Annotated in this window: 47 protein-coding genes and 1 pseudogene (2 of these 48 running past the window's edge); 19 read left to right on the forward strand and 29 right to left on the reverse strand. The window is 63.8% G+C overall.

Annotated features, from left to right (window positions below; genetic code table 11):
• The 8 genes from B0E51_RS10405 to B0E51_RS10440 form a co-directional block, all read right to left on the reverse strand.
• Positions 1–1,980, reverse strand: the 5' portion of a protein-coding gene (locus B0E51_RS10405; RefSeq protein WP_077444839.1) for an efflux RND transporter permease subunit. 1,140 nt of this gene lie to the left of the window's left edge; only the first 1,980 of its 3,120 coding nucleotides appear in the window; the start codon lies at positions 1,978–1,980; its stop codon lies off the left edge, out of view.
• A gap of 19 nt (positions 1,981–1,999) precedes the next feature.
• On the reverse strand, positions 2,000–3,259 hold the full coding sequence (locus tag B0E51_RS10410) for an efflux RND transporter periplasmic adaptor subunit (protein ID WP_077444840.1): 1,260 nt from the start codon (positions 3,257–3,259) through the stop codon (positions 2,000–2,002).
• Positions 3,260–3,516: 257 nt separating this feature from the next.
• Positions 3,517–4,299 carry a glutaminyl-peptide cyclotransferase gene (locus B0E51_RS10415; protein WP_077444841.1) on the reverse strand — a complete coding sequence of 261 codons (783 nt, stop codon included), beginning with the start codon at positions 4,297–4,299 and terminating at the stop codon, positions 3,517–3,519.
• A gap of 44 nt (positions 4,300–4,343) precedes the next feature.
• Positions 4,344–5,723: an ATP-dependent RNA helicase DbpA gene (dbpA, locus tag B0E51_RS10420; protein WP_077444842.1), complete on the reverse strand. Its 1,380-nt coding sequence runs from the start codon at positions 5,721–5,723 to the stop codon at positions 4,344–4,346.
• A gap of 54 nt (positions 5,724–5,777) precedes the next feature.
• Positions 5,778–6,197, reverse strand: a complete 420-nt coding sequence (locus tag B0E51_RS10425; RefSeq protein WP_077445000.1) for an OsmC family protein — start codon at positions 6,195–6,197, stop codon at positions 5,778–5,780.
• A 40-nt stretch (positions 6,198–6,237) separates the two neighbouring features.
• Positions 6,238–6,810 carry an NADPH-dependent FMN reductase gene (locus B0E51_RS10430; RefSeq protein ID WP_077445001.1) on the reverse strand — a complete coding sequence of 191 codons (573 nt, stop codon included), beginning with the start codon at positions 6,808–6,810 and terminating at the stop codon, positions 6,238–6,240.
• An 85-nt stretch (positions 6,811–6,895) separates the two neighbouring features.
• Positions 6,896–8,272 carry a DUF2867 domain-containing protein gene (locus tag B0E51_RS10435; RefSeq protein WP_254424495.1) on the reverse strand — a complete coding sequence of 459 codons (1,377 nt, stop codon included), beginning with the start codon at positions 8,270–8,272 and terminating at the stop codon, positions 6,896–6,898.
• A gap of 121 nt (positions 8,273–8,393) precedes the next feature.
• Positions 8,394–8,714, reverse strand: a complete 321-nt coding sequence (locus B0E51_RS10440; protein ID WP_077444844.1) for a metalloregulator ArsR/SmtB family transcription factor — start codon at positions 8,712–8,714, stop codon at positions 8,394–8,396.
• 207 nt (positions 8,715–8,921) lie between these two features.
• On the opposite strand from B0E51_RS10440, the gene folB reads away from it, so the two are divergent.
• The 3 genes from folB to B0E51_RS10455 all read left to right on the forward strand — a co-directional run bounded on the left by folB (position 8,922) and on the right by B0E51_RS10455 (position 10,721).
• The gene (gene folB, locus B0E51_RS10445) at positions 8,922–9,281 is read left to right on the forward strand and encodes a dihydroneopterin aldolase (RefSeq protein ID WP_077444845.1); all 360 of its coding nucleotides are present in this window, start codon (positions 8,922–8,924) and stop codon (positions 9,279–9,281) included.
• Positions 9,281–9,769: a 2-amino-4-hydroxy-6-hydroxymethyldihydropteridine diphosphokinase gene (folK, locus tag B0E51_RS10450; RefSeq protein ID WP_077444846.1), complete on the forward strand. Its 489-nt coding sequence runs from the start codon at positions 9,281–9,283 to the stop codon at positions 9,767–9,769. The genes folB and folK overlap by 1 nt, the downstream gene beginning before the upstream one ends.
• Positions 9,770–9,860: 91 nt before the next feature.
• A complete protein-coding gene (locus B0E51_RS10455; protein WP_077444847.1) occupies positions 9,861–10,721 on the forward strand; it encodes a DUF6159 family protein in 861 nt (286 codons plus the stop codon).
• Between the two features lie 39 nt (positions 10,722–10,760).
• Here B0E51_RS10455 and B0E51_RS10460 read toward each other — a convergent pair whose 3' ends face one another.
• Together B0E51_RS10460 and B0E51_RS10465 are read right to left on the reverse strand one after the other, a co-directional pair.
• Positions 10,761–11,507, reverse strand: a complete 747-nt coding sequence (locus tag B0E51_RS10460; RefSeq protein WP_077444848.1) for a pteridine reductase — start codon at positions 11,505–11,507, stop codon at positions 10,761–10,763.
• A 72-nt stretch (positions 11,508–11,579) separates the two neighbouring features.
• The gene (locus B0E51_RS10465) at positions 11,580–12,362 is read right to left on the reverse strand and encodes a hypothetical protein (protein ID WP_077444849.1); all 783 of its coding nucleotides are present in this window, start codon (positions 12,360–12,362) and stop codon (positions 11,580–11,582) included.
• A 215-nt stretch (positions 12,363–12,577) separates the two neighbouring features.
• Between B0E51_RS10465 and B0E51_RS10470 the strand changes: the two genes are divergently transcribed.
• Both B0E51_RS10470 and B0E51_RS10475 read left to right on the forward strand, forming a co-directional pair.
• Positions 12,578–14,749: a TonB-dependent receptor gene (locus B0E51_RS10470; RefSeq protein ID WP_077444850.1), complete on the forward strand. Its 2,172-nt coding sequence runs from the start codon at positions 12,578–12,580 to the stop codon at positions 14,747–14,749.
• Positions 14,750–15,066: 317 nt separating this feature from the next.
• Entirely contained in the window at positions 15,067–16,260 is a 1,194-nt protein-coding gene (locus B0E51_RS10475; protein WP_077444851.1) for an SAM-dependent methyltransferase, read from the forward strand.
• A 186-nt stretch (positions 16,261–16,446) separates the two neighbouring features.
• Here B0E51_RS10475 and B0E51_RS10480 read toward each other — a convergent pair whose 3' ends face one another.
• Positions 16,447–18,681: an LTA synthase family protein gene (locus tag B0E51_RS10480; protein ID WP_168172623.1), complete on the reverse strand. Its 2,235-nt coding sequence runs from the start codon at positions 18,679–18,681 to the stop codon at positions 16,447–16,449.
• A gap of 75 nt (positions 18,682–18,756) precedes the next feature.
• Entirely contained in the window at positions 18,757–19,992 is a 1,236-nt protein-coding gene (locus B0E51_RS10485; RefSeq protein WP_077444852.1) for a multifunctional CCA addition/repair protein, read from the reverse strand.
• Positions 19,993–20,279: 287 nt separating this feature from the next.
• Here B0E51_RS10485 and B0E51_RS19250 point away from each other — a divergent pair, with 287 nt between their 5' ends.
• Both B0E51_RS19250 and B0E51_RS10490 read left to right on the forward strand, forming a co-directional pair.
• A complete protein-coding gene (locus tag B0E51_RS19250; RefSeq protein ID WP_143525876.1) occupies positions 20,280–20,849 on the forward strand; it encodes a hypothetical protein in 570 nt (189 codons plus the stop codon).
• 67 nt (positions 20,850–20,916) lie between these two features.
• Complete coding sequence (locus tag B0E51_RS10490; protein ID WP_143525877.1) at positions 20,917–21,843, forward strand: hypothetical protein; 927 nt, start codon at positions 20,917–20,919, stop codon at positions 21,841–21,843.
• Positions 21,844–21,909: 66 nt separating this feature from the next.
• Here the strand turns inward: B0E51_RS10490 and cca are convergent.
• Positions 21,910–22,137: pseudogene (gene cca / locus B0E51_RS10495) on the reverse strand (multifunctional CCA tRNA nucleotidyl transferase/2'3'-cyclic phosphodiesterase/2'nucleotidase/phosphatase); the annotation flags it as partial.
• Positions 22,138–22,277: 140 nt separating this feature from the next.
• Here cca and B0E51_RS10500 point away from each other — a divergent pair.
• Positions 22,278–22,865 carry a flagellar basal body-associated protein FliL gene (locus B0E51_RS10500; protein WP_077444854.1) on the forward strand — a complete coding sequence of 196 codons (588 nt, stop codon included), beginning with the start codon at positions 22,278–22,280 and terminating at the stop codon, positions 22,863–22,865.
• A 152-nt stretch (positions 22,866–23,017) separates the two neighbouring features.
• Here the strand turns inward: B0E51_RS10500 and B0E51_RS10505 are convergent, their stop codons facing one another.
• The gene (locus tag B0E51_RS10505) at positions 23,018–25,066 is read right to left on the reverse strand and encodes a transglycosylase SLT domain-containing protein (RefSeq protein ID WP_077444855.1); all 2,049 of its coding nucleotides are present in this window, start codon (positions 25,064–25,066) and stop codon (positions 23,018–23,020) included.
• A gap of 132 nt (positions 25,067–25,198) precedes the next feature.
• On the opposite strand from B0E51_RS10505, the gene B0E51_RS10510 reads away from it, so the two are divergent.
• A complete protein-coding gene (locus B0E51_RS10510) occupies positions 25,199–26,797 on the forward strand; it encodes a glycoside hydrolase family 17 (RefSeq protein ID WP_077444856.1) in 1,599 nt (532 codons plus the stop codon).
• Here B0E51_RS10510 and B0E51_RS10515 read toward each other — a convergent pair.
• The 5 genes from B0E51_RS10515 to B0E51_RS10535 form a co-directional block, all read right to left on the reverse strand.
• Entirely contained in the window at positions 26,708–27,130 is a 423-nt protein-coding gene (locus tag B0E51_RS10515; RefSeq protein WP_143525878.1) for a hypothetical protein, read from the reverse strand. The genes B0E51_RS10510 and B0E51_RS10515 overlap by 90 nt on opposite strands.
• An 8-nt stretch (positions 27,131–27,138) precedes the next feature.
• Complete coding sequence (locus tag B0E51_RS10520; protein WP_077444857.1) at positions 27,139–27,954, reverse strand: endonuclease/exonuclease/phosphatase family protein; 816 nt, start codon at positions 27,952–27,954, stop codon at positions 27,139–27,141.
• 123 nt (positions 27,955–28,077) lie between these two features.
• A complete protein-coding gene (locus tag B0E51_RS10525; RefSeq protein WP_077444858.1) occupies positions 28,078–28,728 on the reverse strand; it encodes a thiol:disulfide interchange protein DsbA/DsbL in 651 nt (216 codons plus the stop codon).
• 82 nt (positions 28,729–28,810) lie between these two features.
• Entirely contained in the window at positions 28,811–29,680 is an 870-nt protein-coding gene (locus B0E51_RS10530; protein WP_077444859.1) for a thiol:disulfide interchange protein DsbA/DsbL, read from the reverse strand.
• Between the two features lie 90 nt (positions 29,681–29,770).
• Positions 29,771–30,550, reverse strand: a complete 780-nt coding sequence (locus B0E51_RS10535; protein ID WP_077444860.1) for a c-type cytochrome — start codon at positions 30,548–30,550, stop codon at positions 29,771–29,773.
• 116 nt (positions 30,551–30,666) lie between these two features.
• Here B0E51_RS10535 and B0E51_RS10540 point away from each other — a divergent pair, with 116 nt between their 5' ends.
• Complete coding sequence (locus B0E51_RS10540; RefSeq protein ID WP_077444861.1) at positions 30,667–31,377, forward strand: GTP-binding protein; 711 nt, start codon at positions 30,667–30,669, stop codon at positions 31,375–31,377.
• A 44-nt stretch (positions 31,378–31,421) separates the two neighbouring features.
• On the opposite strand, the gene B0E51_RS10545 is transcribed toward B0E51_RS10540, so the two are convergent.
• Positions 31,422–31,913: a GAF domain-containing protein gene (locus B0E51_RS10545; RefSeq protein WP_077444862.1), complete on the reverse strand. Its 492-nt coding sequence runs from the start codon at positions 31,911–31,913 to the stop codon at positions 31,422–31,424.
• Between the two features lie 120 nt (positions 31,914–32,033).
• Here B0E51_RS10545 and bioD point away from each other — a divergent pair, with 120 nt between their 5' ends.
• The 3 genes from bioD to dcp all read left to right on the forward strand — a co-directional run bounded on the left by bioD (position 32,034) and on the right by dcp (position 35,437).
• The gene (gene bioD / locus B0E51_RS10550) at positions 32,034–32,711 is read left to right on the forward strand and encodes a dethiobiotin synthase (RefSeq protein WP_077445004.1); all 678 of its coding nucleotides are present in this window, start codon (positions 32,034–32,036) and stop codon (positions 32,709–32,711) included.
• Between the two features lie 52 nt (positions 32,712–32,763).
• Positions 32,764–33,111, forward strand: a complete 348-nt coding sequence (locus B0E51_RS10555; protein WP_077445005.1) for a hypothetical protein — start codon at positions 32,764–32,766, stop codon at positions 33,109–33,111.
• A 115-nt stretch (positions 33,112–33,226) separates the two neighbouring features.
• A complete protein-coding gene (dcp, locus tag B0E51_RS10560; protein ID WP_077444863.1) occupies positions 33,227–35,437 on the forward strand; it encodes a peptidyl-dipeptidase Dcp in 2,211 nt (736 codons plus the stop codon).
• 67 nt (positions 35,438–35,504) lie between these two features.
• Here the strand turns inward: dcp and B0E51_RS10565 are convergent, their stop codons facing one another.
• Positions 35,505–36,479, reverse strand: a complete 975-nt coding sequence (locus B0E51_RS10565; RefSeq protein ID WP_077444864.1) for an alpha/beta hydrolase — start codon at positions 36,477–36,479, stop codon at positions 35,505–35,507.
• Positions 36,480–36,581: 102 nt separating this feature from the next.
• Here B0E51_RS10565 and B0E51_RS10570 point away from each other — a divergent pair, with 102 nt between their 5' ends.
• The 3 genes from B0E51_RS10570 to B0E51_RS10580 all read left to right on the forward strand — a co-directional run bounded on the left by B0E51_RS10570 (position 36,582) and on the right by B0E51_RS10580 (position 40,659).
• Complete coding sequence (locus B0E51_RS10570) at positions 36,582–37,457, forward strand: LysR substrate-binding domain-containing protein (RefSeq protein ID WP_077444865.1); 876 nt, start codon at positions 36,582–36,584, stop codon at positions 37,455–37,457.
• A 151-nt stretch (positions 37,458–37,608) separates the two neighbouring features.
• On the forward strand, positions 37,609–39,444 hold the full coding sequence (locus B0E51_RS10575) for a monovalent cation:proton antiporter-2 (CPA2) family protein (RefSeq protein WP_077444866.1): 1,836 nt from the start codon (positions 37,609–37,611) through the stop codon (positions 39,442–39,444).
• Positions 39,445–39,534: 90 nt separating this feature from the next.
• Entirely contained in the window at positions 39,535–40,659 is a 1,125-nt protein-coding gene (locus B0E51_RS10580) for a glycosyltransferase family 9 protein (RefSeq protein WP_077444867.1), read from the forward strand.
• Here the strand turns inward: B0E51_RS10580 and B0E51_RS10585 are convergent.
• The 8 genes from B0E51_RS10585 to putA all read right to left on the reverse strand — a co-directional run bounded on the left by B0E51_RS10585 (position 40,635) and on the right by putA (position 55,494).
• Complete coding sequence (locus B0E51_RS10585) at positions 40,635–44,081, reverse strand: ankyrin repeat domain-containing protein (RefSeq protein ID WP_077445006.1); 3,447 nt, start codon at positions 44,079–44,081, stop codon at positions 40,635–40,637. The two genes, B0E51_RS10580 and B0E51_RS10585, sit on opposite strands and share 25 nt — an antisense overlap.
• A gap of 73 nt (positions 44,082–44,154) precedes the next feature.
• On the reverse strand, positions 44,155–44,448 hold the full coding sequence (locus tag B0E51_RS10590; RefSeq protein ID WP_077444868.1) for a YcgL domain-containing protein: 294 nt from the start codon (positions 44,446–44,448) through the stop codon (positions 44,155–44,157).
• A gap of 84 nt (positions 44,449–44,532) precedes the next feature.
• Positions 44,533–45,948 (reverse strand): coniferyl aldehyde dehydrogenase, encoded by a 1,416-nt coding sequence (locus B0E51_RS10595; RefSeq protein WP_077444869.1) that lies wholly within the window; start codon positions 45,946–45,948, stop codon positions 44,533–44,535.
• A gap of 86 nt (positions 45,949–46,034) precedes the next feature.
• Positions 46,035–48,542, reverse strand: a complete 2,508-nt coding sequence (locus B0E51_RS10600) for a TonB-dependent receptor (protein ID WP_077444870.1) — start codon at positions 48,540–48,542, stop codon at positions 46,035–46,037.
• Positions 48,543–48,606: 64 nt separating this feature from the next.
• Positions 48,607–49,764 carry an SO2930 family diheme c-type cytochrome gene (locus tag B0E51_RS10605; RefSeq protein WP_077444871.1) on the reverse strand — a complete coding sequence of 386 codons (1,158 nt, stop codon included), beginning with the start codon at positions 49,762–49,764 and terminating at the stop codon, positions 48,607–48,609.
• 17 nt (positions 49,765–49,781) lie between these two features.
• Positions 49,782–51,020 (reverse strand): parallel beta-helix domain-containing protein, encoded by a 1,239-nt coding sequence (locus tag B0E51_RS10610; RefSeq protein WP_077444872.1) that lies wholly within the window; start codon positions 51,018–51,020, stop codon positions 49,782–49,784.
• Positions 51,021–51,149: 129 nt separating this feature from the next.
• Positions 51,150–52,229, reverse strand: coding sequence for an AraC family transcriptional regulator (locus tag B0E51_RS10615; RefSeq protein ID WP_077444873.1), 1,080 nt, complete (start codon positions 52,227–52,229; stop codon positions 51,150–51,152).
• A 109-nt stretch (positions 52,230–52,338) separates the two neighbouring features.
• Entirely contained in the window at positions 52,339–55,494 is a 3,156-nt protein-coding gene (gene putA, locus B0E51_RS10620; RefSeq protein ID WP_077444874.1) for a bifunctional proline dehydrogenase/L-glutamate gamma-semialdehyde dehydrogenase PutA, read from the reverse strand.
• Positions 55,495–55,778: 284 nt separating this feature from the next.
• Between putA and B0E51_RS10625 the strand changes: the two genes are divergently transcribed.
• From B0E51_RS10625 to ctaD, 3 genes are all read left to right on the forward strand, one after another.
• Positions 55,779–56,219, forward strand: a complete 441-nt coding sequence (locus B0E51_RS10625) for a DUF2244 domain-containing protein (protein ID WP_077445007.1) — start codon at positions 55,779–55,781, stop codon at positions 56,217–56,219.
• 20 nt (positions 56,220–56,239) lie between these two features.
• A complete protein-coding gene (gene coxB / locus B0E51_RS10630) occupies positions 56,240–57,175 on the forward strand; it encodes a cytochrome c oxidase subunit II (protein ID WP_077444875.1) in 936 nt (311 codons plus the stop codon).
• Positions 57,176–57,245: 70 nt separating this feature from the next.
• Positions 57,246–57,671: the beginning of a cytochrome c oxidase subunit I gene (gene ctaD, locus B0E51_RS10635; RefSeq protein ID WP_077444876.1), read on the forward strand. The gene runs 1,191 nt beyond the window's last position; 426 of the gene's 1,617 nt are visible here — the first part of the coding sequence; it begins with the start codon at positions 57,246–57,248; its stop codon lies beyond the right edge, outside the window.

Here is a 57,671-nt window from a genome sequence, read left to right on the forward strand (position 1 = left end):
CGTGGTATCGAGGGTCAAATCCTGTTCGGGCTGCAGGAACAGCTTGATGCCCGAGACGTTCTCTACTTCGGTCTGCAGGCGCCGGGCGATCTCCGCGGCGGTCGACGAACGATCGTCGCGCGCCTTCAGGTTGATCAGGAAGCGGCCGTTGTTGAGCGTGGTATTGGTGCCGTCGATGCCGACATACGAGGTCAGCCCGGTGACGTCCCGATCCTTGAGGAGCGCTTCCGCCAGCGCCGCCTGCCGTTCCACCATCGCGGAGTACGACACCGAGTTGTCGGCGATGCTGATGCCCTGGATCACGCCCACGTCCTGCGTTGGGAACAGGCCCTTGGGAATGACGATGTACAAGATCACGGTCAGTGCCACGGTGAGCGTCGCGATGACCAGGGTCAGCACCTGATGGCGCAGCACGAAGCGCAGGCCACGCTCGTAGCCCGCCAGCGTCTTGTCGAACAGGCCTTCGCTGATCCGCTCGAAACGACTGGGATGCCGATCGGCCTGCGCGCGCAGCAGGCGTGCGCACAGCATCGGCACCAGGGTGAGCGAGACCACGCCGGAGAGCACGATGGTCACCGCCAGGGTGACCGCGAATTCGCTGAACAGGCGGCCGATCACGCCGCCCATGAAGAGCAGCGGGATCAGCACCGCGATCAGCGAGACGGTCAGCGACACGATGGTGAAGCCGATCTGCCCGGCGCCCTCGAGGGCGGCCTCCAGCGGCGTCTTGCCCTCTTCCAGGTAACGCACGATGTTCTCGATCATCACGATCGAGTCGTCGACGACGAAACCGGTGGCGATGATCAACGCCATCAGCGAGAGATTGTCGATCGAGTAGTTCAGCTGGTACATCACCGCCAGCGTGCCGATCAGCGAGACCGGTACGGAAATGCTCGGGATGATCGTGGCCGGGATGTTGCGCAGGAACACGAAGATCACCAGCACCACCAGCACGATCGCCAGCACCAGCTCGAACGCGGCATCGGACACCGACGAACGGATCACCCCGGTGCTGTCGGAAACCACCTCGACCTTCATCCCCGCCGGCAGGGTGGATTCCAGCTGCGGCAGTTCCTGCATGATCTGGTTGACCGTGGCGATCACGTTCGCCCCCGGCTGGCGTTGCACATTCAGCACGATCGCCTGGGTCTTGTTGAACCACGCGCCTTGCTCGGTGTTCTGTGCGGACTGAGTGACCCTGGCGACATCGCGCAGGAACACCGGCGCGCCGTTCTGGTAAGAGATCACCGTGGCCAGGTAATCCTCGGGATCCTGGATCTGGTCGTTGCCGTTGATCGTGTAGTCCAGTTTCGGGCCGTCGAAATTGCCCTTGGGCTGGCTCACGTTGACGTTCGCGATCAGCGAACGCAGATCGTCGATGTTGAGTCCGTAGGCAGCCAGTTTCTGCGGGTCCGCCTCGACCCTGACCGCCGGCACGTTGCCGCCGGCTGGCGTGACCAGACCGACGCCCGGCACTTCGGAGATTTTCGCGCCGAGCCGGTTGTTGGCAACATCCTGCAATTGCGGCAGCGACATCGAGCTGGAGGTGACCGCCAGGGTAAGGATCGGCTGGTCGGCGGGATTCACCTTGGCATAGGTCGGCGGTGCCGGCAGGCCGGTGGGCAGCAGGCTGTTGGATGCGTTGATCGCCTCCTGCACGTTCTGTTCGGCGATGTCGAGGTTGAGCGCCAGGTCGAACTGCAAGGTGATGACCGAAGCCCCGGCCGAACTGTTCGAGGTCATCTGCTGCAGGCCGGGGATCTCGCCCAGCTGCACTTCCAGCGGCGCGGTCACCGTGGTCGCCATCACCGTGGGGCTGGCGCCCGGATAGAACGTCTGGATCTGGATCGTCGGATAGTCGACGTCGGGCAGTGACGACACCGGCAGAAAGCGCACCGCGACCAGGCCCACCATCACCAGGGCGATCATCAGCAGCGATGTCGCCACCGGCCTGAGGACGAACAGGCGGGAAATGTTCATCGGATCATGTACCCGCCGCTTACGAGGCTTGAGAGGCGGATGCGGAGCCGTGCGTCCGCTTCCCGCTCTTGTGCGGCGGGCTGGCCGAGGACGAGGCGGCTGCAGGTGCGCTGCCAGCCTCGGCCGGTTTTGCCGAGGCGATCTTGACCTTGGCGCCGTCGCTCAAGCGGTCCATGCCATCCGTGACCACCTGCTGGCCTGCCGCGAGGCCAGCCAGGATGACGGTGTTCTTGCCGTCGCTCGGCCCCTGGGTCACCTTGTGCACCGAGACGGTCTGGTCGGCGTTGACCAGATAGACGTAATCCCCCGGCGCGCCACTCTGCACGGCTGGTGTCGGCACCAGTACCGCGTTCTGCAGCGTATCGACCAGCAACTTGACGTTGACGAACTCGTTCGGGAACAGCACCTCGTCGTCGTTGGGGAACGTCGCACGCAGAGTTACCGTACCGGTACTGGTAGCCATCTGGTTGCCGAGCGCGTACAGCGCGCCGGTACCCAGTTGCGTGGTGTTGTCGCTGTCATAGACCGTGACCGGCAGCTTCGTGCCGGCAGTATTGAAGCGCTTCAGCACCTGGCTCAGCGAGTTCTGCGGCACCGTGAATTGCACCGTGGTCGGCTTGATGGTGGTGATGGTCACGATGCCCGGCGAGGTCGACTGGGTGACGTAATTGCCGGGATCGACCAGGCGCAGGCCGACCCGCCCGGCCACCGGCGCGATGATGTGGCAATAGGCGATGTCGAGATCGTACTGCGCGATGTTCGCCAGGTCGGCCTTGACCGCGGCCTCGTCCTGCTGGACCGTGAACTGCTGGTCGGCATAGGTCTGTTCGGCAATCGACTTCTGCGCATGCAACTGCGCGTAGCGGGCTAGGTCGGCATGGGCCTGGGCCAGGCTCGCCTGATCCTTGCCGGCCTGGGCCTGGGCCTGTTGCTTGTTGATCTCGTACTGGCGTGGATCGATCTGGGCGAGGAACTGCCCCTTCGTCACGTCCTGGCCTTCCTGGTAACCGACCGCCGTCAGGTAACCGCTCAACTGCGGCAGCACGTTGACGGTGGCGATCGGCGTCACCGTACCTGGCTCGCTCAGGATTTCCGGCATGTTGCCCAAGGTGGCGGTGGCCGCGCTTACCACTTGCGCCGGCGTGCCGGGTTTTTCCTTCTTGCCAGTGAGGAGATGGAACACGACAAAGGCGACCAGCACAATGATGACGACCACCGTAATCAGCACGCCGCGTCTTTTGTGAGAGTGTCCGGCTGCTTTCGTGGTGTCGGCACTCATATGATCATCTCCTGGGTGTTCGTTACCCCACTGCGTAGTAGAGCACTTTCATTTGTCAAAACAGCGTCGTCTTGCAAGACACAATCGCCCGTCAGCACAACTGGCAAGGTCTTTCCTAACGTTTCGTTATGCGTGCGGTTGACGCAAGAATTTGCACCGCGCCGTTGGCGAATCTGCCGCTTGCAGCTCCGGCGTATCGTCGTTGCCGCAGTCATTGCGCTTCGAGATTGCCGGGGTCGTGCGCCGGCAGGCGCGTCTCAAGGCACGTGCTGTTTCACCAGCTTGATCTCGAACAACTTCGGCCAGCGCTTGCCGGTGACGAACAGGCGATCGTGCCTGGCGTCGTAGGCAATGCCGTTGAGCACGTCATTGCCGGGATCGGGAAGTTTGCTCACGTCGAGCAGGCCGCTGAGATCGATCCAGCCAAGCACATGGCCAGTAGCGGGATCGATTCGCGCGATGCGGTTGGTCAGCCAGACATTGGCGTAAAGCTCGCCCTTCACCCACTCAAGTTCGTTGAGGTTGGTCACCGGCTCGTCGTCAGCGGTGACCATGATGCTGCCGATAGTGGCCAGCGTCTCCGGATCGAGGATGCGTAGCACGGCGGAGCCGTCGCTCATGTAGATGCGCCGGTCGTCGCGGGTCAGCGCCCAGCCTTCGCCCGGGTAGGCGAACGTGCGCAGCTGCCTGAAGCTGTCGAGGTCGTAGACGAAGCCGAGCTGGCTCTGCCAGGTGAGCTGCACCAGCTGGTTCTTCCAGTCCACGATGCCTTCGCCGAAATACTGCGATGGCACGTCGTGGCGCTGTACTACCTTGCCGGTCTCGAGCACCACCTTGCGCACGGTGGATTCACCGGCTTCGCCGGTACTTTCGTAGAGATAACCGTCCTTGTAGAACAAGCCTTCAGTGTAGGCATCCGTATCGTGCGGGTAGACGTGTACGACCTTGTAACCATATACCGGCACAGCCGCCTGCGCACTGCGGCTGCCCAACAGCAGCGCGATGGCAAGGATCGGGGTCAGGCAGAACGATCGGGTCATCGGGGCGGCTTTGGGTTGGATGAAAGATTGTGGGCCGGATCTGCTCAGCCGAGCGGACGCACACGGAAGTTGCGGCCTTTGATCTTGCCGGCACGCAAACGTTCCAACGCCTTGTTCGCCAGCGCGCGGCTGATCGCCACGTAGGCGCGGGTGGCGAAGACGTCGATCTTGCCGATGTCGTTCGCGTCCAGCCCGGCGTCGCCGGTGAGTGCGCCGAGGATGTCGCCGGGGCGCAGCTTGTCCTGTCGGCCAGCGTCGATCACCAGCGTCCTCATTGGCGCGAGGTTTAGCGTCTTCCCGCGCGGTGCGGCAAGCTTCAGCGGTCGCCACGACAGCGGTGTGCCCAGCACCTGCTCGATGTTCGCCGCCTTCGGCCGCTCGCGTGAGGTGCACAGCGTGATCGCCAGCCCCGACTGCCCGGCGCGGCCGGTGCGGCCGATGCGATGCGTGTGCGTATCCGGGTCGTGTGCGATGTCGTAGCTCACCACCAGCGGCAGCGCGACGATGTCCAGGCCGCGCGCGGCGACGTCGGTGGCCACCAGCACCGCGCAGCTGCGGTTGGCGAAGCGCACCAGCACTTCGTCGCGGTCGCGTTGCTCCATGTCGCCGTGCAGGGCGAGCGCAGAGTAGCCGCGGCGATCCAGTTCCTGCGCCACCGCATCCACGTCCTTGCGCATGTTGCAGAACACCAGGGCGTGCTGGCCGCGTTCGCCGGTCAGCAGCTGTGCCAGCACGTCGATCTTCTGCACGGGATCGACTTCCACGAACTGCTGCTCGATCGCCGGCTTCGTCTCGACCGGTGCCTCCACCGTGATTTCCACGGGATTCTTCTGCACGCGCTGGCTCACCGTGCGGATCTCGTCCGGGTACGTCGCCGAGAACAGCAACGTCTGATGGTGCTTGGCGATGCGTCCGATGATGTCGTCGATCGCCTCGCTGAAACCCATGTCGAGCATGCGATCGGCCTCGTCCAGCACCAGCACCTTGATGCCGCCGCCATGCAGGCTTTCCCGCTTCAGATGTTCCTGCACGCGGCCGGGCGTGCCGACCACGATGTGCGGATCATGTGTCAGTGACGCCAGCTGCGGTCCCAGCGGCATCCCGCCGCACAGGGTCAGCAGCTTCACATTGGGGATGTTCGCCGCCAGCTTGCGGATCGCCTTGCTGACCTGGTCGGCCAGCTCGCGGGTCGGGCACAACACCAGCGCCTGCAGCCGGATCGTGTCCACATCCAGCGACTGCAGCAGGCTCAGGCCGAACGCGGCGGTCTTGCCGCTGCCGGTCTGCGCCTGCGCGATCACATCGCGCCCCTGCAGCATCGGTGGCAGGCTTTGCTCCTGCACCGGCGTCATCGTGGTGTAGCCAAGGGTTTCCACACTGGCGAGCAGGGCGGGTTTGAGCGGGAGTGTGCGGAAATCAGTCATGCACCATGATCTCATCTCTGCCGTCCGGGCGTGCACGGCATGCCATGCGATACGTCAGGCGTCGGGATCGAGCACGCTGGCGATCCGGATCTCACCGCTCAGCACCTTGTGGATCGGGCAGGCATTGGCGATCTGCAGCAGCCGCTCGCGCTGCTCCACGCTCAGCTCGCCATGCAGGGTGATCCGACGCTGGACATGGTTGAGTCCGGCAGCTGGTGTGCCTTCCGGGTTGAATTGCAGCGTGACTTCAGTGCCGGTCAGCGGCCAGCCCTTGCGGGCGGCATACATCTTCAGCGTAATCGCGGTGCATGCGCCCAGACTGGAAAGCAGCAGGTGATGCGGATCGGGGCCAGCATCGGCACCCTGCAGCTCGGCCGGTTCATCACTCAGCCATTGATGTCCGCGGCCGTCGCTCAGCGTGACGGTATAGGGCGTGTCGGCAATGACGGCATTCACGGTGGGGGTCGTGCTCATCGGGAAATCCTCGGATGACAGGCAGGTCGGGCTGCTTCGTTCATTGGCCTGGCGCAGCGCCGTAGCCATCGGCATAGGCGCAGAAACCCTGCATGAAGTCGCGCAGGCGGTTCTCGATGCCGGCATCGACCAGTTGCCCAGCCGCATCGAACACATGGGTGGCATGCGGAACCAACAGCCGGCCACCAAACCAGGGCGAGGCACCGACGGCGCGGAACACCGACAACCAGGCGTTCTGGCTGAGCAGGGTGCCGAAATTTCCCGGTGAAGTGCCGATCACGGCGATCGGCTTGTTGCCGAACACCCGGGAAATGTCGGATGCCGGGCGCGTCATCCAGTCGATCGCGTTCTTGAACACCCCGGGGATCGCATTGTTGTACTCGGGCGTGACCAGCAGCAGACCATCGGCAGCCGCAACAGCATCCTTCAGGATCGCCACGGCAGATGGAATGCCGCTGCTTTCTTCAAGGTCGCCGTCATACAGCGGAATGTCGCGGATGCTGCGCACCTCGACCGCGCTGCCTTCCGGCGTCAGCCGCGCCGCGCTGCGCAAGAGTGCGGTATTGAAGGAAGCCGTGCGCAGGCTGCCGGACAGCCCGATCAGTTTCGCCATGATGTTCCCCTCGCTGATGCGGTGCGCTTGAAGGAATGCCCGAAAGCGGGCACGGGTGCCGAGATTCGCACTGTCCACGATTGCATCAATACACGTTGGCTGTCGGAAGCACTGAGAACAACGCGGTTGCAGGCCTGCCTTCGGCTAGTTGCTGACGCGGAAATGCATGCTCGACGGCCAGGCGCAACATGGTTGGTGTGATGTAACGGCGATGGACGAGATCGATCACTCCCATATAGACGTCGCCGAACAGATTCTTGCAATGCACGCGGGTGCCGAGCGTGATGTCCACTTGCTGGCTGCTCACCACGTGCACGCTTACACAGGAGCGAAAGATCAGATGCTTGTCATCGGCACCAAGGACGACTTGCGCACGAGCATTGTCATGGTCAATGGCTTGATCAAGCACGGGAAAGCGTTGATCGAAGAGGTTGCTCGTTGCGTGTGACAACAGCGAAGACACCGGGCAAGCCAGTGGCGAGGTGCGTAAGCCGATTGGTCGCACCAGCAGATTGCGCAGCGCCATCATGCGCGAGACTCCACTCGGAGGACTGTTCAGGAAGCCGTCCAGCAGGCGGCTGAGCAGAGCGGATGCTTCTCTGGTGCCGAGATCCTGGTTTGTAAGGGTAAGGCAGAACGTATCCTCGTGATGGCAGGGTACCTTCATCAATTGGTGCAATAGCAGCGAACCTGCGGGGACGTGATCGAGTTCGGTCACCGCATGGCTGCCACCACTCTCGAACAGGAAGCCGGTCGAGCGTCGCCACCCGGCCCATGCACCACGGATCAAGCCGGCAACACAACGCGCGGACTTGCACAGGGCACCTTGCAGGGTGCCGGGTGGCGCATCAAGCGACAGATGGGTTGTTGGTATGTGGAGATGGTCGACAGGGGTGTCGCACAGCAATGCGTCGATGCAAGGCGGGAGCAGCATGGTGAGTGAGGGGATGCTCGCCTCGTTAGCCAGTACTTGTGCACGCACCAGCTCCGGGAGGTCGCCACCCAACTCGTTGGTATGGCATGACAGGGCGAAGAACGCAGGATGCAAGGCGTTTTTCGTGAGTGGTGCGAACTGATGCCAGGTGTCGCCGCCGAAGCGCACAGTGAACAGGCAGTCTGGCGGAATGTTGATGTAATGAAGTGCGCGGATAAAGCTCAGTGGATCAGCTTCGATCTGTTCGGGTGTTGCACTGGAGAAGCGAAGTTGTGCGCCACCACTGCCGGAGATAGCGGTGAATACGCGATGGCCGGCATGCCGATGAAACGGATGGCCATGCGCGCCGACCGCAAATGAATACAACGAGGTAGCGTCGCCCCTTGGCAGATTCGTTCCACCGAGTCGGGCCGATGGCTCATCAAGTTCGTCAACAAAGTCTTCATGCGCTTGCTGGCGTTTCAGCGCACTGGCAAACAGGTGATCGCCGGAACCGTGGCCGAGCTGTGCAATCAAGGAGACTTCCACGGGCAGACCACCCGATCGGGAGGGAATACATGCCGATGGAAATGTCTGAACTACCTTTGCATGGTTCGCCATTGAATAGCTCCTGGCACCAGTGGTGGTGTCGCCTGCAGAATTCGCTCGGTCAGGCGCCCTGTTTCTTCGTGGCGAGCTTGCGCGATTCACGCTTGAGGGGACCAGCCGTCGGGCAGATCTCGAAAGCAAAGCCGGTGAGCGTGTTGACCAGACTGTCCTTGTTGAGCCGGTAGACGATGAACTGTCCGCGGCGCTCGCTGCTGACCAGGCCGGCTGCATCCAGGACAGACAGATGTCGCGAGATGGCGGGTGCGCTCATTGCGAAGCGGCTCGCGATCTCGCCGGCGGTCAGTTCCTGCGCCGACAGATAGGCCAGGATTTCGCGGCGTGGGCGCGAGGCAAGAGCTTCGAAGATACGGTCAGCGGCCATGAATAATTATATAATTAAAGTATTAGTTAAATATATACTTCGATTTCTTCTTGTCAAGCAGATTGCGTGCAGAAGAAATCAAGTGCAGCGTATGTCGGCAGAACATCGGCATGCCGAATGCCGTCGCCACTGTTGCTCAATTTGACGGCTTGCATCTGTGCCTGTACTCGCCGACCCTGTGCGGCTACTACCCCAGTGATCGCCCCCATGGACATCGTTTTCATTGAAGACCTGCGCATCGATACCGTCATAGGCATCTACGACTGGGAGCGTCGCGTGCGCCAGACGTTGTCGTTCGACATCGAGATGGCGTTCGACAACACCATCCCGGCGGCCAGTGACGACATCGCGCTCACGTTGAATTACAAGGACGTATCCAAGCGCCTGATCGACTATGTGGGCGCGTCGAGCTTCGGCCTCGTCGAGACGCTGGCCGAGCGCTGTGCGGCGATCATCCGCGAGGAGTTTGGTGTGCGCTGGGTTCGCCTGAAGCTGTCCAAGCCCGGCGCGGTGCGCGGCGCGAAGGCGGTCGGAGTACGGATCGAACGCGGCATGCGGCCGGACTGATGGCGCGGGTCTACCTGAGTCTGGGCTCCAATCTCGAACCGCGGCGCTATCTGCCTGCGGCGATTGCCGCGTTGCGCGAGCGCTTCGGCACGATCACGGTATCGCCGGCGTATCGCAGCCGGTCGGTGGGTTTCGACGGCGCGGATTTCGTCAATCTGGCGGTGGGGCTGGATACCGAGCTTTCGCCCGAGGCGCTTAACGACTGGTTGCACGCGCTGGAGGATAGCCATGGTCGTCGCCGTGACGTACCGCGCTATTCCGATCGCACGCTGGATATCGACATCGTGTTCTACGACGCGCTGGTGCTCGATGGGCCGGGGCATCTGCAGATTCCGCGCAAGGAACTGCAGCATGCGTTCGTGTTGCGGCCGATCGCGGATATCGCGCCGGCGTTCCGGCACCCGCTGAGCGGCTTCAGCATGGCTGAGCTGTGGGCGGTGTTTCCGGCGGAACATGAGCCGTTGATCGTCGAGCCGTTGCCTGACTGATTGGCTGCACTGCCAATCCGCACTGTTGCGCGTGGATGGCTGGTGCTAGAAAGACACCTTCACACAATCTACGGACGCGGGGGCGACGCACATGGCTGGAAAATTTGCACGCAGTTGGGCCTTGATGAAGGCGAGCGCGACGGTGTTGCGCTCGGACAAGTCATTGCTGGTTTTTCCGTTGTTGTCGGGGCTGTGCACGCTGCTGGTGGCGGCGAGTTTCCTGATACCGGTCGCGGTGATGGTGATCGGTGGAGAGCATGCCGGGCAGGATTTCCATCAGCGCATGTCGGTGGGCGCGTATCTGCTGATGTTCGCGTTCTATCTGGTGCAGTACTTCGTGATCATCTTCTTCCAGACCGCACTGACCGGTGTGGCGTTGATGCATCTGCGCGGCGAGCCGACCAGCGTGGCGGCGGGTTTTGCGCTGGCCCGTTCGCGGCTGCCACACATTTTCGGTTACGCGTTGATTGCGGCCACCGTCGGTTTGCTGCTGCGGATGATCCAGGAGCGCCTCGGCCTGATCGGTCGGCTGGTGGTGGGTTTCCTCGGGTTGGCCTGGACCGTAGCCACGTTTCTGGTGGTGCCGATCCTGGCCAGCCAGGATGTGGGGCCGGTGGATGCGGTCAGGCGCAGTGTGGAGCTGCTCAAGCGCAGCTGGGGCGAGAACCTGATCGGCAACGGCGGCATCGGCGTGGTGTTCGGCCTGCTGATGTTGCTGGCAGTGCTGATGGCCGCCGTGCTGATTGGCGGCGCGTTCGCCTCGCAATCCATCGTGGCGATCGTGTTTGCCGTGGTCGTGGTGGTGCTCGGGTTTATCTTGCTCGGGCTGATCCAGTCTTCGCTGCACGGCATCTATGCCGCGGCGCTGTATCGGTATGCGGAATCCGGCGAAGCCAGCGTGGGTTTCGATCCGGCGCTGCTGGAGCAGGCATTCCGCAGCAAGCAGAAGTAAGCACGATCGGTGGCGGTTCCTGCATGCAGGGATCGCCACTCACACCGAGAGTGTGCGGCCACCGTCCACTCGGATGACCTGCCCGGTGACAAACGGCGCGTCGCGCAGTAGCCACAACACGGCGCCGGCGACATCGTCCGGTGAGCCGGCCCGTTGCAACGGAGTACGTGCCAGCATCGCCTGCTGGTCGGCATAGGGCTTGCCGTCGCTGGGCCACAGCACAGCGCCGGGAGCCACGCCGTTGACGCGTATCTCGGGGCCCAGTTCCAGCGCCAGTGAGCGCGTCATCGCAGCCTGTGCGGCTTTCGCCATGCAGTACAGCGTGTGCTGCGCCAATGGGCGTTCGGCATAGATGTCCAGCAGGTTGACGATGCTGCCGCGTGCTTCGCGCAGCGCCGGTATCGCCGCCTGGCTGAGGAAGAACGGCGCCTGCGCATTGGAAGCGAACAACTCGTTCCACTGCGGCGTCGTCGCGGTGCCCAGTGGCGTGGGATAGAACGCCGAGGCGTTGTTGACCAGCGCATCGAGCCGGCCGTAATGCGCCAATAGCTGCTCGATCAGCGTAGGCAGTGCAGGGATGTCGGCCAGTTCGACCTGCAGCAGCAAGGTGCTGCCGCTGCGCTGCTGCTCCAGTTCTTCGGCCAGCATGCGCGCGTCGTCGATGGAACGACGGTAGTGCAATGCCAGATCGTAGCCGGCAGTGTGCAGTGTGCGTGCGATCACCGCACCCACGCGGCGACCGGCACCGGTGATCAGCGCGACGGGTCGGTCATGGCGTGGCTTCATGCGTCGGTTCCTGCAGCGATCCAGCGGACAGCTTGCCGCAAAGCATGCAGTGCGTCATCCGCTGGCGGGCAGTCAGTCCGTCTTCGGCTTGCGTGGTTTCCTGCTCGCGGCCTTGCGCGCGGCACTGGCGACCTTGCGTGCGGCACCGGTCGTCGCCTTGTCGACCAGCTTGTCCATCGCGCGGCGCACCGGCGACGCTTTCTTGCGTGGTGCCGGTTTGACGGTTTCCTTGGCAACCGCGTCGCTCTCGTCGGTCATCACGATGTCGCTGCTGAACAAGGCGATCGCGGTGCTGGCGACCTGTCCGGTGTCGTAATACGCATAGGCGCCGACACCGAGTGCGCCGATCACCGGCAGCCAGCGCGAGAGGCCTTCGCTCACCGTGCGCTGGGTCAGCTTCACCCCGACCTGCTTCGCCACGCGTTGGGCGACGGTGTAGGACATCCGGCGGAACACCAGTCGATCGCCCATCTGCACGACCAGATCGCGGAATGCCTGTGCGGCGGTGTGCCGGAACAGGCACCACAGCATCTGTTCACGGCCCAGGGTGTGATTGCGGCCATAGGCGGCGGCGATGTCGCTGACCATCTGGCCCTGGATCTTCCAGATCGCGATCAGCTCCGGCAGCAGGGTCAGCCAGCCGAGTGGTCCCGGCGGCAGCGCCAGCGAACCGGCGGTGAGCGCGGCACGCTGGGCAGCGCGCTGGGCGAGGCGGCGTGCCTCGGTGGCGGGGTCTTTGCTGCTGCCGACCTTGCTGTCCGGCACCCTGCTGACGAAATCGAGGATCGCCTGGGTCACCCGGTTGTGTTCGACCGGTGCGATGACGGCGGGAACTTGCTCGCTGTGCTTGGCCATGCGGGGCTCCGTGTTTGAACGCCGCCGTGAGCTGACGTGCGTCCACGCAGTCTAGAGGAGCCGCGTGAAGCCGGACTCAATGGCTGGCACGAGCCAGTCAGCAGCAGGTTTGCCCCCGGCATGACTTCTGGCGGTGGCGAACGGGATAAGTGCTTAGTAATGTTATAACATTACATAATCAATCTCCCCCATTGCTTCCTGCTGGAGCCGTTCTGATGAAGCCATCCCTGCTTGCCCTGAGTCTTGTCGCCGCACTGGCCACGACCGCCGTCCATGCCACGGATACGCCGGTGGCAACAACCGCTGCCATCGGCACGGATGATCCAGCGGAAAGGGGTACCGGCAACGATCAGCCTGCAGCCAAGGATCTGAGCCCAATCGACGTATCGGCCAAGCTGGATCAGTCGCGCAACGCGTTGTCGCCGGATACCGGCAGCAGCCAGTACGTGATCGACCAGAAAGCGATCGCCCAGCTGCCGCTGGGTGCGGCCACGCCGATGAACCAGGTGCTGCTGCAGGCGCCGGGCGTGGTGCAGGACTCCTACGGCGGCCTGCATGTGCGCGGCGACCACGCAAACCTGCAATACCGCATCAATGGCGTGATCATTCCCGAGTCGATCTCGGGCTTTGGCCAGACCCTGGACGCACGCACAATCCAGAGCGTGAAACTGCTCGATGGCGCCTTGCCGGCGCAGTACGGTCTGCGCACCGCGGCGGTGGTCGACATCACCACCAAGAGCGGGAGCGAGCTGGGCAATGGCGGCAGTGTAGGGGTGACCACCGGCTCGTTCGGTACGTTCAATCCTAACGTTTCGTTGTGGGGAAGCAGCGGCCAGTGGAGCGCGTTCTTCACCGCGAACTATCTGGAAAACAACGCCGGCATCGAGAACCCGACGGCCAGCCGTACGCCGATCCACGATCACACCAACCAGGCGAAGGCGTTCGGCGATGTCAGCTACCTGATCGACAATGACACCCGGTTGAGTTTTCTGTTCGGTGCTGCCAACAACCGTTTCCAGATTCCCAACAATCCGGATCAGACGCCGCAGTTCGGCTACCTCGATACAGTCGACTTCAATTCCGCCAACCTGGACGAACGGCAGAACGAGCAGACCCGTTTTGGCGTGCTGGCGCTGCAGGGCAAGCTGGGCACGACCGACTACCAGGTCTCGCTGGGCCAGCGCTACAGCGGCCTGCAGTACCTGCCCGATGACATCGGTGACTTGATGTTCAATGGTGTCGCTGGCGCGATCAACCAGAGTGATCGCGCCAGCACGCTGCAAGTGGATTTCTCCACGCCGATGGGGGGAAACCACACGTTGCGGTACGGTTTGTATGGCAGCTTCGACCACGCCAGTACCAGCACCAATTCGCTGGTGTTCCCGGCCAATCCGGACGGGAGTCAGGCCAGCACCGTGCCGTTCAACATCTTCACCGGCGATCAGATAACGGCCAAGACCTGGTCGGCCTATGTGCAGGATGAGTGGAACATCGGCCAGAACTGGACGGTGAACTACGGCCTGCGCGGCGACCAGTACCAGGCGTTCAATACCACCGCAAGCCAGCTGAGCCCGCGCCTGGGCGTAGTGTGGCAGGCCACCGGCAGCACCACGGTCCACGCCGGTTACTCGCGCTACTTCACGCCGCCTGCGACCGAGCTGATTTCCTCCACGGATCTCGCTGCGTTCGCCGGCACCACCAACGCGGTGAAGAACTATGGGGACAACACGCCGCTGGCCGAGCGCTCCAACTACTTCGATGTCGGCGTCTCGCAGAATCTTGGCAGCGACTGGACGCTGGGCCTGGACACCTACTACCGCAAGGTGAGCCGTTTGCAGGACGAGGGCCAGTTCGGCGCGGCACTCGTGTACTCCACCTTCAACTACAAGTACGGCCGCGTCGGTGGCGCGGAGTTCACGGCGAACTACAACAGCGGTCCGCTGTCGGCCTATTTCAACTTCTCCTACACCAAGGCGATGGGCAAGGACGTCATGACCAGCCAGTACAATTTCAGCCCGGAGGATCTGGCCTACATCGCCAACAACTACATCTACCTCGACCACGACCAGAAATACACCTCGTCTGGCGGCGTCAGTTACGCACTGAGCGATGCCACCAAGGCCGGCGCCGATTACCTGTTCGGCACTGGCTTGCGCAAGGACGGCAGTGTGCCGAACGGAGGCACACTGCCGGACTACTTCCAGCTCAACTTCAATGTATCGCACGACTTCACGTTCGATCATTTCGGCCAGCTGCACACCCAGTTGGCGCTGATCAATGCGCTGGACCGCACCTACGAGCTGCGTGACGGCACCGGCATCGGTGTCGGCGCGCCGCAGTTCGGTCCGCGCCGCGGGCTGTATTTGAGCCTGCAGAAGGATTTCTGATCGGAATGACACTTACTTGAGCTCGTCATCCCCGCTGAAACGGGGATCCAGCGCCTCTGGCAGCCTGAAGTCACTGGATTCCTGCTTGACAAGCCTTTGGCTGTTGAAAAGCACCTCGCAGGAATGACGAAAATTGGAGCTTTGCGCTTGAGCATGGAGCATTCATTTCTGATCGCAGCTCCCGTTCTTCCCATTGGAAAGAAGGGCGGGATGAGCGGCGGGCGCTCGCCAGATAGCTGGTCGAAGTACTCTGGTGAAGCGGATGTCCTTGTCTCATCCGCTATGCTTGCGGCGATTTTTTGCTGCCGGCAAGACCCATGCGATCGCAACTCCCCGAACCCAGCGCCGATGAACGCGCGCATTCCGATCATCTGCTGCAACTGCTGCGCGAGCAGATCGCTTCGCATGGGCCGCTGCCGTTTTCGCAGTACATGGAACGTTGCCTGTATGCGCCGGGGCTGGGTTACTACAGCGCCGGCCGAACCAAGTTCGGTGAAGCCGGTGACTTTGTCACCGCGCCGGAACTTGGTGAGCTGTTTGCCCGCTGCGTGATCAATGCGGTGCAGCCGGTGCTGGCGATGCTCGGCGACGAGGCGGATTTTCTCGAGCTGGGCGGTGGCAGCGGCGCATTCGCCGAGGCGGCACTCAAGGCACTCGCCACTGGTGGCGTGTTGCCGCGGCAGTATCTGATCCTCGAACCCAGTGCCGACCTGCGCGAGCGCCAGCACGAGCGGCTGCGCGCGAATCTTCCGGCCGAGCTCAATGCCCGCGTGCAATGGCTGGATCGTCCCCCCGAGCAGGACTGGCGTGGCGTGCTGTTTGCCAACGAGGTGATCGATGCGTTGCCGGCCACGCGCTTCGCGGTGCGCGCCGGCGAAGTCTACGAGGAATATGTGGCGCTGGATGGCGAAGGCCGTCTGCTGCGCGTCGATCGCCCGGCCGATGCGTTGGTGGCCGGCGCGGTGCGTCATGTCGAGCGCGACCTCGGCAGCGACTTTACCGATGGCTACCGCTCGGAAATCCTGCCGCAGCTACCGTACTGGATCCAGGCGGTGGCCGGATCGCTGACGGCTGGCTTGATGCTGTTCGTCGACTACGGCTACGTGCGCCGCGAGTTCTACCTGCCCGAGCGCGATGACGGCACCTTGATGGCGCATTACCGCCATCACGCGCACAACGATCCGCTGTACCTGCCGGGCCTGAACGACCTCACTGCCTCGGTCGATTTCACCGCACTGGCCGAAGCGGGCAACAGTGCCGGCTTCGGTGTCGCCGCCTATCTGCCCCAGGCACAATTCCTGATTGGCGCGGGCCTGCAGGACATCTTCGAAAGCGAGCAGGCGAAGATTGCCGACGAGCACAGCCGTTACCGGCTGGCGCAGCAGGTGAAGCGGCTGATGCTGCCCGACCAGATGGGCGAACGCTTCCAGGCGATGCTGCTGGCGCGTGGACTCGACGTGCTGCCGCTTCCAGCCGAACTGCTGGCCGCCGATCAGGGCGGCCGGCTGTAAGGAACCTCGAATAACTGCTTTTTGCTCGTCATTCCCGCGAAAGCGGGAATCCATCTTGATTTTGCAAAACAGCAACTTGGATTCCCGCTTTCGCGGGAATGACGTCATCGAGGGTTTTTCGAGGTTCCCTGTAGTCATCAGTGATGAACCGGTGCCGCCGGCTGACGACGCCAGGTGATGACTGGCTCAGTGCGTGACCGCCGCTGAGCTCGTCGCAGCCGGCACTGACGCTGAGTTGGCAGGGGCTGCTGCCGAAGTGGCTGGCGCAGATGCCGACGCAGCAGGTGCCGGCAAAGGCAACGGCTGCACCGGCGTCGAGTCGCTGGGGCGTCGTACCAGCTGACCACGTTTGAACTGATCGCTGGAGACCTGGTAGTAGGCGATCGCCTGGTCGACCAACGCCTGGTCCACCGGCTGGATCGGCGTGGCATCGCCGGTGGTGTAATCCGGCTTGAACTGTTCCAGCTTGCGGCGCGGCTCCAGCACGGTGAGTACATCGTCGCGCAGGTAGCCGAGCTTCTCATAGGTGCCGGGCAGCGCGTGTCCGCCGCCAGCCGGCAGCTGGAACACGTCCTGGCCGAAGAAGCGCGTGCGGTAGCTGAAGTTGAGCATGCCGAGCAGGGTCGGCGGGATGTCCAGCTGGCCCATCAAGGTATGCACACGCTGCGGTGGGAAATTCTTCGGAGAGTAGATCCACAGCGGGATGTGATAGTGGTTGATCGGCAGCGCGGTCTTGCCGGCGCTGGAGGCGCAGTGGTCGGCGGTGATCACGAACACCGTATTGTCGAAGTACGGTTTGCTGCGCGCACGCTGGATGAAATCCTTGATCGACCAGTCGGTATACGCCACCGCGCCGGGACGCGATGGCGCGACCTGCGACACGCGCCCGGCCGGATAGGTGTACGGCCGGTGGTTGGAGGTGGTCATGATGTGCAGGAAGAACGGCTTGCCGGCAGCCTGCGCGTCATCCATCTGCTTCAACGCCAGCGTGTACAGATCCTCGTCGGAGACGCCCCACACGTTCTGGCTGTGGATCACCGCATCCTTCGGGATGTCGCCACGGTCCACCGTCTTGTAGCCGTTGTGGCTGAAGAAGTAGTTCATGTTGTCGAAGTAGCCGTAGCCACCGTAGACGAAGTCAGACTGATAACCGCGATCGTTGAAAATGTCGGCGATCGAGAACAGATTCTCGTTGTTGTGCTCGCGGATCAGCGAATCACCTGGCGTCGGCGGTACCGACAGCGACAGCGCTTCCAGCCCGCGCACGGTGCGCGTGCCGTTCGCGTAAAGGTTGTCGAAGAACACACTCTGGTTGGCCAGCGAGTCGAGATACGGCGTGAGGTTTTCGGTGTTGCCAAACGTGCCCAGGTAATCGCCGGACAGGCTCTCCACGCTGATCAGCACCACGTTGAGATGCTTCTCCGGTCCCGTGTGGGTGATCGCGCGGGTGAGATCCTTCGGATCGTCGCTGACGAAGCTCGCGTTAGGCGCCTTCAGGTTGTCACGCAGGATGCCGAACGCCTGATCTTCCGGCAGCGTCTTGTAGAACTTCGCGTAATCGAGGTGGCTGCTGCGGAACGCGGCGAAGAACTGGTAGATGCCGTTGCCGGAGAGTTCGTCGAGGTAACTGTTGCCGGTGCGATCCTTCATGCCGCTGTTCACCGCGAACAGCGAAAGCACGGTCAGCACCAGCCACCACAGCGCCAGCTTGCTGCGTTGCCAGAAACGACTGCCTTCATCACGCGTGCGCAGGCCGCGCTTGGTCAGCACGAACACCACCAGCGCGGCCACCATTAGCAGCGCCATCCAGCGCCCGATCGGATAGGACTCCTGGATGTTGCCGATCACCTCAGTGGTGTAGACCAGATAGTCCACCGCGATGAAATTGAAGCGCACGCTGAACTCGTTCCAGAACACCAACTCGGATGCCGCCACGAAGAACAGCCCGTACAGCAATACCAAGCCCATCACGTACATCGCCCACTGGCCACTGCGCGCCGAATACGCCAGCGCCGGCATCGGCAGGAAGAACAGGAACAGCACGATCAGCGGCCACGACTCGTGCACATGCACATGCCACAGCAGGAACACCAGGCCGAGGCAGGCCGCGTACAGCAGTGTCATGCCGATCAGATAAAGCAGCCACAGGCCGAGGCCGGAAATCGGCGCGCGTCGCGCCGGCACCAGCCACAGCATCAGCACCATCGGCCACGCCACGTAGATGAAGGTGATCAGGTCATAGCCCAGGCCCACGCCGAAGGCGTACAGCAGGTTCAGCGGCGTATGCGGCACTTCCTGGCCGGACATGACCAGCAGCGCCACGCGGGTAATAAAGGAGATCAGCACGAAGGTGATCGCCAGCCACCAGAGCGGACGGAAACGCTGACGCAAGGGTGAGACCCGGGTGAATGCACGCGACACGAGCAGCTCCAGCAGGAGGTGAGATCGACGAATGCCCGCAGCGGGCAATCTTTAATCCGGGCTTTATACCGCGGATCAGCTTGGCGGATGGTTAGTTTTTACGGCGGCGATCGCGTCGGTGCGGGCCGCTGCCATGGCCGCGCCGATCGCCGGACCGGCCAGCCCCTGTTCGACAAACGCACTCGCCTCCACAGACGCCGCCGCGGCACGTGCTGCGCGCAGGTACGCCGCCTGCGGGTAAGCATCCTGCTCATGGCCCAGCCGTCCGCGCTTGTCGGCCTCGCAGGCGGCCAGGAAGGCGTCCAGCCGCGCGGGACGACGCAGTGCATCGAGTGCGCCGAGCAGCTTCAGCACGGTAGCCGGCTTCAGCTCGAACGCACGATGCGCATTCAGATGCTCACGGCAGACCAGTTCAGCCAGTGCAGCGTGTTCGGTCGGCACCTTCAGTCGCGCGGCCAGCACGCGGAGGGGTGCCACGCCGCGATGTTCGTGACCGACATGGCGCGGCAGTTCAGCGGCCGGCGTCAGCGCCTTGCCGAGGTCGTGCGTGAGCGCGCAGAAGCCAACCAGATCGTCGCCAGGCACCAGTCGCGCCGCCGCGTCCAGCACCATCTCCAGATGCACGCCGGTGTCGATCTCGGGATGGAACTCAGCGCGCTGCGGCACACCGTACAGCGCGTCGATTTCGGGAAACAGCACCGCCAGTGCGCCGCATGTGCGCAGCACCTGCAGGAACGCCGACGGCTGCGGTTCGCCGAGCGCCTTGCGCGTCTCCGCCCACACGCGCTCGGGCACCAGATGATCCACTTCGCCGTCGTCGACCATCTGTTGCATCAATGCCATCGTCTCGTCGGCCACCGTGAAACCCAGCGGCGCGAAGCGCGCGGCAAAGCGTGCCACCCGCAGCACGCGTACCGGATCTTCCACGAACGCAGGCGACACATGTCGCAGCACGCGCGCCTCGATATCGCGCACACCGTGGTACGGATCGGTCAGCGTGCCTTGCACATCTTCGGCAATGGCATTGATGGTGAGGTCGCGCCGCGCCAGATCCTGCTCCAGCGTCACCGAAGCGTCGGCCTGGAACACGAAGCCGTGGTAGCCACGTCCGGTCTTGCGCTCGGTGCGCGCCAGCGCATGTTCCTCGCCCGTCTTCGGATGCAGGAACACCGGGAAATCCTTGCCGACTGGCTTGTAGCCGAGTGCGAGCAAGTCTTCGGGCAGCGCGCCGACGACCACATGATCATGGTCGACCACCGGCCGTCCCAGCAATTTGTCACGGACCGCGCCGCCGACCAGATAGGTGTGCATACCGGGATTCTGCCATGTGTTCGGTGGTGGCAGCCCCAAGAGGCGGAGCTTGGTTGCAAAGGCCTAAAGCTCTCGAGTAGCCAGCGGGCACATAAGCCTGGCGTCACAGGATATAGCAATATATTGCGAATTACGCAAGAAATTATTGACGCGACGCGCCTGGAGTGCTACTTCATGCGATAGGGCCGCGATGCTCGGTTGCAAGGCGAAGATATCTGACAGTAGTCGCGGACGTTGCACGATGTATGTCGTAAACATGTCGACAGAACATACAAGGAGGAGCTGTCATGAAAATGAACACGATTGTTTTGTTTGCGGGATTTGGCTTGATGGCAGGTATGAGCGCAAATGTGGAGAGTCATCAAGCAGCCGAAGCAAGCACGTCTGCTCAGTCAACTGCGAGCATCTCAGTTGCCACCCTGCAGAGTGCAGAACAGGTTCGGCGAACCGGAGATTTTCTTCTGGCCCCCGTGAAGTCGAGATTTGATCTAATAAATTATGTTCACGCCATCCCTCACTCACCTCTCGACAGGCTGAGTCCTTCAGCGAAGCAAAGGTTTCTGGCCAGCCTTACCTTCAATGAGAGCGGTTTAACTGGTTTTGACTATTCTGACCTTCGGGCGGAATTGACGGTAACCGAAGTTTACCAAGTACTTAGCATCTTTGGGGCGCAACGTCTCACATCCATGGTTCGCGGCGCGCGGGTACTAACGGCTACCGATAAAGCGCTTCAGGTTTCCCCATCACCTATGGGGGGCGGGAGTATTGGTATGCCGGATGATCACGAAGGTTATGTATGCCAAGGTGCGCATACATGCGCGAAGAGAGATGAGCATATCTGTATGACTGGCTGTTAAAACAATGCAAGTAGCATCTATGGGGGTGCTCATACCCCCCATATTTTTGCTTGTCTGGACGAATTATATGAAAATCAATGGATATTTTATTTCTGTAATTATAGCCATTTCCGCTTTCATGGTAATGAGTGCGGGTTATGCACGCTCAGACACGCTGGATATATCAATTGCGGCAAAATATCAGGCATTCTATAAAGTCGAGAATTCACCTCTTAACGGACGCGAAAACGACAGGCCAAAGCTGACGTCCGCTGCGTACGAGCGAATTATGTCGCCATTACAGAAGAACGAATATTTGAATGCATACACGCCTGAAGAGTTGGATCTGCTTTTTCGAGCAGCTTATGGTGCTGTATTTTACACGCTCGATAGCAAATACGTTGCGGACATGCGGATTGACCTTGCGGAGCTCCATAAGCGTGGGGTGGCACTGGACCGCCATTACGAATACTTATACAGGTCACTTATTATGGTTCGTAATTTTGATGCGGCTAATTCAGTGGCAGATGAATACCATTTTTCACGCGAAGATTTGCCGCATTTTGATCTGGCGGGATATTACGGAGATGGTCCTTCCGAATTGACATTGAGTCCTGACGGAAAAGAAATGATGCGAAGAAAAATAGTCCTTCCCCCTGGACCGCAAATCATCGTTATCGGTCACCCTTTGTGTCATTTCTCGCAGAATGCATCAAAATTCATCGAAGATGATATCCAACTACGCGACGCATTTCTGAAGCACTCCAAATGGTTGATGCCGCAAGACGGACTGCTCAACCCTGATGTTGTCGGTAAATGGAATACGGAACATCCGGTATCGACGATGACCTACATTTTCCGCCAGAGTGAATGGCCTATCATTGATGCATGGTCGACACCAAATTTCTACTTTTTCTACGATGGCCAACTCGTAGGCCGGTTGACAGGGTGGCCGCCCTCGGGAGGGGTGGGCGAACTTACCGTTGAGCTACGTAAAATCGGTCTCATCCACTGATCTTGCTCCCGTATTGGGGAAAGGAACGAGGTTGAGTTTCAAGTAACCGAGCTGATCCAGTTACACTGCAATCGCATTGATGGTGAGGTCACGTCGCGCCAGATCCTGCTCCAGCGTCACCGAAGCGTCGGCCTGGAACACGAAGCCGTGGTAGCCACGTCCGGTCTTGCGCTCGGTGCGCGCCAGCGCATGTTCCTCGCCCGTCTTCGGATGCAGGAACACCGGGAAATCCTTGCCGACTGGCTTGTAGCCGAGTGCGAGCAAGTCTTCGGGCAGCGCGCCGACGACCAGATAGGTGTGCATACCGGATTCTGCCATGCGGTCGCTCACCGGCGTGCATCACATCGTCGCTTTGGTATCCGTTCAGCCCCGTGGCCATGATCGCGTGATCGCGCTGATATTCTGGCGCGCACTCTCCACGTGGAATCCGGATCATGCAGCTGCGTAAACTTTTCTGGGTGTTGTTGCTATGGCCCATGCTGGTATCCGCGCACCATGCTGACAAGGACACGCGCGGTTTGCGCGATGTCACCGTGCTGATCATCCGGCACGCGGAGAAACCCGACCAGGGCAATGGCCTCAGCCCGCGCGGCGAGCAGCGTGCGCAGGCTTATGCCAGCTATTTCGATCCGTTCCAGCTCGATGGCAGCGCACTGATGCCGCAACGCCTGATTGCCACCAGCGACAGCAAGGCGAGCATGCGCCCGCGGCTCACCTTGACGCCGCTGGCCGCCCGCCTGCAGCTGCCGATCGAGCAGCCATGGGCCGATGATCAAGTCGACGACCTGGCCAAGGAGTTACGCAAGAGGAACGAGGCGCCGGTGGTGCTGATCGCCTGGCATCACGGCCATATCGTGAAATTGATCGAGGCCCTGGGTGGTGATGCCAAGCAGCTACTGGGACGCAAGACATGGCCGGGCGATGTCTACAACTGGGTGGTGGTGCTGCATTTCGATGATCGGGGCCGGTTGAACGAATCCGCCAGCCGGCTGGTGCAGGAGCATCTGCTGTTGGGTGATTGAGCGGGATGGTAGCGATTTCAATTGCCACGGTCTCGATGCATGGTGGATGTGGCAAAGCAAGATTTGACCTTGGAGTTCTTGCGAGATGCGTGTGAACGCTGGACCAGGAATAGTCCTGCCGTTTAATCACCCCGCCCCTTAAATTAAAAGCTCTACGGTGAAGTGCGCGATGTGGAGGTGGCGTTGGCCGGTGTGCTGACCGGCACGGACGCCGGGCAGTCGATCGCTCTGCGTGCCATGCCGGCGTCCGGCAGTTGATACGGCTGACCGATCGCCGTAAGCCGCGAACTCATCGGCACCGCGTTGCCATGCAGGCGCCAGTCGTACATCACGCTGAAGTCCATCACGCGCGCCACGTATTCGCGGGTTTCCTTGAACGGGATGGTGGCGATGAACAGGTCAGGCGGCAGCTGGCTGCGTGCGGCCACCCATTGATCCGCGCGATTGGGGCCGGCGTTGTAGGCGGCGCTGGCGAGCCAGGGGGCGCCGTTGTAGCGCGCCGCCACCTGTGCCAGGTAGCGCGTGCCGAGTTCGATGTTGATGGCCGGGTCGTACAGCGTCTCGCCGCCGCCCCAGTCGAGGCCGTTGCGCTTGGCGACCAGTTCGGCGGTGGCCGGCACCAGCTGCATCAGCCCGCGCGCGTCGGCGCCGGAGCGGGCGTCGCTCACCCAGGCGCTTTCCGCGCGCAGGATGCCGTAGGCCCATGCGGGGTCGATGCCGGCCTGTTCGGCCTGCTTTACCAGGCCGTCCTGGCTGGCGAGCGGGAAGCGCAGCGTGTAGTAGTGCATCGCCTCGTCGTGGTTGAGGGTGAATGCCGCGCGGTCGTACCAGCCGCGGGCGTCCGCCAGCTTGACCGCCAGCACTTGCGTGCGTTCGTCGGCGCCATCCAGCGCGCGCGCCCATTCGCGCCGCGCCAGCTTCGGCAGATCCACCGCGAACAGCTCGAACGCGCGCTGCATGCTGGGTTGCGCAAGCAGCGCCTGCTCCTGCTGCGAGTCGTCGATCGGCGCACGCGGGCAGATCGCGTAGGGCTGGCCGAGCTGGTCGGCGGCGAGGAAGCCGAAGAACGTGGTCTCCCTGGCGAGGCTGGCGTACAGCGCCTGCGCTTGGCCGGTCTGGTTGGTGGCGGCCAGCGCGCGCGCGCGGAAGTAGCGCCACTCGCCATCCTGCTGCTGGCTGGTCGGCATCGCGTCGATCGCGGCCAGCACCGCTGGCCACTCCTGCTGCGCCAGCGCTACCCGTACCCGCCATTCGCGGCTTGCATCGGTTTGTGCGGCGGCGGACAGGGCGATCAGTCGGGCCAGTGCACCGTCGTCGTAATCGGTGGCATGGAACAGTGCCAGCGCGTGCAGGATCTGGTTGCGTTGCGGCTCGCTGAAGCTGAAGCGGGCCTGCAGCTGCTGCCATGCGCTATCGGCGCTGGCAGACTGACGCCGCGCCAGCCGGCTCAACGCCAGCGTCACGGCTTGCGTGTAGCGCGGGGTGTCGGGCCAGTTGGCGGCGGCCACCGCGGCGCTTGCCGGGTCGCGCAAGGCCAGCGCCAGTTGCTGCGCGCTGGTGCGATCGTCTGCCGGCAGCCAGTCGGCCAGACTGGCGATCGTGCCGGCCTGACCGGCATCGGCGGCGCGGTCGATCCGCGTCCATAGCCGGGCGCTGGTCAGCAGGCCCTGATCGTGTGCGATGTTCAGCACCGGGTCGCAGGCACTCGGCAGATTCGGTTTCGCCCACAGCGCTGCCAGGTCCTGCTCGAAATCCAGCGTGCCGGCGCTGGCCAGCCGCGCCTGCAGCGCATCGCAGCTCAACGCGTCGTTGCTGCCGGGCTGGTACAGCGCGAGGAATCCGTCCCAGTCCTGGCGACGAGCCAGCTCCAGCAGGAAGTCGCGGCGCAGGTCGGCGGCGGGAATCCAGTCCGGGTATTGCTTCAGATACGACTCGACGGTGGTGCGGTCGGTCTGCTGGATGTCGTGCTCAAGCGCGGCAGCCTGCAGGTAGGGATACAGCGGATAGTCATGCAGGCCGGCAGCCAGGTTGCGCCAGCCATCGCCACCCTGCTGTGCGGCGGCGTAGGCCTGCTTGAACGCGGCACGCTGGGCAGTGGCATTGGACCCGACAGCTTGCGCCGAGGTGACGGCCAGCAGGCAGCCGGCTGCCAACAGCAAACAGGTCAGCGAGGTACGCCGCGAGGGCAAACAAGAAAACATGGGAACTCCTGCGGTCGATCCAGTGGCAGTGTAGTTCATGCCCCCTGGACGGCCAGATGAACATGGATCGTCGGCGCATTCTGGCGTGCCTGTTAAGCTGGCGCGCTTCGTCACCAGCATCGCGGAATCGGCATGCCGTCAGCAGCTTCGCCCGTCCATTACCGGCAGGTATCCGCCTGGCTGGCGCTGATCGTGCTGGCGTTGGCCGGTGCATCCTGGTGGTGGGCGATCGGTCGCCCGGTGGCACTGCCGGATGCGCCATCCGCACGCATTGCCTGCGTGTCGTACGCACCGTTCCGCAACGAAGGAGAGACCCCGCTCGATCCGAACGCCTTCATCAGTCCCGAGCGCATTGATGCCGACCTGCGCGCACTCTCGCAACGCTTTGACTGTGTGCGCACGTATTCGCAGGGCCAGGGTTTGAGCGCAGTGCCGGAGATTGCCAACCGCTACGGCATGAAAGTGCTGCTCGGCATCTGGCTGGGCTTCGACCGCAAGACGAACGAGCAGCAGATTGCCCTGGGCATCGCCACTGCGCGCAGGTATCCGCAGGTGTTGCGTGGCGTGATCGTCGGCAACGAGGTACTGCTGCGTGGCGAGCAGTCATCGGCACAGCTGGCCGGTTACCTGCATGAGGTGCGTGCTGCAGTCAGCGTGCCAGTGACGTATGCGGATGTATGGGAGTTCTGGCTGCGCCATCCGGAGCTGGCCGGCTCGGTCGATTACCTCACGATCCACATCCTGCCGTATTGGGAAGATCAGCCGGTGTCGCCGGAGCGCGCCGTGCAGCATGTGGAGACGGTGTACGCGAAAGTGCAGGCGGCGTTTCCCGGACGTCGCGTGATGATCGGTGAAACCGGCTGGCCGAGCGCTGGACGGCCGCGTCAGGCAGCCAGTGCCAGCGTGGTCAACGAGGCGCGTTACCTGCGCGAATTCCTGCGTTACGCCGCCACGGTACAGATGTCGTACAACGTGATCGAGGCATTCGACCAGCCGTGGAAGCGCGCGCAGGAAGGCACTGCCGGTGGTTACTGGGGCATCTTCGATGCGCAGGCGCGGCCGAAGTTCGCCATGGAAGGGCCGGTGACCGAGGAGCCGCACTGGTGGATCGGCTGGCTGGCCGGAGTGGCGGGCGCGTGGTTGTTCGCGCTGGTCGGCGCCTGGCGTCGTCGCTGGCGTGGTTGGCGCGGCTGGCTGGTTCTGAAACTGGCCGGCTTCGCCAGCGGCTGTGCGCTGGCCTGGCAGATCCGGCAGATGCTGTTCGCCTGCCGTGATCCATGGGAGTGGACGGTGTCGTTGCTTGCCTGTGCGCTGGCCCTGCTCGGCGCGCTGTGGCTGGTGCGCTGGATCACGGCGCAGATGGCCGGTGGTGCGTCGTCCCCGTTGCCACGCTGGTTGCGCTTCGGCTGGTTGTTCGTGCTGGCGTTCTATGGGTTGCTGCTGGTGTTCGATGGCCGCTATCGCGATTTTCCACTGGGCCTGTTCATGCTGCCGTGCATGGGTCACGCACTGGTGGGCTGGCTGTCCGATCGATGTGCGGCGGCGATGCCGTTGCTGGAAGAGCGTTTCCTCGCCATGGCGGTGTCCCTGCTGGCGCTGATCGTGCTGGAGCAGGAGGCCTGGCTGACGCCAGTGGCATGGCTATGGCTGGGGCTGAATCTCTTGATCGCGTTGCCGGTGCTGGCTGAGTGGTGGCGTGGACGGCTGAACCTGCAGGCGAAGCAGGCGTAGGCAACCGATCAGCAGGGCCAGTGCACCGGGTTCAAAGCAGTACAGCTCCAACGCAAATAGCCCCAGTGCGGCGGCCAGCCACGCAGTCCATGGATTTTTCCACAGCAGTGCGATCATCGCTGCGACCAGAGCGGCGGCACCGTAGACACTGACTCCGTAGGCGTGGTGCTGGAAGCCCAGCACCAGCCATTGCCGCCATTCGCACCACGATGGGCTGTGCTCGCCACTGCACAACTGGCCGATGGCGCTGGACTCGATCAGGTCGTAGCGCAGCCAGGAGGCACCCAGTGCCACGCCCAGCAGCAACAGCCATGCGGCTGCAGATAGCCACACGCGTGCTTTCACTGATGACGCCTCCGCGCAGATGCCTTGCCACCGACATGCGCGGGCAGGCGGATATCCGCCGCCAGTGGCAGATGATCGGAAAATGCCTGTGGCAGCGCCCATCGCCTTTCCAGCCGTATCGCTGCCGAGGTGAGGATATGGTCCAGTGCGCGCCGCGGCTTCCAGCTGGGAAAGGTGAGCGTCGATTCGGCTGGCGGCTGTAGGCTGCATTTGTTGAACAAGTGGCGCATCTCCGCACTGTCGGGTTCGGTGTTCAGGTCACCCATCAGCACCGCGTGGGGGAAATCCTGCAGCAGCTCGGCGATGAAACCGAGCTGGCGCAAGCGTGCCGGTGCGCTCAGCGACAGGTGCGCGATCATCACCGCCAGCGCGCCTTCGCCTTCGCCGAACTGGGCCAGCAGCGCGCCGCGGCCGGGAATGCGGCTGGGCAACGGGTAATCCAGCACCGAATGCGGCTCCAGTCGGCTGATCAGCCCGTTCGCCGTATGCGACAGCCGCGCCATCGCGCGATTCGGTTGATGGCACCAGTACGGCATCCCGGCGGTTTCGGCGAGATAGCGGGTCTGGTTGAGGAAACCCGAACGCAGGCTGCCGGCATCGGCTTCCTGCAGGCCGATCACGTCGAACTGCGGCAGCATCTCGGCGAGCCGGTCGAGGTTGTCCATCTTGCTGCGCCCCGGCAGCACCGCATTGATACTGCGGGTGACGTACTCGCTGTAACGCTGCACGCTGGCGCCGGCCAGGATGTTGCAGCTCAGCAGGCGCAGACGGCGCTCGGCAGGGGCAGCTTGGAGGGAAGCGGCGCGGGTCATTGCACACACTGCACGGGGAAGGGATGCCGACGGTCGCGCAGACGAGCCGCCGACCGGACAGCATGATCCACCTGAAGTGAACCACGCACCAGCCGCGTTTCGGCGCGCCTGCAGCCGACCGGACTACTTGCCGCTCAGTTCGCGCTTGGCCAGCCACAGCGCCACAGCGGCCAGCTGTTCCTGGGACTGGACATTGGTCACCTTGTATTTGCCATCGATCACGATGCTCGGGGTGCCGTCCACCTGCCATTTCTGGATCAGGGTCAGGTCGTTATTGAGTTTGGCGGTCGCTTCCGGTGAGGTGGCGATGCGCAGGAACTTGGCGCGATTGACGCCTTGCCCGGCATAGAAATCGGCCAGCTCATCCATCGAATTGATCGGGTAATGCTCGTCGAACTTGGCCGTGAACAGCTGCCGGTGCGTACGGTCGACCACGCCGAGCTGGTTGGCCGCGTAATAGGCGCGCGCAAACGGCAGCCACTGCTCGCTGAAGGGCGCCGGCACCAGCTTGAATTCCACGCCGGCCGGCAGCTCCTTGCGAAGTTTCTCGGCGATCGGCGCGAAGTGCGCGCAGTGGATGCAGCCATAGGAAAACACCTCGACTACTTCCACCTTGCCCGTATCGCTGTAGCGCTGGTGCGGACCAGGCAGCGTCACGTATTCATTGCCTTCTGTATACGGCACCGGTGTGCCGGACTGGGCGGCGCAGGCGCTGGCCAGCAACAGGCCGCCAAACAGGGCAAGCATATAGGGACGGGCAAATCGCTTGAACATGTGACGATCTCTTCGCAAGGTGGCGGTTCGGGTGCCGGCTGACCAGATTAACCGAACCGTTTGTGACCTACTTGCTCGTGGCCTACTTGCCAGCCGCTTCCTTGGCCACCAGCCACTGGGTCAGTTCGACCGACTGCGCGTAGCCGCCAGCGGTAGCTGCCGTGAAACGATACTTGCCGTTGACCACCATGGTCGGCGTGCTGTCCACGCCATAAGCCTTCATCAGGTCGTCGGCACGCTTCATCTTGGTGTTGACCGTGAACGAGTTGGCAATCCCGGTGAATTCCTGCGGATTGACGCCGTACTTGGCATAGAACTTCGCCACATCATCGATGGTCGGCCACGCTTCCTTCGGCTTCAGCTTGCCGGTCTTGAGCTCGTAGCTGGCCAGTTCACCGCTCTTCCACACCGCGTCGTACATCGCATCGTGGGTCTTGTCGACCACGCCCAGCGCCAGGGCGGCATAGAACGCGCGCTGGAACAGCGGCCAGTTCTCGTCCGGGCGGAACGAAGCCGGCAGGTAATTCATCACGGCATCCGCCGGCAGGCCCTTGGCGATCTGATCCACCGTGTCATGGAACGCATTGCATGCCGGGCAGGCATAGGAGAACACCTCGGTGACCTCGATCTTGCCGGGGTGGCTGGTCGGTTGCGCCGGATCGATCACGAAGTAGTTCTTGCCTGCGACCCACTTGCCATTGTCGACAAACGGCATCGCCGGTGCGGCGGCGGGTGCCGCGGCCGTCGAGTTGCTGCTGGCCGGTGCGCTGCTGGTCGCTGCTGCCGGCGCGGCGGTGGCGGCTGGTGCCGGACTGCTGGTGGCTGTTGCGGCGGTGGTTGCGCTGCTGGCCGCGGTCGGCGCGGTCGGCTGGGCGGTGTTGCTACCGTTGTCATGGCTGCAGGCGGCTAGCGCGAGCAGGGCGGCACACAGAATCAGCAGACGCTTCAACATGGTTTACCTCGAGGGTGAAACTTGAATCGGGGATGGGCTGAAACCGACCGCGCCGACCTTTCGGTCGGCGCGGGGATCAATCGGAGTGGATCAGGGTGTAGAGGCCGCAGGCTGGTTGTCGGCGCTGTGCAGGCCCTCGATATAGCTGGCCAGCGCGGCGATGTCGTCGGCGTCGAGTTTCTGCGCGATCGACGGCATGATCTGCGAGTGCGGATCGTCACCCCAGCTGGTGCCGTCATGCCAGGCCTTCAACGTAGCCTGGATGTATTGCGCGTGCTGGCTGGTCAGTTCCGGATACATCGCGCCCGGGTTGCCGTGACCGTCGATGCTGTGGCAGGCCATGCAGGCGGGGATGTCGCGCTTGGTATCGCCCTGACGGAACAGCGTCTCGCCTTTTTCCACCAGAGCCTGGTCGGCCACGCCGGGCAGCGGGGTCTTGCTGGCGAAATAGGCGCCGATGTCATGCATGTCCTGCTCGGACAGTGGTGTGGCCATGCCCAGCATGATCGGGTTCTGTCGCTTGCCGGCCTTGAAGTCGGTCAGCTGGCGGACGATGTACTGCTCGCTCTGGCCGGCCAGCTTCGGGTACTGCGCATCGCTGGAGTTGCCATCGAGACCGTGACAGGCGCCGCAGACGGCAGCCTTGGCCTGGCCGGCGGTGGCGTCACCCGGCTTGACGGCGGCTTCGGCGGTCGGCGCGGCCGCTGCGCTGCCCGCGCTCGCCGGTGCTGCGGCGGTGCCGGCAGCAGCTGGCGTGGCGGTTTTCGGCTGCGCACCCTGTGCCATCAGCGCACTGGCGGACAGCGCGAACACGAGGGCTACGGCAGACCCGAGAACAGCGGGTCGAAAACCAGCGGAGCGAAAACTCATACACTTGACTCCCGAAAGACTTGCAAACACTGCCGTCGATTGCAGCCATCAGGCCTGCAGCAGGCAGAAACCGCAGAATTATCCCTGTGCCACCGTACCTTGGTCAAACCATTCCCATGTCGAATCCCCTGCAAGGCGCGCAGTTTGTGCTCGCCGCCCATCGCATCAACCAGTTGCCCGCCGATCAAGGCGCCGAAGTGGCGTTCGCCGGCCGCTCCAATGCCGGCAAGTCCAGCGCACTGAACGCGCTGACTGGCCACAAGGGTCTGGCGCGCACCTCCAAGACGCCCGGTCGCACCCAGCAGATGGTCGCTTTCAGCCTGCCGTCGTACAAGGATGTACCAATGTCGCGGGCGCAGGATGCGCAGGAGCGACCGTCACCGGCCCAGATCGATGGCCAGCCGCCGCTGGATGTGCGCCTGATCGATTTACCGGGTTACGGCTACGCCAAGGTGCCGCTGGAGATGCGCGAGCACTGGAAGCTGGAGATCGATGCCTATCTGCATCAGCGCCGGAGCCTGCGCGGGCTGGTATTGATCGTTGATATCCGCCATCCGCTGAAGGAGTTCGACCGGCTGATGCTGGAGTTCTGCTTCGCCACCCAGCTGCCGTGCCACCTGTTGCTGACCAAGGCCGACAAGCTGTCGCGCGGCCAAGCCACGCAAGCGCTGGCGACACTGCGCAAGCAGTTTGCGGCCGAAGGGTTGCATGCCACTGCGCAGATCTTTTCCTCGTCCGCCGGCACCGGCGTGGAAGAGGCGCGCCAGGCGGTGATGACTTTGCTGCGGCAGCCGCGCGAAGGTTCACACCAAGGGCGCGAGCGCTGATGTTGCTGGTGGGATCGACTTGACGTTGCTCCCACTCAGGCCGATCAACCGTGCACGGCTTCCATGAACACGGCACACAGCGCCTGCATGCCCGCGCGGTCGTCTTCGTCGAAGCGGTCGATCACCGGGCTGTCCACATCCCATACGCCGAGCAGGGTGCCGTCGGCCTTGACCAGGGGCACCACGATTTCCGATTGAGAGGCGGCGTCGCAGGCGATGTGGCCGGCGAAGGCGTTGACGTCGCGCACCAGCTGGGTCTCGCGTTTCTGCGCGGCGGTGCCGCAGACGCCACGACCAAGCGCGATGCGGATGCAGGCAGGCTTGCCCTGGAACGGACCAACTACCAGCTCGTTGCCGTCATAGAGGTAGAAGCCGGCCCAGTTCAGCTCAGGCAGGCTGTGGTAGACCAGTGCGCTGAAATTTGCCGCGTTGGCGATCAGATCGCGTTCGCCGGCCAGCAGACCGCGGGCCTGTTGCACCAGGTCCGCGTAATGTTCGCGCTTGCTGGCGTGAACAGGTGATTTCAGTTCGAACATGCATGTTGTCCAGAGCCAAAGTATCTATTATGCGCCGGGCGATCCGGGCAGGCTTGCAAGTGGCGATGGTCGAACGGATCGCCATGAACTTCATCGAACATGGGATTGGACTTGTCCGAGATCAACCGCAGCGTCTTCATCGCCGGCACCGATACCGGTATCGGCAAGACCCATGCGGCGTGCACGCTCTTGCATGCGTTGCGTGCAGCCGGATATACCGCCTGCGGCATGAAGCCGGTGGCCAGCGGCTGCATGGAGACGCCGGAAGGCCTGCGCAACGACGATGCGCTGGCGCTGCAGGTCGCCAGCAGTGCTGTGCAGCCGTATTCGTTGATCAACCCGGTCGCATTGCGCGATCCGCTGTCGCCACATCTGGCAGCGGCCCACGATGGCATCGAGATTTCGCTGGCGCCGCTGCATCGCGCCTTCGAGCAGCTCGTTGGCAGCCATCAACGCGTGGTGGTCGAAGGCGTCGGCGGCTGGCTGGTGCCGCTGGCGCCGGGGCTGTTTGCGGCGGATATTGCGAAGCAATGGCGGCTGCCGGTGATCCTGGTGGTCGGTCTGCGGCTGGGTTGCCTCAACCATGCGCTGCTCAGTGCGCGGGCGATCGATGCGGACGGTTGTCGTCTGCTCGGCTGGATCGCCAACTGTATTGATCCGGACATGGGCGCGCTGGAAGAGAATCTGATGACCCTGCGCGAACTGCTGCCGGCACCGTGTCTCGGCGTGCTTCCGCATGGGGTGGCACCAGTGGTGGCGGCCGCGTACCTGCATGCCGCCGTGGCGGCCTTGGACTGAGCTTCACATCTGCTGTGCTTGGATGGCGTGGATTTCCCTCGACGGAGGCAACATGGCTCGTAACCACTACTTCCTTTCGATCGCCGATCTGGCGCATGCGCGTGGCGCCGATCCGCGCTTTGCCTATGACGGCGCCGGTCCGAACGACTTTGCTGTCGCGTTGCAGCAAGCATTGCGTGGCGACGACCTTTTCAAGCGCTGGCGTGCGGCACAACCGGATCCCGATGCGGTGGATACCGCGCTGGGCACCACCGACCCCGCGGCGCAGGTGAGCGCCAGGGTCGCCGACCTGCATACCGAGGTCGATCTGGTGACCGAGCTGCCCATGAGCGTGGTGCGGCAGCGGCTGTATCTGCTGATCGGCGCGGCGTGGCAGCTGCGCGACATGCGGGCTGCCTGAGCCAGCGGCATTGCCGGCATGACTTGTGGGCTTGGAGAAACTGCCTCGGAATGGGTACAGTCGGAAGTTCCGACTTACTGTGTCCGATCACGGACGCGCCACTTGGGGAAGCCAGATGCTCCGTCTCCGCTTGATTGTGATTGCTACCACGATGGCGCTCGCCGCCTGTTCGCAACAGCCGAATGATGCCGCCACATCACCCGCAAAAGCTGCCACGGCGGCTCCCGCCAGCAGCGCCGCACCGGTCGCCACTGCCATGACCAGCAACCCGTTCTTCGACGCCAGCACGCTGCCGTACCAGGCGCCGCCGTTCGACAAGATCCACGATGCGGATTACCAGCCGGCGATCGAGGAAGGCATGAAACAGCATTTGGCCGAGATCGAGACGATCGCGGACAACCCGGATGCGCCGACGTTCGAAAACACCTATGTGGCGATGGAGAAGTCCGGCGTCATGCTGACCCGCGTGCTGCAAGTGTTCGTTGCCGTCACCGGTGCCAACACCGACGATGCGTTGCAGAAGGTGCAGGAAGACGAAGCGCCCAAGCTGGCTGCCCATCAGGATGCGATCTACCTCAACGACAAGCTGTTCCAGCGTGTCGAGGCGGTCTACAACCAGCGCGACACGCTCAAGCTCGATCCGGAGTCGGCACGCCTGGTCGAAGTCGTCTACAAGGATTTCGTGCATGCCGGCGCCAAGCTGTCCGAGACCGACAAGGCCAAGCTGAAGGATCTCAACAAGGAAGAATCGACGCTCAGCACGGAATTCACCAACAAGCTGCTGGCAGCCACCAAGGATGCCGCCGTGGTGGTCGATGACAAGGCCAGGCTGGCCGGCCTGTCCGATGCCGAGATCGCTGCCGCCGAGCAGGCTGCCAAGGATCGCAAGCTTGACGGCAAGTACGTGCTGACGCTGCAGAACACCACGCAGCAGCCCGAGCTGCAGGATCTGAGCGATCGCGATACCCGCAAGGCGCTGTTCCAGGCGTCGTGGAACCGTGCCGAGAAGGGCGACGCCAACGACACCCGCAAGATTATCGAACGTCTCGCGCAGATCCGTGCGGCACAGGCCAAGCTGGTCGGCTTCCCGAACTACGCAGCGTGGAAGCTGGACGACCAGATGGCGAAGACCCCGGAAACGGCGATGTCCTTCATGGACAAGCTGGCACCGGCTGCAGTGACCCGCGCGAACAAGGAAGCCGCCGACATCCAGGCGCAGATCGACAAGGACCAGGCCGCACTCAAGCAGCCCAGCTTCAAGCTGGAGCCGTGGGACTGGAACTACTACGCCGAGCAGGTACGCAAGGCCAAGTACGATCTGGACGAGGGTCAGATCAAGCCGTATTTCGAACTCGACAATGTATTGCAGAACGGCGTGTTCTATGCCGCCAACCAGCTGTACGGGCTGACCTTCAAGGAGCGCAAGGACATCCCGGTGTACCAGCCGGACGTGCGCGTGTTCGAGGTGTTCGACAAGGACGGCAAGTCGATTGCGCTGTTCTACTGCGACTACTTCAAGCGCGACAACAAGAACGGCGGCGCCTGGATGGACAACTTCGTCGGCCAGTCCAAGCTGCTGGGCACCAAGCCGGTGATCTACAACGTGGCCAACTTCAGCAAGCCGGCCGCCGGCCAGCCTGCGCTGCTGTCGCTTGACGACGTGGTCACCATGTTCCACGAGTTCGGCCATGGCCTGCACGGCATCTTTGCCGACGAGCAGTATCCGACCCTGTCCGGCACCGCCACGGCACGCGACTTCGTCGAGTTCCCGTCGCAGTTCAACGAGCACTGGGCGACCGATCCGAAGGTGTTCGCCAATTACGCGAAGAACTACAAGACCGGCGAGCCGATGCCGCAGGCCCTGGTCGACAAGATGAAGAAGGCCGGCAAGTTCAACTCGGGCTACGGCATGACCGAGCTGACTGCCGCAGCCCTGCTCGACATGAACTGGCACATGCTCGGTGCCGATGCTCCGCTGCAGGATGCCGATCAGTTCGAGACGGCTGCGCTGAAGAAGGACAACATCGATCTCAGTTATGTACCGCCGCGCTACCGTTCCAGCTACTTCCAGCACATCTGGAGCAACGGCTATGCCGCCGGCTACTACGCCTATCTGTGGACACAGATGCTGGCCGACGATGCCTTCATCGGCTTCAAGGACCATGGTGGCCTGACCCGCGAGAACGGTGACCGTTTCCGCGCCATGATCCTGTCGCGCGGCAACACCGTGGAACTGGCGAAGCTGTACAAGGACTGGCGTGGCCAGGATCCGAGCATCGAGCCGATGCTGATCAACCGCGGCCTGAAGGACGCGCCGAACAAGTAGGCCGTCATGGTGGCATGAAACACGAAACGGGCCGGCATCATGCCGGCCCGTTTTTCATGGGCGACCGTCAAGGCACGGCTGGGCCGGTCGGAGGCTGCATCCCTGGATGGCGTGCCAGGAAGTCGGACACAAGCCGCGCGATTTCATCGGGTATCTGCAGCGTGGCGAAGTGGCCCGCATCGAGAACATGTATCTCCGCCTGCGGCGCATCGCGCAGGTAGGCGAAAGCCCCGGGTGTGGTGAAGAAGTCATCATGGCTGCCCCACAGCACCAGCACGGGAATCTTCAGTTTCCTGAGCTGGGCCTGCCATGCGGGATAGCGCGCGACGTTGTTGCCGTAGTCGAACCACAGGTCGTTGCGCGCCTCGATCACGCCCGGTCGCTGCTCGGCCGTGGTTGCCTGCAGCAGCACATCCGGACTGATGTCTTCATCGTCGCTCCAGCCGACGGCGCGCGGGTAGCCGAGTGATTTGGCGTAGCTGGCGCGGCGCGCATCGACGGCGGCATTGCGATGCAGCCAATGCTGTCGCAATTCGCCCTGCGGGTCCTGCGCGGAGGGAAAGCCGTCCAGATGGATGACGCCGTTCTGCACGATGAGCGCGGTGATCGCCTGCGGCTCGGCGCTGACCAGCCGGAAGCCGACCGGGACACCGTAGTCCTGCATGAAGAGTCCGTACTGCGTGATGCCGCGCGCCTTCAGAAAATCATGCACCGTCGCGGCCACATGATCAAACGTGTACGCATAGGTCTTGCGATCGGGCGCATCGGAATAGCCGAACGAGGGATAGTCGATCGACACGACATGCACGGGCTGCGTCGCCACCAGATCCTCCATCACCTTCACGTACTGGATCGACGACAGCGGGTTGCCGGGCAGGAACAGGATGGTCGGGGCCTTCGGGTCGCCGCCCTCGCGATAGAACAGATGGATGCCGTCCACGTTTTGCCAGCCGTGCGTGAGCGTTGCGGCGCTGGCGGGCAACGCCGTCGCACCGAGGCCGGATAGAAAGAGCAGAAACAGCAGGCGACGCATGGCGCTCATGAGGGTTTCCGGGTATTCCGTCGAATGTGCACGCTAGTATTGGATGCGCGCCATGTGCCGTGAAGTGATGATTCCTCACCATGCGATGAATGCGATTCAACGATGAAATATCTGCTGCCGCCGATGCATACCCTGCGCACGTTCGAGGCGTTGGGCCGGCTTCGCCACTTCACGCGCACGGCCGAGGAATTGCATCTCACGGCGAGTGCGGTCAGTCATCAGGTCAGGGCGCTCGAGTCGTTCCATGCCACCCGGCTTTTCGTGCGCAATCGGCACGACGTGGCGCTGACGCCGGCAGGCGAGCGCCTGATGGTGGCGGTCCGTCATGCCTTGCAGCAACTCTCGGTGGCCAGCGAATCCATCCGCGTGCAGGATGCGACCCGCCTGTCGGTAACGGCGCCTCCCTCGCTGGTCAGCCGCTGGTTGATGCCGCGGCTTGGTGTGTTCCTGCAGCAACACCCGACGGTTGATTTCAGGCTGCGCGCCACCTCGGCGGTGGTCGATCTGGCTGCAGAAGAAATCGATCTGGGCATTCGCTTCGGCGGCGGTCGATGGCCGGGTATGCGCAGTGAAAAACTGTTTGACGAAGAAATCTTCCCGGTGGCGTCACCGGCCTATCTGGCGCGCATGAAAGTGCGTCGCTGGGCGGATCTGCGCCGCTGTCTGCTGCTGCGCGACGACTTCCACCCGTGGGAAGACTGGTTAAAGGAGATCGGTGCCACGACGGCGGGTCATGCATTCGGTTCGGTCTTCAACGATTCGGCGCTTTCGCTGCAGGCGGCTGAGGCAGGGCACGGAGTGGTCCTGGCACGCAGCCTGCTGGCGGCCGACGCCATCAAGGCCGGCACGCTGGTGCGGGTCGGCAAAATGGCGGTGCACTCGCGCGGCAGCTATTACCTGGTGACGCCCTCTGGGCGGCCGGATGTTGCAGCGGTCGAGATGTTCCGTGAATGGTTGCGCGAAACGGCCGGCCACTGATCATGGTCAGCAGCTTCGGCGACCGCTGGACGTGCCGAAGAAGCCGGTATTGCCTCGCGAGTCCCCGCAGGCATCCAGCGTGATCTGCGCGACCCGCACAGACACGGGTCGCGTGGAATAATCGAGCCTCCCCGACCGGAGCGGCGCACGCGTGGACAGCCATCATTTTCTGCAGACCGCGGTGGTGTTCCTGCTCGCCACGGTGATCGCCGTGCCGCTGACCAAGCGCTTTCGGCTGGGCTCGGTGTTGGGCTATCTGCTGGCCGGCGTGGTGATCGGGCCGCAGTTGCTGGGTCTGGTCAGTGATACCGAAGGGGTCGCGACGATCTCCGAATTCGGCGTGGTGCTGATGTTGTTCGTGATCGGCCTGGAGCTGTCGCCGCAGCGATTGTGGGTGATGCGTCGTTCGGTGTTCGGCACCGGCTTGTTGCAGGTGCTGAGCTGCAGTCTGGCGATTGGCGCGGCGGCCTATTTCCTGTTCGGACTGTCCGGCAGCGCGGCGGCCATCATCGGCGGCAGCCTGGCGCTGTCGTCCACCGCGTTTGGCCTGCAGATACTCGGCGAGCGCAAGGAGGCTGGTTCGGCCTATGGGCGCCAGGCCTTCGCGATCCTGCTGTTCCAGGATCTGGCGGCGATCCCGCTGATCGCGGCGGTGCCGTTGCTGGCGAGTTCGTCGTCGGCGCACGGCATCGACCTGTTGGCGATGTTGCGCACGATCGTGGTGATCGCGCTGGTGATGGTCGGTGGTCGCTATCTGCTGCGCCAGGTGTTCCGTTTCGTGGCGCGTGCCGACTCGGTGGAGGTGTCCACCGCGACGGCCCTGCTGGTGGTGATGGGGACTGCGCTGCTGATGGAGCTGGCGCATGTCTCGACCACCCTGGGAGCGTTTCTTGCCGGCGTGCTGCTGGCCGATTCGGAATACCGGCACGAACTCGAATCGCATATCGAGCCGTTCAAGGGCCTGCTGCTGGGGCTGTTCTTCATCAGTGTCGGCATGTCGATGGATTTGTCCCTGCTGCTGAATCAGCCACTGCTGGTGCTGCAGTTGGTGGTTGGGCTGATGCTGCTGAAAGGTGTGTTGCTGTGGCCGCTGGGACGACTGCTTGGCGAGCTTGATCGCACCGATGCGCTGCGACTGGCGGTACTGCTGGCCTGCGGCGGCGAGTTCGCCTTCGTGGTGTTGAAGCTGGCCACCGGACAGCAGTTGCTCAGTCCGCGAGAAGGCAGCCTGCTAGTACTCGCGATCACCCTCTCGATGGCGCTGACGCCGTTGCTGGTGGCATGGGTGGCTAAGCTGCTGGGTGGCAAGTCGAGAAAGCCGACGCGTCCGTACGACACGATCGACACTCACACGCCGCGAGTGATCATTGCCGGTTACGGCCGCATGGGACAGATCGTCGCCCGTGTGCTGCGCGCGCAAGGCATCCCGTTCGTGGCACTGGATCACTCAGTGGAGCAGCTCGATCTGATCCACCGCTTCGGCAACGTCACGGACATCTTCTACGGCGACCCGGCGCGGCCGGAGTTGCTGCGTGCCGCGCAGGCGGACAAGGCCGAGGTGTTCGTGCTGGCCAGCGACGATCCCGAATCGAGCCTGCGTGTGGCGCGGGTGGTACGCAGGCAGTATCCGCACCTGAAGATCATCGCGCGCGCACGCAACCGTCAGCACGTGTGGCGGTTGATGGATCTGGGCATCGACGACCCGGTGCGCGAGACCCTGTATTCCAGCCTCAAGATGACCCGCAAGGCACTGGAAGCGCTAGGCCTGGCGCCCGAGCTGGCGGCCGATCAGGTGGAGCGTTTCCGCCGCCAGGACGCGGAGTTGATCAAGCTGCAGTACGCGGTCTACGACGACGAGGCGAAGCTGGTGCAGACCACACGCGAAGCACTTGCCGACCTGGAGAAACTGTTCGAGGCCGACGCCGAACCCGCCGCTGCAAGGATCCGCCAGCGCGATGCCGATGTGCCGCTGGCAGGTCCCGATTGACCCCCACTAGTCCGTCGACAGTGGTGAAATCGACTGGGGACCGGCGTACGCTGCGTCAACCGCATGCGAATTCCGGCGTTGCTTGGAAACATGCCTACGAATCAGCCTTCCGCGCCGACCGGTCCCGTCGTCATCCGTTTCGGCCGGCTTGGTGACACGATCCTGCTGCAGCCCTTGTTGCGCAAGTTGCACCAGCGCTATGGCCAGCCTTGCCAGCTGCTGGCCCTGGGTGACTGGTCGCCGGCACTCTATTCGGCACAGCCGGAAGTGGGCAGCTGCATTCCGCTGAACTCGCATGCCGGGCCGATCTGGATGCGTCCGCAGCGCTGGCGTGCGGCGATGGCATTGCGACGACTGCGCGGATCGCCGTTTTACATCAGCGAACCGGTCGAGCGCACGCGCACCAAGATTCGCCCGATGCTTGAGCTGGCCGGTGTGCCGGCCGAGCACTGCACGTTCATCGAAGACATTCCGCTGATCGAGCACGAGCACTGGGTGGATCTGCTGCTGCGCTTTGGCGACACCACACCGACCGCGTTCCGCAGTCTTTGCCGGCCGCTGGCGGCACCGGTTCGTGCCGCGCCGCAGCTTTATGCCAGCGCGGCCGAACGCGCCGAGCGGGATGCATGGCTGGGCGCGAAAGGTTATAGCGGCCGCCCATTGGTGCTGCTGCAGCCGGCCAACAAGCGCACCATGCGCTGGAACGGGGTGCGTGCCGCCGAGGACGACGACAAGTCCTGGCCGGCCGAGCGTTGGGCTGCACTGGCGCGCGCCATCAGTTGCCGCATGCCGCAGGCGCAGGTGCTGTTTTGTGGCTCGTCGGCCGAAGCGGGCTACCTCGACACCTTGCTGTCGGTCACGGATGCGCGATCATCCAGGATCGAAGCTGGCGTCTTGCCGCTTGGCCGCCTGAAAGCACTGCTGGAGATCGCCAGCAGCATGGTTTCGGTGGATACCGGTCCAGCCCATCTGGCTGCCGCCATGGGTTGCCCGTTGGTGGTACTGATGGGTTCGCGTGAGCCGGAGCTGTGGACACCACGCAGCGGAGCGGGCAGCGAGGTCGTGGTCCTCGGCGGCCTGCCGGCCATCCGGCGAGTCGATGAAATCGAAACCGCACAGGTGGTGAGTGCGTGGCGTGCACTGCGGCGGCGCCCGCCGTTGGCAGACGCTGCCGATACCGGGCTGTCAGCCTATTCGGCGGGTTGCGCTGGCTGACGCAAGGTCTGCCGCACACTCGGAACCACGTTGCTGCGGGCAGCCAGTTCGTGCGCGATATCGATATAGCCAAGCTGGCGCGCCACGTCGGCAGCCGTGCGGCCGAAGGCATCGGCCGCCGCACGGTCGGCGCCGCGCGACAGCAGCACGCGTGCCGGCGGCAGCAGTGCATGCATGGCGCAGGCGTGCAACGCGGTGACGCCGCGTTGGTCGGCGTGCTCGACCTTGGCGCCGGCTTCCAGCAACAACGGCACCAGCGCACCGATGTGAGTGGCATCGCATTCGCTGCCGGGGCGAAGTTGTGCGCCCAGCAGCAGCAGCAACGGAGTCTTGCCTTCGTTGTCGGCATGGTTGATGTCGGCACCGCGCTTGAGCAGGCCGTCGAACAGCCGGCGTGCACGCAGACTGTCGCTGTGCTCGAAGCCGAACTGCGCGGCGGCATGCAGCGCGCTGCGGCCATTCGCATCGACGGCGTTGACGTCGGCACCGGCATCCAGCAGGCGCTCGGCGATTTCCGGGTAACCCATTGCGGTCGCCACCATCAGCGCGGTGGCATCGTTCGGCAGCCGCTGGTCGGCGGCAATGTGGTGTTCCAGCAGCAGTTCGACCAGCGCCTCGCGCCGTGCTGCTACTGCCGCGGCCAGCGGTGTCACGCCGCTGCTTGCGCTCTGTGAGGCATCGGCCCCGGCAGTGAGCAGGCTGGCGGCGATCTCGCGGTGTCCGGCACCGCAGGCGCGCAGCAACGCCGAGGCACCCTGCTCGTCGCGCGTGTCGACCGGGAAACCCAGCTCCAGCAGACGTTGCACCGTGGTCAGCGCGCCGGCGGTCGCGGCCGCGGGAAGATCTTCCGCTCGCAGCGGGCGGTTCGGTCGTGGCCAGTCGCGCCAGTCCAGCCAGCGCTCCACCGCCGGGTGTTCCAGTGCCAGTCCCAGCGGTGTTTCGCCATTGGCGTCGGCCGCTTCAGGGTTGGCGCCATGCGCGATCAGCGTGCGCACCAGCGGGAGTGCCTGTGCGCCATGCTCGAGCGCGGCAAACAACGGGGTGCGGTTGTCACGATCGCGCGTATTCGGATCGCAGCCGCGCGCCAGCAGTGCCTGCAGCAGGTCGAGCTGGGCGTTGACTACAGCGAGATGCAACGGGGTGCGCTCGCGTGCATCCGGGCCAAACGGATCGGCGCCACGCTCAAGCAGGTTCAGCGGCAACGCAGCGCCTTGGGCTGCACCGTTCAGTCGCGACAAGGTCTGGGCCAGCAGGCCGGCGCCGGCCGGGCTGGCGCCGGCCTGCAGCAGATCGTCGAGTGCCTCGGTCGAATTCGGCAGCTGCAGCAACAAGGCATCGAACAGGCGCCGGCCTAGCGGCGGCAAGGCAGGTGTCTCGCCGGTTTCGGCGTCATCGAGCCGCGGTGCTTCCAGTCGCGCCTCGGCGTCGAGACCGCGCTCGAGCAGCCAGCGACGCGCGGCGGTAAGACCGGGCGTGGCCAGATCGAGGTAGAGCTGTGCCAGCTGTGCCTGTGGCCATTCACGCACACGCTCGGCAAAGCTCGACACGATCGCCCAGTGCCCGAAGCGCAACGCGTCGAGCAGGTGTGCCGGTGTGTCCTCGCCTTCGGCCAGCAGATCGCGACTGAGGCTGGCCGGCAAGGGCGTATCCGGATCGAGCAAGGCAACCAGATCCCAGCGCCCAGCAGCGGCGGCGTGGTCGAGTGCGCTGCGGCCATCGCTGCCGGCTGCCTTTGGCTCGGCACCCAGCGCGAGCAGGGCGCATACGGTTTCACCATGTGCATGCGGCGACTGACAGGCGAGGGTGAGCGCGTCACGGCCGTGCAGGTCGCGTGCACGTGCGTCGGGCTGTCCTTCGGCCAGCAACTGCACGATGCCGCCGGCGCCGGCACGAGCGGCCTCCATCAGTGCCGTGCTGCCGTGCTGGTCGGCCAGGTTGACGTCGGCGCCGGCGGCACACAGCGCGCGGGCGATCTGTTCGTGGCCTTCCGCGGCTGCATTCAGCAGCGCGTGTCGATGGCGTGCATCGACTGCGTTCACCGTGGCCCGATGCTTGAGCAGCAATTTGACGCCGGTGGCATCGTCATCGGCGATGCCGGCGGCGGCAACCAAGGCGGGTTCGCCATCAGCCGGCGTGGGCTTGGCGCCGTGTTCCAGCAGGAATTTCGCCAGCGGCCAGTTGGCGGCGCGGCAGGCGGTGGCCAGCGGACTGATGCCGGCCTGGTTCAGCGCGTTGATCGGTGCGGCGGCATCCAGCAGCATCGCCGCCACGCCTGCTTCGGCGCTGAGCACCGCGCCGTGCAGAGGCGTGTTGCCTTCCGCATCGGTGACCAGCGGGCTGGCGCCGTTGGCGAGCAGGGTGAGCACTGCCTCGGCGCGGCCATGCCAGCTGTCGCGGGTGGCGGCCAGCAGTGGTGTGAGGCCGCCGCTGGTGCGATTCACATCGGCACCTTTGGCGATCAGTGCGCGCAGCAGACGGGTATCCGGCAGCAGCGCGGCCAGCATCAACACCGGACGCAGGTCGCGATCCCCGGCAGCGGGTGCGGTGTCGGGATCGGCACCGGCATCGATCAGTGCCAGCGCACGTTCGATATCGCCGTCGCGGGTGGCGGCCAGCAAGGCTTCCGCTTGTTCGGGTGTACCGGCAGTGCGTTCTTCCTCGCTCAACACGGGGCGCGCAGCGCTTGCAACAGCCTTTGTCGGCAGCAGGTCGTTACGCCGACGCGGCTGGTGCCGCTCGCACAGCAGTGCGCGGAGCGTGCGATTGGCGATGACCAGGCAACCCAGCGGCAGCAGCACGAGGCCGTACAACGCCAGCGCGGCAATGCGCGGTTCGGACGGCAGCATGCCGACCAGGCCGGTCAGTGCAATCGCACCGAACGCCAGCGCCAGCAGGGCCAATGCGGCGGGCAGGAAGTGGCTGAAGAAACGCTCCTCATGCGACAGGTGACGGCCGAAAGCGATGCTGCGCAGGGTGGCGGTGAATATCCACGAACCATCGCGCTGGGTCGGATAGGCGTCGTCCCATACAAACACCAGTCCGAATGCGGGCCACAGCCGCGACAGTGCCACCAGCGCAAGCACCAGTGCCGCCGCCAGCAGCAGCGCCGCGCCCAGGCTGGGCGTCTGGCTCAGTTGCAGCATCGGCCAGGCGACCAGCACGAACACCAGCGCGGTGTAGGCCGTGAACATCACCAGATGCGCGGCGCCGCGACGCAGCACGGTGCGGCCGAAGTGCGGTTCCGGATCAAACCCGATCGCATGGCAAATCGCTGCCATGGTCAGCGCATTGGCCAGCAGCAGCGGAATCAGGGTCAGCGGATGGGTCGCCAGTCCGGCTGCAGCGACGGCGATCAACCCCGGAAGAAACCAGGCGAGAGCTTGCAGGAGGGGCGGGCGGCGGCGCGATTTGGGCTGGGTCATGCGGACAGTATAGAAATCGTTGGGCAGGCAGACGGTAACCAAGTGTTAACGCGACTGACTTAATGCGGGTGAGTCATTCGTCCCGTTCATCCCGTGGAGAGTGCGTATAGGCGAGGTGGTTGGCCGCAGCCAGCGTTTCTTTTGGCGGCAGCTGCAGGTGCCAGCCTTGCGTGCGCAGGTGCTCGAGCACCTGCGTGGTGTCCTCGATCGGCAGCTTGCGCTGTTCGTCCAGCTGCACCTCCATCACGAAACGCAATTCGCCCAGCAGCAACGCCAGCGATTCGGGCAGGCTGTCGAACGCATCGCGTTGCGCCAGCCACAGGTAGCTGTCCGGCTTGCGCTGGCTGGCATAGACAAAACACTGCATGACGGCACCTGTCTGGAATGCGTGGCTGGGGCGGTGCCCAGGGCATTCGCGAGGGTAGCAGGAGCGTGGTTCAGTCGCGCCGGTTCAACCGCGTTTCAATAGCAGGCTGAGCATGCGCTTGAAGCGTGCGCCGTACGGTGGATTGAGCAGGCCGACGCCGTTGAAGCGGGCTTGCCGGAACACCGGCTTCAGATGCGAGAACGTGTGGAAACCGGCCTCGCCGTGATAGCCGCCCATGCCGGAGGCGCCGACGCCACCGAACGGGAGGCCATGCTGGGCGATATGGAACAGCGTGTCGTTGAGGCTTACGCCACCGGCCACGGTGCGCGCCAGTACGCGGTCGATCAACGCCTGATCCTGTTCGAACAGATACAGCGCCAGCGGATGCGGATGCGCGGCGACGTAGGCGATCGCCTCGTCCAGGTTGTCGTACGGCACCAGTGGCAGCAACGGGCCGAAGATCTCTTCCTGCATCACGGTCATCGTGTCGTTGACACCGGTCAACAGCACCGGCGACAGCCGGCGCGGTTGCGTGTTGCCTGCGCCTTCGTCACCCAATGTTTCGGCCCGCGCGCCGGCGGCAACCGCGTCGTCACGCAGCGCGGCAATGCGCTGGTATTGGCGATCGGAGACGATGCTGGTGTATTGCTCGTTCTCGCCCAGCCTGGGGTACAGCCGGCCAGCGGTAGCGCGAGCTGCAGCGACGAAATCGGCCACCTGCGAACGGGGCAGCAGCACGTAGTCGGGCGCGATGCAGGTCTGCCCGGCATTGACCAGCTTGCCGAACAGGATGCGTTCCACCGCATGTTCGAAACGCGCGCCGGGCCCGATGATGGCCGGCGACTTGCCACCCAGTTCCAGCGTCACCGGAGTCAGGTTGGCGGACGCCGCGCGCATCACATGGTGACCGACCGCGGTGGAGCCGGTGAACAGCAGGTGGTCGAACGGCAGCGCGGAAAAAGCCTGCGCCACGGCGGCATCACCGGTCACGACGGTCACTTCGTCGGGCTGGAAATAGCGCGCCACCTGTTCGGCGAACAGTGCCGAGAAGCGTGGCGTGAACTCGCTCATCTTCAGCATCGCGCGATTGCCGGCGACCAGTGCGTCGACCAGCGGGCCGACCGCCAGATACAGCGGGTAATTCCACGGCACGATGATGCCGATCACACCGAGTGGCTGCGGCCGCAGCTCGGTGCGTGCCGGCAGGAACGCCAGACCGGCCAGCCGTCGCCGCGGCTTCATCCAGCGCCGGCCGTGGCCGAGCGCATGGCGGACCGCGGAGAGGCTGGGGAAGAGTTCCAGCAGGTCGGTTTCCTCGCGCGGGCGACAGCCGAAGTCGGCATTGATCGCCACCGCGAAAGGCTCGCGCTGTTCGAGCAGCATCTTCTCCAGCGTGCGCAGTCTTGCGGCGCGCGCAGGCCAGTCCGGCATCGGCGCGGCGCGTTGGGCGGTGCGCAGGAGTTGCAGGCGCTGGCTGAGGTCGGTTGCGGAATCGGTCATGGCAGGCACTTGTGTGAAGGATGCAGCATGCGCTCATGCATCGGAAATGTGTGAGGACAGGCTGCGTGGCGGCGTCGGCACCCGCGTCATAACTTCGCGCGCAGCTCCACGCCCCACATGCGCGGTGGCGTGATGTTCGCGTAAGCCGAGCCCAGTGGTGCCGCGGTATTGTCGACGCCTGTGACGTAGCGCTTGTCGAGCAGGTTGCTGACGAAGATGCCGACGCCCCAGTGATCGCCCGGCGCATTCCAGTCCAGCCGCATGTCGACGCTCTGCTGGGCAGTACCGACGGGGAAGTTGGGACTGACCTGGCAGGTGCCCTGAAACCCGGAACCGCTGTTGCAGCGCGTCTTGCCGCGAAAGCCGTAGGCAGCGTCGTAGACCAGGCTGCCGTTGAATACATTCGGCAGGGTATAGCTGAGGTTGGCGGCACCGGAGAAGAAGGGAGTGCCGGTGGGTTGGCCGGACAGGTTTTTGCTGTCTGTAGAGATGTAATGCGTGTAGGTCGAATCGATATAGGCGCCATTGAGGCCCAGCCGCAGATTGTCAGACGGCATCCACTGCAGCTCGACCTCCAGTCCATGAGCGTGCTGGTCGCTGGTGGATATCACGTATTCCGGAACGCCATTGGTACCGGCCGGCGCCGGCTGGAGCGACAGTCCCTGAAGGTTGTCGTAGGTGTAGTAGTACCCGGTCACATTGAACAACAGGTGCTGATCCGGGAACACGGTCTTGACCCCACCTTCATAGTTGGTCACGTGTTCCGGCGCGTAGATTCCGCCGACCTGCTGGAAGTTGAAACCACCGGCCTGATAGCCCCTGGTCACGGAACCGTAGGCCATCACGTTCGGGGTGAAGTGGTAGTCCAGCACCACGCGCGGGCTGACGTTGCGCCAGTTGCTGCTCCTTTGCGTAAGCACCCCGATCGGACCGGCAGTGTCGGGAGTGAAGATCAGGTTTTGCTCGAACTCGGGGAGCACAAGAGCATCGAAAAGGGGATTGCCTGACGGTGGCAGCGTGGCCAGGGTCGCGTCGAGCTGAGGGGCGTAGCGGGGCGGAATCAGCCAACTGTATTGCTTCTGGTCGAGAGTGAAACGCACGCCGGTGGTTAGATTGAGTTTGTCGTTGAGGTGCCAGATCACGTCGCCATAGGTCGCGTACGAGGTAATGGTCTGGCCGTTGTTGACCTGTTCGGTCCACGGGTCGCCGAGCAGGGAGGCCAGTTCCGGCATGGTTGGAATGAGGCTGTTGACCAGTGGCCAACCTACCTGACTGGCGAAATTGTTGAGGATCAGCGTGGTCACGGAGTTGGTGTTGACGCCGACCTGGCTGATTTGATGCGACTTCTCCAGGTAGAAACTGGTGCCGGCGACCCAGTCGATCAGGTCGGTGTTGCCGGACAGCTTGAACTCCTGGTACCAGCTGTTGCTGTGCTCGATGTTGGCGGTGTCGAGATAGGTGTTGTAGTTGTTCGTGCCGTCGTAATCGCCCAGGTTGAACGTGTCGAAGTTGCGCCACGCCGTGGTGGACGTGAAGCCACCCCAGCTGAAGGTGTGGTCGACGGTCAGGGTGGCGCCGTCGAAACGGCGCGTTTCAGCCCCGCCGACGGCGTCGTTGTACAGCGGCGAATGCAACGGGTTGACATAGGTCGCCGGGTCGGTGGGGTATGGCGGTATCGTCATGCCGTTCAGCGGCGCCGGGAGCTGTGTGTAGCTCGACAGCGGGACCAGCCCGAATGCCGGATGCGGCGCCTGCTTGAGTTGCTCATGATCCCAGGACAGCAACACCCGCGTGTCCGGCGTGATGTTCCAGCGATACACGGCGCGTGTGCCCCAGTCGTCGTTGCCACCGTAGTGTTTGCCGGTGGCGGCATCCTTGACCCAGCCGTCGCTCTGGTTGTCCAGCACGCTCACGCGCAGCGCCATGTCCTTGTTCAGCGGAATGTTGACCAGCGCGTCGCCGTAGCGCTCTCCGTAGTTGCCGTAGCGCAGGGTGGCGTTGGCTTCGAACTTGTCGCTTGGTTCATTGGTAATGATCGAGATCGCGCCGCCAGCGGAATTGCGACCGAACAGAGTGCCTTGCGGGCCTTTCAGCACCTCGATCCGCGCGATGTCGTTGAATGCCAGCAGTGCGCCGCCGGTACGTGCGGCGTAGACGCCATCCACATAGACACCGACCGCGGATTCCGTGCCGGCACCGAACCCGCTGCCACCGATACCGCGCAGTTCATACGAGGGCTGGGTCGGCTGGTCGGCACTCACCACCAGACCGGGCACGAAAATGTCCATCTTGCTGATGTCGGTGGCCGCCAGGGTCTGCACTTGCTTCGCGGTGATGATCTGCAGCGGTATCGGTACCGACTGCATCTCCTGCGAGCGGCTCTGCGCCGTCACGGTGACGTTGCCAAGCAGCTTCGCCTTGTCGGCACTGGCCTTGTCTGGGCTGGCAGGCGTGCTGCTCGCGGCAGCGGCAGCATCCTGCGGTGCTGCATTGTCGGTGGCGAACGCGAACACTGGGCTGCACAGAAGCAGGGCGCTGCCACCGAACAGCAAACTACGCAGCGCGGAAGAAAGTGGACGTTGACGCATGCTCATGCCGTGCTCCCCATGCATGGTGTGGCCGTACCTCACCGGTACGGCTCTCCGTTGTTATCGTTTCTCAATGCAACGTCACGCAGCTCCCCGGCTGCGCGGCGATCCAAGCCTTGATCAGTGCCACGCCTTCGCGATGCACCGTACTGCGGCCGATCTCCGGCATCATCGTGCCCGGTTCGGTGGACGACAGTCGATAGGGAATGATCGAATCCTCGGGCTTGCCCGGCACGATGTCGAACAGGTGGTCGCCGGTACCCTGGCCAGCAGCGGTCGGCGGCTTGCAGATGCCTATGTGGCGATCCTCCGTCGCCGCATAGTTGAGCGACAGGCCGGTGGTGTTGGCCGCACCGTTCGGGTTGTGGCAGTGGCCGCAATTGATGTCGAGGTAGGCGCGCGCACGCGCATCCAGCGGCGCCTTCGAATCGGCCCAGTTCGCGTCATGTGGTGCCGCGCCGGATGCCGGCGCGCCGCTGAGGTAACCGATCTGCATCAGGTGTTCGAGCTGGTTCTGCTCGCCGTCGGCGTAGTGATAATCCTTGTTGATGTGGCGCGCCTTCAGGCCGATCGGATGGATCTTGCGGTCGATCCAGTCCTGCGCGTGGCAGCTGGCGCACTGGCTCTCGTCCGGCACCACGTAGTTGAAATCCTCGCGCGCGGGCGTGGCGCCGGTCGGCGTGGCATCGACCAGGGTCAGCGGCAGCACCGCGCCGGTGCGGGCGAGCGTGGCCTCGGTCTGCGCGTCGTTCCACACGTACGGCATCGCCGCCCAGCCATCCTTGCGCCGTACCAGGATGCGCGTCTCGACCAGATGCACATGCGCCAGATCGAGGCCCTGGCCGGCGAAGTCGTGCGAGTAGTCGTCGGTGCGCGCGATGTCGCTGAACGTGCCACTCGTGCCACGCGGGTAATAGAACGTCTTGCTGATCACCGTGCCGATCGGGAAGTCGAACGTGTCGTTGGGGTCGTACTTCGCCGAGCTGCCCTTTGGCATCCAGATCGTGCGCAGCTTGTGCGCGTAGTCGGTGAACAGCGGCGTGTTGAGGTCATACGGCACCACGCCATTGTTGAGCTCAAGCTTGCCGTCGCGCACCTCGACCACATGCCAGTCGCTCAGCTTCGGCGGCCGGCCATCGGCGTGGAAGGCCACCGGCGGCATCCCGCGCTGACATGCCGTCAACAGCAACAGGGCGAGCAGGAGCAGGGTATGTCTGATCCACTTCATCCGCACTGACGATACCCTCACACCTTCGGCTCCGGATTCAGCACCACCGGTGGCAACTTGGGCAGGGTGCACTGATACGGTTTGGTGCCGGTGCTCGGATTCTTGTAGTCGTGCGCACCGTCCGCATTCAGCACGCCGTTGACGTCCTGGATGCAGATACGGTCATCCGGCGGCGGCAGACCGTTCACCAGATCCTTCGGGTCGCTGTAACCATCCCACAGCACGTCCGGGAAGCGGCCGCTGAGCCCGTAGACCGCGGTCTTCAGAGTCTTCAGCTTGAGTCCGTCGGGCGAATCGCCGCCGCCCGTGAGGCGGTTGCCGTAGATGTAGATGCCCTTCGGGTACGGGTTGTAGTCGGGGGCCACGCCGCGGGTGTTGTAGTAATTGGTGGAGAAGTAGCTGGCGACGATCAGGTTCGCGGTCTGGTTGTCGGCAATGTCGTTGTCGAAGATCTCCACCTTGTCGTTGGAGTTCACCACCACGCCGGAGCCGGCCGGCACGCTGGCCACCGCCGCGCCCTTGGCGGCGAAATTGCCGGTGTTGTTGGCGAACACCTTGTTCTTGAATACGCGCGAGGCATGTCCCGCCTGCGACAGGTTAGGCATGTTGAAGACCAGGATGCCGCCGGTGTTTTTCGTCGCGGTGTTCTCGTAGACGTCGGCATTGATCGAGTTCTCGATCTCGATGCCGGCGACGTTCTGCTCGGCGCGGTTGCGTCGCACGATGATGTTCTGCGACTGGCCGACGTAGATGCCGGCGTCGGAGGCGCCGATCACCACCGAATCCTCGACCAGCACGTTCTGCGTCTTCACCGGGTACAGGCCGTAGGCGCCGTTGGTGGTCTGCGGGCCGGCGGTCCACTCGATGCGCACGCCGTGGATGGTGATGTTCTTGCCTTGGTTGATCTTCAGCGCGTCGCCCTTGGTGTCCTCGATTGCCAGGTTCTCGATGGTGAAGTCGTTGGCGTTGACCAGCAGCCCCTCCGGGCCGACTACCTGGCCCTTGAACGACAACACGGTCTTGTCCATGCCGGCGCCGCGGATGGTGACGCCGTCGGTGCGCAGGCTGAGGCCGCGCTTGAGCGAATAATGGCCGGCGGGGATCTCGATCACGCTGCCGGGTTTGGCGTCGAGCAGTTGCTGTTGCAACTTGCTCTCGAAGCTGGCGTCGGACTGGCTTTGCGCGGTGGGCGTCTGGCTGCTGCTGCAGCCGGCAAGGACGGCACCGAGCGCGATGGTGATGAGCAACTTGCGCATGATCGTTGAACCCCTATTCGAACGGCATCTGCAGAGGGGTTCACTGTCACGCAATCGGCCGCGGCTGGGGAGGGCAAATCGGCCAACTGAAGGGGGGCAAATCGGCCAGTGTGACGACAAGCTGGCTGCTCAGGTTGCCGCGCGACGGGCTTCCTGCGGGGCCATGCCGGTCCAGCGCTTGAACGCGCGGCGGAACTCGCGCGGGTCGCTGAAACCGACTTCGCCGCCGATCTCGGCCACGCTCAAGTTGCCGCCTTGCAGCAGTTGCAAGGCGCGTTCGGCCCGCACGCGGTCGTGGATCTCGCGGAAGATCCGTCCACTTTCGGCCAGCTTGCGACGCAACGAGCGCTCGCTGAGGTTGAGCGTGCGCGCCACGTCATGCAGTTTCGGCGGTTGCCGCAACTGGCCACGCAACAGGCGCTCCACCGCGGCGACAATTTCCTGGTGCACGCTGCCGCCGCTTGGTCGCTGCTGCGTGCACAGCGCCAGCGCCTGGCGTGCCGTAAGTGGATTGTGACCAGGCAGCTCCTGCCCCAGCCATTGCACATCGACCAGCACGCGGTTGAGCGGCATGCCGAACTGCACTTCGCACTTGAACAGATCGGCATAGGCTTGCCGATGTGCCGGCTGCGGGTAGCTCAGTTCCAGTCGAGCAGGATTGAACGATGCGCCCAGCAACTGGCGTGCGATCGCCAGTGAACTGGCGAACAATTCCTCGCACAGGAACGGCAGCAACGCCGCGTCGCTGAAACGCGGCCACGCGACAAGCGCCACCTGGCGCTCATTGACCTCCTCGAAGGTGACGTCGAGCAGGCTTCCGCTGACCTTGTGGTTCTCGATGCCCACGCCCATCGCTTCGCCGAAGGTGCGCGCGGTCATCATGGCCAGGCCGAGCAGGCCGAAGCTGCCAAGCGTCTCGCCGCGACCCACGCTGAGCCCGAGGTCCGGTTCGCCGATGGCCTGCAGCGCACGACGCACCACCATGCTGGCCTGCCGGTACGAGATGCGCAGGGTTGGATCGCTGAGCTGGCGTCGATCCAGGCCAAGCCCGGCGAACCAGTCGTCACAGGCGATGCCGCGCGAGGCAGCCAGTTCGGTCAGGTGCACCAGCACGTTCGGTGGAATCTCGGCCGCCGTATAGCGCGGGTCATCCGTCAGCGGATGGCTGGCGGCGTGATTCGGGGCGATCAGGCTGGCGGGACGGGCCATGGTGCGTTAGTTCGGAGCGCGTGCGGGCCGGACCATGCCGGCGTCCACTCCTTTCTATCACGCATGCCCCACCGACCGCTTGCGCAATGCACAAGCGGTCTCGTGACGGTTACTCGCCGATTGTCAGCAGCGACGCGTTGCCGCCGGCGGCGGTGGTGTTGATGGTGAGCGTGCGCTCGCCGGCGAAGCGCAGCAGGTAGTGCGGGCCGCCGGCCTTGGGGCCGGTGCCGGACAGGTTCTCGCCGCCGAACGGCTGCACGCCGACCACAGCGCCGATCTGGTTGCGGTTGACGTAGCAATTGCCGACGCGGGCGTGGCTGGCGATGTAGTCGACGGTGTCGTTGATGCGGCTGTGGATGCCGAGGGTGAGGCCATAACCGGTGGCGTTGATCTGGTCCACCACCTGCTTCAGCTCGCTGCCCTTCCAGCGGATCACGTGCAGCACCGGACCGAACACTTCGCGAGTCAGCGTGGCGAGCGACGGGATCTCGTAAGCGCGTGGAGCGAAGAAGGTGCCGTTGGCGGTGAGCGCCGGATCGAGCACGACTTCGCCGATCTTCTTCGCTTCCTTGTCCATGCGCGCGGCGTGGTCGACCAGGATCTTCCTGGCGTCTTCGTCGATCACCGGGCCGACGTCGGTGGACAGCTGGCCCGGATCACCCACCTTCAGCTCTCCCATCGCACCGGCGAGCATCGCGCAGACCTTGTCGGCGATGTCTTCCTGCACGAACAGCACGCGCGCGGCGGAGCAGCGCTGGCCGGCGGACTGGAAGGCGGAGGCGATCACGTCCTTGACGATCTGCTCGGGCAGCGCGGAGGAGTCGGCGATCATTGCGTTCTGGCCGCCGGTCTCGGCGATCAGCGCGGCGATCGACGCATTGCGCGCAGCCAGCGAGCGGTTGATCGCCCAGGCAGTCTCGGTGGAGCCGGTGAAGGCGACGCCGGCCACGCGCGGATCGCGGGTCAGGGCGGCACCAACGGTCGCGCCGTCACCCGGCAGGTATTGCAACACGCCGACCGGCACGCCGGCATCGTGCAGCAGCTTTACGGCGGCGTGGCCGATCAGCGAGGTCTGCTCGGCCGGTTTCGCGATGACGGCATTGCCGGCGGCGAGCGCGGCGCTGATCTGGCCGAGGAAGATCGCCAGCGGGAAGTTCCACGGGCTGATGCAGACGAACACGCCGCGGCCGTTGAGGAACAGCTGGTTGCTCTCGCCGGTCGGGCCGGGCAACTGCTCGGGTTGACCGAACAGGCGACGTGCCATGGTGGCGTAGTAGCGCAGGAAGTCGGCCGCCTCGCGGATCTCGGCGATCGCATCGGGCAGGCTCTTGCCGGCCTCGCGCACGCACAGCGCGATGAACTCGCCGCGATGTGCTTCGAGCTGCTCGGCGGCATGTTCGAGGATCGCGGCGCGGCTGGCCGCGGGCAGACGATCCCAGCCGTGCTGGGCGGCGACCGCATTGCTCAGCGCCTTGTCGACGGTGGCGCTGTCGGCGCTGACGTAGCTGCCCACGTTCTGGCGGCGGTCGGCCGGGTTGGTCACCTGCACGGTTGGACCGTTGGCGGTCGTGCCCGGCACCAGCGGAGCCGCGGCCCACGAGCCGGCGTTGGCGTTGACCGCGTCGGCCATCGCCTTCAGTTCGTTGTCGTTGGAGAAGTTGACGCCCATGGAATTCTTCCGAAGTTCACCGTAGAGATTCACCGGCAGCGGAATGCGCGGGTGGGGGATCGAAGCGAAGCCACGCACGGTTTCGCACGGGTCGGCGACCAGCGTGCGCACTGGCACGCTCTCGTCGACGACGCGGTTGACGAAGCTGGTGTTGGCGCCGTTCTCGAGCAGGCGACGCACCAGATATGGCAGCAGGTCCTCGTGTGTACCGACCGGTGCGTACACGCGGCAGGGCACGTTGAGGTTCTGCGGACCAATCACTTCGGCGTACAGGTCGGTGCCCATGCCGTGGAGGCGCTGGTATTCGTACGGACGGCCCTGCGCGATGTGATGCACGGCGGCGATCGAGTGCGCGTTATGCGTGGCGAACTGGGGATAGATCAGTTCGATGCCGGCGTTGAACAGGCGGCGTGCGCAGGCCAGGTAGGACACGTCGGTGTTCGGCTTGCGCGTATACACCGGATAACCGGCCAGCCCGTTTTCCTGCGCGCGCTTGATCTCGGCATCCCAGTAGGCGCCCTTGACCAGGCGCACGTACCAGCGGCGATTGGCGGCGCGTGCGGTCTCGATCAGCCAGTCGATCACGAACGGAGTGCGCTTGGCGTAGGCCTGCACCACGATGCCGAGGCCGTTCCAGCCCTCGAGCGAGGGATGCGCGAACACGTCGCCGATGATGTCCAGCGACAGCTCAAGGCGTTCGGCCTCTTCGGCGTCCACCGACAGCGCGATGCCGTACTTCATCGCCAGCTGCGACAGTTCCAGCAATTTTTCGCTGAGCTGGCGATGGGCCAGGTCGCGCTTGGCTACTTCGTAGCGTGGATGCAGGGCGGACAGTTTCACCGAGATCGACGGCGCGTCGGTGTGGTTCGCGAATGGGCCGCGCGCGCCGATCGCGGCAATCGCGTTGCGGTAATCCTGCTGGTAGCGCTCGGCGGTCTCGCTGGTCAGCGCCGACTCGCCCAGCATGTCGTAGGAATAGCGGTACACCGCGTATTCCTTCTTCGCGCAGCGGTCCAGCGCTTCGTTGATCGTCTGCCCCATCACGAACTGGTGGCCCATGATGCGCATCGCCTGACGCACGGCGAGGCGGATCGCCGGTTCGCCGGCGCGGCCGACCAGCCGCTTCAAGGCACCGGTAAAATCGTGGCGGGTGTCTTCGGCGAGATTTACCAGATGCCCGGTGAGCATCAGGCCCCAGGTGGAGGCGTTGACGAACAGCGACTCGCTCTGGCCCAGGTGCTTCTTCCAGTCCGCATCGCCCAGCTTGTCGCGGATCAGCTTGTCGGCGGTGGCCTTGTCCGGAATGCGCAGCAAGGCTTCGGCCACGCACATCAGCAGCACGCCCTCTTCGGAGGACAGATCGTACTGACGCATGAAGGACTCGACCGCGCTCTGATCCTTGGCACGCAGGCGCACCCGGCTGACCAGGTCGGCGGCGAGGTCGATCACCTTTTCGCGTTCGACCGGCGGCAGGGTGGCTTGGGCCAGCAGGTCGTTGACCGCTTCGGTTTCGTCGCGCAGCCAGGCGGCAGTGATGCGTGCACGGGCTGGCCCGGCGCCGGCGGGAAGTTCGGGGCTGAGTATGGGTTGGGTCACAGAGGAAGCCGGTGCGTTTGCAGGGACGGTGGGAAAACGCGGAATTGTACGCCGGACAAGGCATGCCGGGTGCATGAGTCGCGGTCATCCGGCAATGATCCGGGAGGACCGCGACGCCCGTTGCGGGTGCATCAATCGGCGCCGATTCGCGGCTCGATGCGGAGCGCATGGGTGCGACATTCTTGCCCGCTGACTCGCCGCGGCCTATCATTCCGCTGTTCCAGGCACGCCGGATCTCCATGATCGTGCTTCGACCAGCTGCCGCCGGCCTGCCGTGCGTGACGATGTGGCTCAAGCCCAATCGCACGCTCAGCCGACGAGGGTTGCGTCGATTGATCGTGGTTCTGGTAGCGCTGGCGCTGATAACGGCAGGACTGGGTGCGTGGCAGGGGAATGTATTTGCTCCGCTGTTTGCCCTGGTTGAATCCGCCGCCGTGGCTGTCGCCTTGAGCGTGGCCTGGCGGGCCGGCGACCGCAGTGAGCGCATCACCCTCGACGCTTCGTCGCTGGAGGTGCAATCCCTGCCAGGTCGCCGCAGTGTGCGTTTCCAGTCGTACTGGGTGCGCGTGCTGCTGGAGCCGGGCAACGGGCGTCAGCGCCTGCTGCTGTCATCGCATGGGCGCAAAATGGAAATCGGCGCTTTTCTGGCGGAACAGGAACGCGTCGAGCTGTCGAAGAAACTCGTGGTGTTGCTGGCTGATTTCAATGACCAGTTGCGCAAATAGGTTCAACAAAGGTGCAAGACATGACATCTGGCGGCATCAGGCGATCATTCACGGCATGGGCGGCGCTTGCCCTTGCGTCGTTCGGCGGCGTGGCTCAGGCCGATCCGAGTCCGTACCAGCTGAACATGGAGCGCGGTGCGAGCACCTGGTCACAGGTGCCGTATGACCTGAACAACATCTCGCTCGGCGTGTGCGTGGTGATCGGCATCCTGGTGTTCGGCGCGATGTTCATCGCCATGTTCCGCTTCCGCAAATCGCGCGGTGCGGTGGCCGAGAAGTGGTCGCACAACACCATGCTGGAGGTCGTCTGGACCACGATCCCGGTGATCATCCTGATCGTGCTGGCCTACCTGGCCACCGGCGGGATTACCTCCTGGTCCGACACCACCGGTTCGCAGATGACGGTCAAGGTCACCGGCTACCAGTGGAAGTGGCGCTACGACTACGTCGACTACCTCGGCAAGCCGATCAGCAAGGTCGGCTTCATGTCCAAGCTCGATACGCAGAGTGACCAGACCCGTCAGCTCGGCTCGGGCATGGATCCTTACGCGGTCAAGGTCGGCGACGAGAACACCTACCTGCTGAACGTGGACAAGCCGCTGGTCGTGCCGGTCGACACCAAGATCCGCTTCGTGATCACCGGTGCCGACGTGATCCACTCCTGGTGGGTGCCGGCGCTGGGCTGGAAGCTCGATGCGATTCCCGGAATCATCAATGCGGCCTGGACCAACATCACGGTGCCGGGTACCTATCGCGGCCAGTGTGCCGAGCTGTGCGGCCAGGATCACGGCTTCATGCCGATCGTGGTGGTGGCCAAGTCGAAGGCGGATTTCGCCACCTGGCTGGCCGAACAGGAGGCGCAGTCGGCGGCTCCTGTCGCGGCACCGGCGGCGGCCTCCACGGCAGCTGTACCGGCGTCCGCCCAGTCCGCTGCGGCGCCTGCCACGGCCAAGTAAGGCTGATTCCCAGCAACTCGCAGTCTCATTGCAGTCGCATTCAATATTTTCAGGTTAGAGGTGTAAGGCCATGTCCCACGCAGCCACCCATGATCAGCACGATGATCACCACGGCGCGCCGAAGAGTTTCTTCCAGCGTTGGTGCATGTCGACCAACCACAAGGACATCGGCACGCTGTACCTGGTCTTCGCGCTGGTGATGTTCTTCATCGGCGGCAGCTTCGCGATGCTGATCCGCGCCGAGTTGTTCAAGCCGGGTCTGCAGCTGATGCAGCCGTATTTCTTCAACCAGCTGACCACCATGCATGCGCTGGTGATGATCTTCGGCGCGATCATGCCGGCCTTCGTCGGACTCGGTAACTGGATGATCCCGCTGATGGTCGGTGCGCCGGACATGGCGCTGCCGCGCATGAACAACCTGTCGTTCTGGATCCTGCCGTTCGCCTTCACCCTGATGCTGTCCACCCTGTTCATGGCAGGCGGTGGGCCGGCCGGT

Origin of the sequence: Rhodanobacter sp. C05, assembly GCF_002001165.1 — a bacterium.
In the GTDB taxonomy this organism is placed as follows: domain Bacteria; phylum Pseudomonadota; class Gammaproteobacteria; order Xanthomonadales; family Rhodanobacteraceae; genus Rhodanobacter.

Bases quoted from the DNA above. Each gene is read 5' to 3' on its own strand.
- B0E51_RS10465 (WP_077444849.1), bottom strand. From the start codon at position 12,362: ATGGCCAAGCACAGCGAGCAAGTTCCCGCCGTCATCGCACCGGTCGAA.
- B0E51_RS10595 (WP_077444869.1), bottom strand. From the start codon at position 45,948: ATGACCGATTCCGCAACCGACCTCAGCCAGCGCCTGCAACTCCTGCGC.
- B0E51_RS10530 (WP_077444859.1), bottom strand. From the start codon at position 29,680: ATGTTGAAGCGTCTGCTGATTCTGTGTGCCGCCCTGCTCGCGCTAGCC.
- coxB (WP_077444875.1), top strand. From the start codon at position 56,240: ATGACATCTGGCGGCATCAGGCGATCATTCACGGCATGGGCGGCGCTT.
- B0E51_RS10545 (WP_077444862.1), bottom strand. From the start codon at position 31,913: ATGTTCGAACTGAAATCACCTGTTCACGCCAGCAAGCGCGAACATTAC.
- B0E51_RS10525 (WP_077444858.1), bottom strand. From the start codon at position 28,728: ATGTTCAAGCGATTTGCCCGTCCCTATATGCTTGCCCTGTTTGGCGGC.
- folB (WP_077444845.1), top strand. From the start codon at position 8,922: ATGGACATCGTTTTCATTGAAGACCTGCGCATCGATACCGTCATAGGC.
- B0E51_RS10430 (WP_077445001.1), bottom strand. From the start codon at position 6,810: ATGGCGAAACTGATCGGGCTGTCCGGCAGCCTGCGCACGGCTTCCTTC.
- B0E51_RS10490 (WP_143525877.1), top strand. From the start codon at position 20,917: ATGAAAATCAATGGATATTTTATTTCTGTAATTATAGCCATTTCCGCT.
- B0E51_RS10580 (WP_077444867.1), top strand. From the start codon at position 39,535: ATGCCTACGAATCAGCCTTCCGCGCCGACCGGTCCCGTCGTCATCCGT.
- dcp (WP_077444863.1), top strand. From the start codon at position 33,227: ATGCTCCGTCTCCGCTTGATTGTGATTGCTACCACGATGGCGCTCGCC.
- B0E51_RS10485 (WP_077444852.1), bottom strand. From the start codon at position 19,992: ATGCACACCTATCTGGTCGGCGGCGCGGTCCGTGACAAATTGCTGGGA.
- B0E51_RS19250 (WP_143525876.1), top strand. From the start codon at position 20,280: ATGAAAATGAACACGATTGTTTTGTTTGCGGGATTTGGCTTGATGGCA.
- B0E51_RS10555 (WP_077445005.1), top strand. From the start codon at position 32,764: ATGGCTCGTAACCACTACTTCCTTTCGATCGCCGATCTGGCGCATGCG.
- B0E51_RS10590 (WP_077444868.1), bottom strand. From the start codon at position 44,448: ATGCAGTGTTTTGTCTATGCCAGCCAGCGCAAGCCGGACAGCTACCTG.
- B0E51_RS10505 (WP_077444855.1), bottom strand. From the start codon at position 25,066: ATGTTTTCTTGTTTGCCCTCGCGGCGTACCTCGCTGACCTGTTTGCTG.
- B0E51_RS10475 (WP_077444851.1), top strand. From the start codon at position 15,067: ATGCGATCGCAACTCCCCGAACCCAGCGCCGATGAACGCGCGCATTCC.
- B0E51_RS10510 (WP_077444856.1), top strand. From the start codon at position 25,199: ATGCCGTCAGCAGCTTCGCCCGTCCATTACCGGCAGGTATCCGCCTGG.
- dbpA (WP_077444842.1), bottom strand. From the start codon at position 5,723: ATGACTGATTTCCGCACACTCCCGCTCAAACCCGCCCTGCTCGCCAGT.
- B0E51_RS10440 (WP_077444844.1), bottom strand. From the start codon at position 8,714: ATGGCCGCTGACCGTATCTTCGAAGCTCTTGCCTCGCGCCCACGCCGC.
- B0E51_RS10585 (WP_077445006.1), bottom strand. From the start codon at position 44,081: ATGACCCAGCCCAAATCGCGCCGCCGCCCGCCCCTCCTGCAAGCTCTC.
- B0E51_RS10460 (WP_077444848.1), bottom strand. From the start codon at position 11,507: ATGAAGCCACGCCATGACCGACCCGTCGCGCTGATCACCGGTGCCGGT.
- B0E51_RS10455 (WP_077444847.1), top strand. From the start codon at position 9,861: ATGGCTGGAAAATTTGCACGCAGTTGGGCCTTGATGAAGGCGAGCGCG.
- B0E51_RS10520 (WP_077444857.1), bottom strand. From the start codon at position 27,954: ATGACCCGCGCCGCTTCCCTCCAAGCTGCCCCTGCCGAGCGCCGTCTG.
- B0E51_RS10625 (WP_077445007.1), top strand. From the start codon at position 55,779: ATGTGGCTCAAGCCCAATCGCACGCTCAGCCGACGAGGGTTGCGTCGA.
- B0E51_RS10605 (WP_077444871.1), bottom strand. From the start codon at position 49,764: ATGAAGTGGATCAGACATACCCTGCTCCTGCTCGCCCTGTTGCTGTTG.
- B0E51_RS10570 (WP_077444865.1), top strand. From the start codon at position 36,582: ATGAAATATCTGCTGCCGCCGATGCATACCCTGCGCACGTTCGAGGCG.
- B0E51_RS10540 (WP_077444861.1), top strand. From the start codon at position 30,667: ATGTCGAATCCCCTGCAAGGCGCGCAGTTTGTGCTCGCCGCCCATCGC.
- B0E51_RS10565 (WP_077444864.1), bottom strand. From the start codon at position 36,479: ATGAGCGCCATGCGTCGCCTGCTGTTTCTGCTCTTTCTATCCGGCCTC.
- B0E51_RS10535 (WP_077444860.1), bottom strand. From the start codon at position 30,550: ATGAGTTTTCGCTCCGCTGGTTTTCGACCCGCTGTTCTCGGGTCTGCC.
- B0E51_RS10470 (WP_077444850.1), top strand. From the start codon at position 12,578: ATGAAGCCATCCCTGCTTGCCCTGAGTCTTGTCGCCGCACTGGCCACG.
- B0E51_RS10610 (WP_077444872.1), bottom strand. From the start codon at position 51,020: ATGCGCAAGTTGCTCATCACCATCGCGCTCGGTGCCGTCCTTGCCGGC.
- B0E51_RS10615 (WP_077444873.1), bottom strand. From the start codon at position 52,229: ATGGCCCGTCCCGCCAGCCTGATCGCCCCGAATCACGCCGCCAGCCAT.
- folK (WP_077444846.1), top strand. From the start codon at position 9,281: ATGGCGCGGGTCTACCTGAGTCTGGGCTCCAATCTCGAACCGCGGCGC.
- B0E51_RS10415 (WP_077444841.1), bottom strand. From the start codon at position 4,299: ATGACCCGATCGTTCTGCCTGACCCCGATCCTTGCCATCGCGCTGCTG.
- B0E51_RS10410 (WP_077444840.1), bottom strand. From the start codon at position 3,259: ATGAGTGCCGACACCACGAAAGCAGCCGGACACTCTCACAAAAGACGC.
- B0E51_RS10600 (WP_077444870.1), bottom strand. From the start codon at position 48,542: ATGAGCATGCGTCAACGTCCACTTTCTTCCGCGCTGCGTAGTTTGCTG.
- B0E51_RS10500 (WP_077444854.1), top strand. From the start codon at position 22,278: ATGCAGCTGCGTAAACTTTTCTGGGTGTTGTTGCTATGGCCCATGCTG.
- B0E51_RS10425 (WP_077445000.1), bottom strand. From the start codon at position 6,197: ATGAGCACGACCCCCACCGTGAATGCCGTCATTGCCGACACGCCCTAT.